Here is a 57,671-nt window from a genome sequence, read left to right as displayed (position 1 = left end):
AATCACGCAAAAAAGACCGCCGGTAGCGGTCATTCACTTAAAATTTTGGATATAACGGAAAACGCGCCGTTAAGGCCTGAACGCGTTCGCGCACTTCGTTTAGTTTTGGCTCGTTTTCAACATTTTTTAGCACAGCAGCGATTAAATCGGCGACTTCTTTCATATCGTCTTCCTTAAAACCACGGGTGGTGACCGCCGCTGTTCCCATCCGAACGCCGCTTGTGACAAACGGGCTTTCCGGGTCGAACGGGATTGTATTTTTATTGGTTGTAATGCCAACTTCATCCAGCGCCTTCTCGGCAGCCTTGCCGGTTAACGAAAGGTTGCGAACATCCAGTAACAATAAATGATTGTCCGTTCCGCCGGTTACTAAATTCAAGCCGGCTTCACTCAAGCCATTGGCTAAAGCTTTAGCATTGGCAACGATTTGTTTGGCGTAGTCTTTAAAAGCTGGATCCAGTGCTTCACCTAAAGCAACGGCCTTAGCCGCAATGATGTGCATGAGCGGGCCGCCCTGGATGCCTGGGAAGACGGATTTGTCAATTTTCTTTGCGTACTGCTCTTTACATAAAATCATGCCGCCACGAGGACCGCGCAATGTTTTATGTGTGGTCGTGGTCACAAAATCCGCATATGGGACAGGATTCGGATGGAGCCCAGCCGCAACGAGACCTGCGATGTGCGCCATATCAACCATCAGGTAAGCGCCTACTTCATCCGCAATTTCACGGAATTTGGCGAAGTCAATTTCCCTCGGATAAGCGCTTGCTCCCGCAACAATCAGCTTTGGCCGATGCGCTTTGGCTTTTTCTAATACCGCATCATAGTTAATTTGATGCGTTTCCGGATCCACACCATAGTCGACAAAACGATACAGCACGCCGCTGAAGTTCACAGGGCTGCCGTGTGTAAGATGGCCGCCGTGAGAGAGATTCATCCCGAGCACGGTGTCACCAGGCTCTAAAACGGTGTAGTAAACCGCCATATTTGCCTGCGCACCAGAGTGGGGTTGAACATTCACGTGTTCGGCATTAAACAAGGCTTTTGCTCGTTCCCTTGCTAAATTTTCAACAATGTCAACATATTCACAGCCCCCGTAATAACGGCGACCGGGGTAGCCCTCTGCATATTTGTTCGTCAATACAGACCCGGCTGCTTCCAAAACGGCTTCGCTGACAAAGTTTTCAGAGGCAATGAGTTCAATTTTTTGACGTTGCCGATTGAGTTCTTTTTCAATAGCGGCGTAGACTTCAGGATCTTTAGCTCGAATGGTTTCCATGATCGTCACATCCTCTCCATACTCCAGTTTATCCTATCCCGGACGTATTGCAAGTTTCTTTCGGTCTGTTTCTCTTTCTTTAACACCTTTGAATATTTTCTTTCTCCGGATAGACGGCTCGCTCACCGCCGATGAGTTTAGGTCTTGTCCTTGCGATCGTGACATGGGCATGTCCGATTTCCGTCACTTCACAACGCACAGGAACGACAACGGGTTTAAGATGCATGCCGATAAAGGTATCGCCAATGTCGATGCCACAATCCGCTTTAATCGATTCGACAACGACTGGATTTTCCATTTTACAATAGGCATAAGTGGCCATTGCCCCTCCTGCTGACCTGACAGGGATCACCGTCACCCTTTCGAGGCCGCGTTCCTTGGCTAACTGTTCATCAACGACAAGCGCTCGATTAAGATGCTCGCAGCATTGAAAAGCGTAATGTACCCCCGTTTTTTCCTGAAAAGCAAGGAGCGCATCATATATGGCTTTGGCAACTTCGACAGTGCCGGCTGAACCGATGTGCTTGCCGATCACTTCACTCGTACTGGTTCCGACAACGAGAATATGTTCTTTGGATAACGGCATCGCCTCATTTAAGGCATTCAATACAGCGGTTACCTGTTCTGAAATATGATCCAGTGGTTCATCCATTTTCATTAATCCTTTCTCTTAAAAAAACTTGGCTGTGAGAAGCTCTTGGAGAAAAGGCAGAGCTTTCGCTTCCTTTATCCTATCCCGAAAAAAGATATACCTTCGTAACGATAATATAAAAAATCACTCGTTTCGTCATTTCCCGGGAAAAGTTAGACATGTTTCCGCAAAAAACGAAGTAAATACTCTTCAATTTCCTGACAAACTTTTTCATATGTTTCTTCTGAGGCACCAAATGGGTCGGCGATGTCCAGATCCAATTCCTTTTTCTCTAATTTGTGCAGCTTTTCTAAGGCTATCTGAACTTCGTATTCTTTTTCTTTAAGGGCCGCCTCTGGTTCGCCGTTTTCTTTTGCCTTGTCATATAGCACTCGCTTCATTTCATAATCCGCAACAGCTTCCTGCCATTCTTCCCGTTTTTTTTCATCCTGTGCCGCTTCTTTAAGGGTCATAATCGCTTCGATTTTTTCGGGGTATTGTTGAATCAGTGCCGCTTTATGGCCCTGGGTCATCGTCAAAATCAAATCGGCCCAATTCACGAGTTCTGGCGTTACCTTTTGCGAATGATGTTGAATCGGGATCCCTCTTTTTTCTAAAACCGTTTTCACGTGAGGGTACGCATCTTGCCCATCCACTGCATACAGCCCTGCCGATTTGACTTCAAATTGTTCAGACGCCATATCTTTTAATAAAGCCTCGGCCATCGGACTTCGACAAGTATTGCCCGTACAAACAAAAAGCACCTTCTTCAATCGCTCACCCCCAAAAATTATGTATCGGTGTTTTTATTATATGCGATTTTAAGCATGACACCCTTCGAAACAGCTATGATCGGCGACCTTTCTCGCTTCTCGTGATTAGAAATCACCACGACACCTTTTGAAATCACTGTCACCAATAAAACATTTTTCGTAAGAGTGCAGATTTTTTGCATCTCCATTATAAAACAACCCCAGACATCTGGGAAACCGATTTTCACATGGAAGTACAATTAATGAAACTTAGCTCCTCTAAGTTTTAAGGCATGCTGGCCCAAATACAATGATTACTTTCTTGCCAGTAAAAAAAGCCCTTTCTGATGGAAGGGCCATCACTATTCACACAAACTTACATCTGTAACAGAAGCTTTATCCCAAAAGCAAACAGTATGCATCCCCCAAGGATTTCACTATATGAACCAAAAAAACGCTGAACTTTTCGTCCAAGCAATAGCCCCGCCCAAGTGAGGCACATGCTGACAAGGCCGAACATGAGAATGGCCGCGACAACACGCGTTCCGAAAATCCCTAAACTCAAGCCGACGGAAAAACTGTCAAGACTAACGCTGAGGGCAAAGAGAATAAGTCCCAAACCTACCGGACGCAAAATTTTCTCTTCGGTTTGAAATGATGAAAAAATCATTTGCGCACCAAGTAAAAGAAGCAAGGTCCCGCCAGCCACATGGGCAACCGTACCAAAGTAGTCGGAGAGGATGTGACCGATTCCGATGCCGAGCAGGGGCATTAACATATGAAAAAAGCCAATGGTCAGACCAATTTTAGCGATTTGCCGCAGCCTGAGGCCGATCATGCCCATGCCCATCCCAACCGAAAAAGCATCCATACCTAACGCTAATGCCATCATTAGGATTGCAAATAATGGTCCAATGATTGCCGCTGATCCCACTTGATTTCGCCCCCTATACATGCCTACAACAAAATATGCATGTCCCTAGGGCTTTAGAAGTCATTTATTCGGTAGTTGAGAGCTAATCCTAAGTGGTTTTTCACTCTTTATTTTCATATGACCGAAAAAGAGATAGGCACACAGTCAGCGGTATTCCTTTCAAGACGGTTGGCCGCACGACTCAATCATTCCTTGAACAGTCCAGCTACTCCATTCCATCATTTTTTGAGCTGCCGGCTGCCTTGTTTAAACGATTCATGATCGCTTCCCCAATGCCTTCTGCGGGGAAAGTTTCGCTGAAAATGATATCCAGGTCGTAATGATCGAAGCGGCGCAAAGCATGGAAAAGCCCTTGCGCCACTGTCGCGAGATCCGCGCGCGTGCCGGCGACACTGATGACATCCGCCAAATTTTTAAAGACGTTGGCGTTTTCCGTTGTCGTCAGCACCCCAACGGTAAGACCAGTTTCTTTAGCGCGCGCGACGGCTTGTTTAAGTTCCTGCAGGCCGCCTGAGACGAGTTCGACTGGCGCTTTTGGCGAATAGTGCCGGTATTTCATGCCGGGGGCTTTTGGCTGAGCTTTCTTATCTTTTAAAGCGGGGTCCGAAGCGACTTTTCCCAAAACCGCTTCGAGTTGTTCCCTTGTAATGCCGCCGGGACGGAGGATCGTCACGAGGTCTTGCGTGGTGTCGACGACCGTTGATTCAACTCCGACACCGGCTGGGCCGCCATCTAATATGCCGGCAATGCGGCCATTCATGTCTTCGTAGACGTGTGAAGCTTCGGTAGGGCTTGGCTTTCCGGACAAATTGGCGGACGGTGCCGCTATCGGGACACCTGCAGCCGATATCAAGGCGCGGGCGACTGGGTGTTTAGGCATGCGTAAACCAACTGTCTTAAGGCCAGCCGTCACGGTTTTCGCGACAGCATCCGCTGCCGGAACAATGACCGTAAGGGGACCTGGCCAGAAAGCCTTCATCAATTTTTCCGCAGCGTCCGGAATGGAACGGGCGACGCGTTCGGCTTGCTGAAAGTCCGAAATATGGACGATGAGCGGATTATCGCTCGGGCGACCTTTTGCTTCATAAATTTTTTTTACTGCATTATCCGAGAGGGCGTTAGCTCCCAAGCCGTAAACCGTTTCGGTCGGAAAAGCAATCACCTCCCCATCCCGGATGTAGGTAGCTGCTTCTTGAATCCCCGCGTTTTCCTCAAGGTTCCCCGCGGTTGGATCAACCCTCCAAATTTTTGTTAACACCTTTTCACCTACTTTAGCCTTGCCAGTTTTATTCTTTCAAGTATTTCATCATCATTGTAGCATGTCCCTTTTCGGCCTGTTTAGAAAAAGGCGGGTGGTTCCGCAAAGCTTCCGGAAGGTCTTTTGGTTCTATTTTAGTGAAACCAGTTAACTGGAAAATATAGGCAGGAACAGTCGTCGCTAAGTAAACCGCTTTTGCGCCAAGCTCCTGCGCTTTCTGACAGACCATTTGTAATAAATGCATCGCTTCACCTAATCCGCACTGTTCCGGATCAATAATCAGCGCCCTTAATACCGCACAGTCGCCAATGAGTGTAAACCCCAAGCTAGCTGCCATTTGTCCTTTATTCAGTATAAAAAAGCGGGTGGCGTCGTCGATGTCGGGCCAGTCCACACCCACTTTTTTCGCAAAATCTTTTATTTTGAACAGATCTTCAGCTTCGGCCTGAATAATGTTCATTCTATTTCCTCCTCCCATCTTTACTACCAATCTATGAAGGGGAGTTGGAAAATAGAAGTTTTCTAGTCCACTAGACTCTTAAAAAATTTCACAATGCCCTCGAATAAATCAACGAGAAAAAATCGGACTTTTACGTCATCGTTTTGTTTTTGGGACGCTTCCACGTGATGTGGTTTGGCCGGTTCGCCGTGGGCATCCGGTTTTACGGCATCCCCGTTATCAAAATCTAGAAAACAGAGTGGAGGGAATAAGACACACCACCAATTGGCGCCCTTCCCTTCGCCCAAAGTAATAACGAGCGCTTCATATTTTCCGGCTGGATAAACATAACCGCCGTACATTTTTGTGGGAAAATCGGCTTTTCCGAGTTTTACCGTAAAAGGTTCGTTAATCCCCATCGCTTTCAGTTCTCGTGCCACGATCGCCCGGAGGTCATCAAGGTGGGAACGAATGACGCGTTTCGCTTGGTCGACAGAGCGCAGTTCCCCGACCCATTGTTCCACATTGGCATTGACCGCATCCCGTATTTTTCTTTTGACCGCTTGGTCGCTCGCAGAATTACTGTTGGCTAAAATCCGCAAGCGAATCGCATCATCAGGAATTTTATCGGCATGGTTTTCGGCTTTTGATAGATTCTGTGTGACTTCCATGAAAATCATAAGAATAAATAATGATAGCAGTGTGCTCAAAATGACTTTCTGTTTCATGGTTCTCCCGCCCTTTTTAAATCGCTCTATCCGCCATTATGGACAGAAGGGCGGGACTTCAAACATGAAAAATTAGGAATTTATTAATCTCGTAACTATCAAAAGTCGCATCACTAAAATCGTTGACGGTGCAATCCCCTACTTCGAATCGGCGTGTCGCACCGTGGCCTATAGCGAAGGGACGCCCCCCAAATAGCGCCTCTTTAGCTGTATGTAACAGCAAAGCACATCCGCTCTTTATTGCTAATATCCCTTTTGACGTACACGTTCGCCTTGTTCGGAAAGGCTGCAGCCAAAAGCGTGCGGACGGCTTCGGCTTGACCGTCACCAACTTCAAATCCGACAATGCCGGGCGAGGCGAGCACCTTCGGAAGATCCCGACAGAGCCGCCGATACATGACTAATCCATCCGGGCCGCCGTCCAAGGCGAGATGGGGTTCATGGTGTTTTACGACATCGTCAAGCGTGTGGATGTCTTCGGTCGGGATATATGGGGGATTTGAGACGACGATATCAAAGGTTGCTTGGCCGATAAAAGGTGTTAAGAGATCGCCTTTTTGAAAAACGACATCCGCGCCAAGCCGGTTCGCATTCCGAGCGGCCACCTCAAGAGCCTTTTCGGAGAGATCAACGGCAAACACCTGGCTTTCTGGATCTTCCAATTTTAACGTGACGGCAATCGCCCCGCTGCCCGTACCGACATCGACATAGCGGACGGGTTGGTCCTTAAAGACCAGCCTCTTCCATTGCAAGATCTCCTGGACCAGTTCTTCCGTTTCCGGACGCGGGATGAGGACGTGTTCATTCACTTCAAAACGGCGTCCGTAAAATTCCTCAAACCCGAGGATATGTTGCACCGGCACCCCTTCGGATAAGCGCTTGACTTGTGCTTGAAACCAATCCCAATCACTGTCGGTAAGCGGTTCACTGAAGGCAGCCAAAAGCTGAGCCCGAGTGAGGCCTAGTCGGTGGCGCAAAAGCCATTCGCCGCCATTTTCATCTCGGTGATGTTCCCTTAAAAAAGAAGAAGCCCACATCAGGGCTCCGTGTATCGTCATCGCCATGTTTAGCGACCCTCCGCTTTTTCAATCAGTTCGGCCTGTTCTTGGACGATGAGGGCATCGATGATCTCATCCAGCTCCCCATTTAAAACTTGGTCAAGTTTATGGAGCGTTAAACCAATGCGGTGATCCGTCACGCGGCTTTGCGGGAAGTTGTACGTGCGAATCCGCTCGGAGCGGTCACCTGTGCCAATGGCTGATTTTCTCGTTGCGGCATATTCGGCTTCCGCTTCTTTTTTAAATTTATCATAAATGCGCGCGCGGAGAACTTTCATCGCTTTTTCTTTGTTCTTAATTTGCGATTTTTCGTCCTGGCAGGAGACAACGATGCCGGTCGGGATGTGGGTGAGACGCACAGCCGACATTGTGGTGTTGACGCTTTGGCCGCCGGGACCGCTTGAGGCAAAGGTGTCGACGCGTATATCTTTTTCGTTGATTTCTACTTCGACTTCTTCGGCTTCAGGCAAAACGGCGACCGTCGCGGTGGATGTGTGAATCCGACCGCCGGATTCCGTTTCCGGGACGCGCTGCACGCGGTGGGCACCGTTTTCGAATTTTAGTTTCGAATAGGCGCCTTTCCCATTGATCATAAAAATGATTTCTTTATAGCCGCCGATTTCATTTGGAGAGGCTTCAATGACATCCACATGCCAGCCTTGAGACTCAGCATATTTGGTGTACATTTTGAAAAGGTCACCTGCAAACAACGCGGCTTCGTCGCCGCCTGCCGCACCTCGAATTTCGACGACAACGTTTTTCTCATCATTCGGGTCTTTCGGAAGCAATAAAATTTTGAGCCGCTCTTCCAAGGCTTCTTTTCGATCTTCAAGTTCGTCTATTTCCTGGCGAATCATGTCCCTCATATCCGGGTCTTTTTCTTCTTCAAGCATGGATTTCGCGTCTTCCAGCTCTTTCGTCGTCGCTTTATAATCCCGATAGGTTTGGACCGTCTCCGATAAATCCGAAGATTCCTTGGAATAGTCCCGCAGCCGTTTCGGGTCATTGATGACTTCTGGGTCGGACAATAACTGATTTAATTTTTCATATCTATCCTCTAACGCTTGCAAACGTTCAAACATCATCGGTCTTCACCTCAATATGCGTTCGCGGCTTATCACCGCCAAGATGCCAAATCCAATTATATTATAGGAAAAAACAGGCGTCAAAGTCCGAAAGAATGAGCCCAAAATAAGGAAAAGGCGAGCTCCTGGCTTGTGCCACCATCTTAATGTGGCATCCCTTTTATGTCCGAGCGGCCTATATAAAGCAACCTTTTTAGACTTAGCAACCTTTATGCTGGCTTGAAAAAGGAGCGGCTTTCTTACCAATATTAAAAGAGCGAGCCCCGCGGCTCACTCTGTCGCCATTATTTATACTCATTGAGGATCAGCTTTGTGAGTTCAGCATCCGCATCCAAACCGCAGTATTCTTGGATGGCGGCTTTGACACCGTGATTTTGGATGGTTTCTTGAAGACGGACGGCTTCGGCATCTTCTTTGAAATCAAATTTTAAAGCGGAAGCGATGCCTTTCACTAAATGAGCAGGGGCATGTCCGAAAAGTTCCAGGTATTGTTTAGCAGGGCTAACTAACCGATCGTTCGGCCCCAATTTCCGAATCGGCGCACGGCCAACGCGTGTGACTTCATCGGTTATATGCTTATTCGTGAAGCGGCCCAGTATTTTTTGAATATATTTTTCATGCTCGGCTTGTGCAAAACCATGTTTTTCCATCAAAACGGCTCCGGTTTCAGCGAGTGCACCTGTCACAACCGATCGGATCGAGGCATCTTGCATCGCTTGGTCAATGGTCGGAATACCAGCCGCATACCCTAGATAAGCCGTAATGGCATGCCCTGTGTTGACCGTAAATAACTTCCTCTCGATATACGGGTTTAAATCATCCACATAGGTGATGCCTTTGACCGGCGGTTTCTCACCGATGACTTGCGTTTGGTTAACGACCCATTCGTAAAAAGGTTCGACTTTAACGGTTAGTTTATCTTCATTGTTTTGGTTAGGAACAATGCGGTCAACGGCTGCATCCGGAAAGCCAAAATGCTGATCAAAAGCCGCGCGATCATCCGGGCTGATTTTTTCATACACTTTCTCTTTCAGTAAAGTGCTCGCTCCGATCATATTTTCACAAGCGATAATATTTAAGGGTTTGGCGCCTTCTTGTAGACGTTTCTGTAAACCTTTGGCCACGATTTCCGCGATAAGCGGCAAAACCGTTGGACCAACAGCAGCAGTGACAAGATCGGCTTGACTGATGGCATCGATGACGCGCTCAGGGTCAGACTGACTATTAATCGCGGATACATTTTTCACAACGAATTCTTCATGGGTTTCATCGGCCAAAATAACGGTATATTCGCGTCTTTCGTTTAATAATTGAACGAGAGCGTCGGCAACATCTATAAAGCAGATCTCGTAACCGGATTGATAAAGTAAGTTTCCAATAAACCCACGGCCGATGTTGCCCGCACCAAAGTGAACTGCACGCATGTTACTTCACCTCTTCAAAGAGGGCGAGAATTTCCTCTTTCGTTCTAGCGTTGACGATTTTTAAAACGTTTGCTTCATCCGAACATACAATGGCAATGTTGGACAAAATCTCAAGGTGTTCATTATCTTTGCCCGCAATGCCGAATAGAACCTTAACCAAGCCTTTGCCAAAATCGACGCCCTCAGGTACTTGAACGATGGAGATTCCTGAGGCCTTAACGGATTGTTTGGCATCCTCCGTGCCATGAGGAATGGCTACGAAATTACCCATGTAGGTCGATGTAATGTTCTCACGCTCAAGCATTTTTTCGATATACTCCGCATCGACATAACCTTGGTCCACCAAGATTTGCCCGGCAAGACGGATCGCTTCTTCTTTGTTATTCACTTTTTGATTTAATAGGATATTGTTAGGGTTAAGGATCGATGACATTATTTATTCCTCATTTCTTGAATTTTTTCGTGTAAAAATTGATCGAATTTGGAAGCAAGAAAAGCTTTTATGCTCTCTTGGTCCCCGGACTCGAATAAAGAGGCGTTTTCAATGATAAGGGAGCTAATTAGACTTAGAATGTCCATCCCGCCACGGCTTTCCGCTTCCGGCGCGAGCATCAGCAGAAGATGATCGACTTGCATCATCGCTTCATCCATCCCCATCACGCTTAACGGGTTACGCAGAATGCCGATCGTAAAGGATGGTTGATAGATTTCGCGATTCCTTGTGTGGTAAAGGGCAAGATGCGTGTTTGGGATGCCGAGGCCGCCGAATTTTTCCCTTTCCAAAAGGCGTTCGGTCACCGCCCTAGCATCCGAAATCAGCATGCGTTCTTCCAATTTACTGCAAAAAGTCCGTAACGCCTCTTCGACCGATGCAGGTGAACCCAAATCATAGACGAAAAAGTGATCCAAGATGGCAAGAATCGCTTCGGCGTATTCATTCATCGCCAAAATATAGGAACGGAAATTTTGCACATTAACCGTTCCCAGATCTATCGGCTTCGAATCGGAAACTTTCATTTTTTGTACCGCTTTACGGTTGATCGCATCCCGGATACGCTCAATTTCTTCCTGAGTCAAAATGGGACTGACGACAATATACTCATCGTTATAATCGGGCAGCTTAATGGTTGATAGAATTAAATCATATTCAGACGGGTTCATCCTACCAAACTGAAACAGAGACACGTTTTGTAAGTCCTTTAATTCAGGTAATTCTTTCTTCAGACGGGTGCTCAAAATTTTAGACGTTCCGATACCGCTTGAGCAAATCACCAGTGCCTTAATATTTCTGATATCTTTATGCTTCAATAGCGAGGAACCAAAGTGCAGAACAATGAACCCAATCTCTTCGTCGGGAATGTTCAGTTCTGGAAAAGTGTTCGTCACACTGTCTTTAACGATATCAAACAGCGAAGCATAATCCTGTTTAATTTTCTCCAACAAGGGATTATGGATGCGCATGCGCTGCTTGACCCGAAAAAGCGCCGGGGCGAGATGGGTAACGAGTCCTTGAAACAGTGAATAATCATCTGTGAAATCTACACCGATTTTGCGGCCGACGTGGTCAATGAGACTTTTCGCCTTTTCGGCGATTTTTAATTGAGCAGGTTGATTCATCAATTCATTTTCATATCTTAGTTTGGCACCTTGTAGATGCATAGTGATATAGCCCGTTTCGGCTTCCGGAATATCGATTTGGAAAACTTGCTCCAATTTGCGACTAATTTTTTCTGCCATGTTGTACTCAGGTGTCGCCTTCAAACTTTCCAAATAGGTCGAGTCGATATGGATGTTTTCCCCTTGTTGGATGCGCTCAATGGCCAGCGCTAAATGCACCACAAGGCCAATATAGGCACTGTCGGCGATATGGTAATTCCACTCGCGATGGATTTCTTCGATGACCCGTTCCACAATAATGAGCTTTTCTTTTTCCACAAGCCCGAGCAATTTTTCGGAAATGGAAGCCATGCTTTTTCCGGCTTTATTTCTGATGTTGTCTTTTACGATCGATAAAAATTCCGATTCGTCGAGATGGGTGCTAATGAGGTCACTCATCAATTTCCTTTTGGACTCTTCTTCACCGACAAGCTCCACGCCATAGCCTCTTTTTCTAATTAACTGGAGGTTATAGTCATGTAGCATCCCTTCTAATTTCGTCAAGTCACTGCTGACTGTGCCAATCGTGACATTTAAATCATTGGCCAACGCCACGAGTTTTGTCGGCTCACCCGCTTCAAGCAACGTGCATAACATCATCGTCTGCCGTTCTTCAGGTGTATATTCATTGGGCTGCTGTTTCAATAAAGCTAGTCGAAGGGCTTCGATGTCTTCTTTAGCACCTGCAATCCGAATGCCAACGCCGGATTTTTTAAGGAGCGTAAGGTGATGGCTTCTAAGGCTTTTTTCAATGCCTTTTAAATCCCTATGAACGGTCCGCTCACTGACACCAAGATCCTGTGCCAATTGCTTGACTGTCAAATCTTCATCTGTTGATAAAAGGGCTTCCAGTAAAAGCCTTTCTCGTGCGGAAAAGTACATCGCCATCACCTCCGTTTTCCTTTATAATGCTGACAACATTTTAATATTATACCTACTCTTCTAGCATAACGCGCAAATCACCTGCTAAACAATAAGAAGAAAATGCGTTTTAGTCGAGTCACTTGTTGACATGATTAAAAAACGAGGTGGCACGGGGGAATTCCCGCTCACCTCGTTTCTACATAGGGTTATTGATTGTCTTTTAGTTTTTCGATCAGTTCATCATATTTTGGACTGCTTAAGAAATTGTCGACGGAAATATGAGTGGCTTTTGGCAGTTTCGCTTTTGCCCGGTTGGTCAATTCTTCTTGAGTGACTACCACATCGGCATCATCGGGAAGATTGTTAATCGACGTATTCGTGACTTCGATGTCTAAGCCCGCATCTTTCACTTTTTTCCGGAGGATGGAGGCACCCATCGCACTCGAGCCCATTCCGGCATCACAAGCAAACACGATTTTGTTGACCGTTTTTTCTAAGTTTTCTTGATTCGCTTGACTATCAAAAACAGAAGCGACGCTACTTTTCTTACCTTTCATTTGTTGCATTTTATCAGCAGCTTCTAAAAGATTTTGTTCCGTCTGTTTGCTCGTTTTAAGGATGAACGAGGCAACGATAAAGGTGACGGCCGCTGCCACGATGACGCCAGCTAAAACTCCGAAATAATGCCCTTTTGGTGTCATGGCAAGAACGGCAATAATGCTTCCTGGTGAAGCTGGGGCGATTAAGCCAGCGTGTAAAAGGTTTAAAGTAAAGACACCGCTGACGCCACCCGCCATGACCGCAAACACTAATAACGGGTTCATCAGGACGTATGGGAAATAAATTTCGTGAATACCGCCAATGAACTGAATTAAAGCCGCACCGGGAGCGGATGTTTTGGCTGTCCCTTTGCCAAAGAACATATAGGCTAGTAGCAGGCCAATACCAGGGCCAGGGTTTGCTTCTAGTAAGAATAAAATAGAGTAACCGTGCTCTTTTGCCTCTTGAATGCCAAGCGGTGTCAAAATCCCGTGGTTTATGGCATTGTTAAGGAACAAGACTTTTGCTGGTTCAATAAAAATATTAGCTAATGGAATGAGATTGGCATCAACGATAAATTGAACACCCGTTGTCAGCCAGTGGTCTAAGGTTTGAACAGCCGGGCCAATGCCGAGGAAAGCAAGAATCGCTAAGATCCCACCGATAATACCGGCTGAGAAGTTGTTGACAATCATTTCAAAGCCTTGGCGAATTTTACCTTCCACGGCTCTGTCAAACTGCTTAATGCAATAGGCGCCGATCGGCCCCATAATCATGGCACCTAAGAACATCGTCACATCGGATCCAACGATAACACCGATTGTCGCCACAGCGCCGACAACGCCACCGCGTTCCTTATAAACGATTTTACCCCCGGTATAACCAATTAAGATGGGCAAAAGAAATTTAATAATGGGGTCGACTAGCTCTGCCAAATGCTTGTTTGGCAGATATCCTTTTGGGATAAATAATGCTGTAATTAACCCCCAAGCGATAAATGCACCAATGTTCGGCATGATCATTCCGCTTAAGAAGCTGCCCAAACGCTGGATTTTTACTTTAAAAGACGTTTGCTGTGTATGTTTTTCGGCAATCGCCGTCATGGTAAGTCCTCCTTAATAAAACGTTTACATTTCTCGTGGCGTTCATATTTTATCCACAATTCAAGTATAAGGAGGCTCAGAACAAGCTTCAATTTAATCTAAAATAGATTTTGTCAAAGCCGTTGTTGTCATTTCCCGATTTAATGGGGTGCCAAAGCCCTGGATCGATGCCGCTACCTTTTTAAAATCTAAAAAGCCATCGGCGAAAAACCAGGAACAAAAACGAGGAGCGCGGGGGTTTTTTTGTTCCAGAAGTACATTCCTTCACCAATTAGAAAAACCACAGCTCTATGCACTGTGGTCCTTTTTTGACTGATATATGCCTTAACGGTTAAATTCACTCATCGGTGGTACCAGAGGTTTCGGTTTTATTTAAGTTCAAGTTCTTTTTTCAAGATTGGGATAGGTTTGCCGGGTACCTCGTGACAATCGCGGCAGCGGGCTTCATAGGATTCTGCGGCGCCGACCATAATGACCGGATCGGTATAGGCGGCGGGCTTTCCGTCAATAAGTCTCTGCGTGCGGCTGGCTGGGTTTCCGCATATGACGCAGATGGCATTCAGTTTCGTGACGCTCTCGGCGATGGCCATGAGTTCAGGGACAGGGTGAAACGGCTCGCCGCGAAAATCCATGTCCAAACCGGCAAAGATGACGCGTTTCCCACGATCAGCCAAGATTTTTACGACTGTGACGATCGAATCATCAAAGAACTGAATTTCATCAATGGCAACGACGTCCGTATCTTCTTCAACGAGATTAAGGATGTCTTTGGACCATTCGATCGGACGCGCTTCAATCGATTTACCATCGTGGGAAACGACTGAATCCACGTCATAGCGATTATCAATCATCGGTTTAAAAACTTGCACTTTTTGTTTCCCATAAGCCGCCCTTCTGACGCGCCGAATGAGTTCTTCCGATTTTCCGGAAAACATCCCGCCGCAGATACATTCAATCGAGCCGCATTTGCGGTAAAATGGCATGCCGCAAACATCCTTTCGTTTTTATTCCATAGTTAAACCGGGTGACAGCATCCCCAGACATAAGCACCTATTGAAAAGAGGTTGACTCAAGAAGGCTTTCCGCCAAAGCTGTTATATAGTGGAACATTGTGTGAGAACCTCTATATATCGTTCTGGCGGAGTTTTTCGCCCATCGTGTTGAGTCAACCCCTTGATTTTGTATAACATTATTTGAGGTTGTATTTCTTTTTGAAACGGTCCACACGGCCGCCGGTTTCGGTGAAGCGTTGACGCCCCGTATAGAATGGATGGCATTCGGAGCACACTTCGACACGGATCGGACCTTCTTTGGTCGAACCGGTTTCGAATTCGTTTCCGCAAGCGCATTGGACTTTTACTTTATGATATCCCGGATGAATGGCGTTTTTCATCTTCGTTTCAGCTCCTTTATGCCCTGGTTAATCTTTCAAACCAGAGTTAATTACACAAATGACATTATAACAGGAGTGGTCCCTCATTTCAAGGCGCCGATTTATGTTAGAGTGCCTTCTCTATTTTTCCATCACTTTGCTCCGATAAATTTTACACATGCTTTTTCCTTTTATAATTTTCCACTTCGTTCTTTGGCAAATAAATCGAAGAACTCCTCGTTGGATCGTGTCTGTTTGAGGCGGCGGTAAAAATGTTCCACGAATTCCGGCGTTTCATCCATCGTTTTGCGCATCGCCCATAAATGTTCGAGATGTTCTTTTTCAATCAAAAGTTCTTCTTTCCGCGTTCCGGAACGGCGGATGTCAATGGCTGGGAAGATGCGGCGTTCGGCCAAACGGCGGTCGAGATGAAGCTCCATGTTCCCAGTTCCTTTAAATTCTTCATAAATGACATCATCCATCCGCGAACCGGTGTCAATTAAAGCCGTTGCAAGAATGGTGAGGCTACCGCCTTCCTCAATATTGCGCGCAGCCCCGAAGAATCGTTTCGGGCGGTGGAAAGCTGCCGGGTCAATACCGCCGGAAAGCGTGCGGCCGCTCGGCGGGATGACAAGGTTATAGGCGCGGGCCAAGCGCGTGATGCTGTCCATTAAGATGACGACATCTTTCTTATGCTCGACGAGGCGCATCGCTCTCTCAAGAACGAGTTCCGACACTTTGATATGATTTTCCGGAACTTCGTCAAATGTGGAGCTGACGACTTCTCCTTGCACCGATCGCTCGATGTCTGTGACTTCCTCAGGGCGTTCATCGACGAGCAGCATGATCAGCTCGACCTCGGGGTGATTCGTCGTGATGCTGTTGGCAATTTGCTTGAGCAGCATCGTTTTACCTGCTTTTGGCGGCGCAACGATTAGTCCGCGCTGGCCAAAGCCAACAGGGGCAATCATATCAATGACCCGGGTGGCAATGTTTTCTGGAGTCGTCTCCAAATGCATTTTCCGGTCTGGATAAAGCGGTGTCAACGCTGGAAAGTGGACGCGTTCCCTTGCCGTATCAGGATTTTCACCGTTCACTGCTTCGACGTGCAACAAGCCGTAATAGCGTTCGTTTTCCTTCGGCGGTCGCACTTTACCGGAAACCTTATCCCCGTTCCGCAAGTCAAAACGGCGAATTTGCGAAGCGGAAATATAGATGTCTTCAGAGCTGGGTGAATAATTGATCGGACGCAAAAAACCGAATCCTTCATTCGGGATGATTTCCAATACCCCTTCCATGAAGGATAAGCCGTCTTGTTCGGCCTGAGCTTTTAAAATGGCAAAAATCAACTCGCGTTTATTCAGCTTACCATAGTAAGAGATTTTGTAGTGCTTCGCCAGTTGATACAAATCTTTAAGTTTCATATTTTCTAATTCTGATAAGGTAACTCCCATTATGACACCACGCTTTATTTGTTTTTATTCTATTGGATCAAGCGATTGGGTATGGTAGGCAAGCAAAATTTGACCATTCAACACCGAAACCCATCACGGGTTGGCTATGTTTTTTCTATATGTCATGAAAAAGTCGAATAAAGGGAATAAATGCCGCACAAGACTGAACCATTTTAGGTCCATCGGGGTGTTGGTGCATCATGCGGTTTTCGGCCTGTAAGGAAGGTAAAATTATATCAATAGATAAGAAGCTGAAATGCTTTTCATTTTATCTTTCTATCCCTTATTCTAACCAAAAAATCGATGATTCAAACTATGATTTTAAGAGGAAAACTTGTCCCATCCCAAGACTCAATGTACCTTATGGACATCATAAAGGAAACGAGAACAGAGAGGTTTAAAAGGAGTCCTGGCAGAGTTTTGCTTCGTTCGACGGCGGAAAGTGTGTTCTATTCTGCCTTATTATACGGCTTCAAATAAAAGTTTGCAAGGCAGTACTTTATGATTTCGTACTGCCTTTTGCCCTTTTCATTTAATGACGAGGTTAGGTTTCTTTTTAAGACTGTGGGTACCGTGGATAAAACGCACGGTGCCGGATTTGGCGCGCATGACGACGGAATGAGTGATGCCTGATGTCCCGTTAAACCGGACGCCTTTTAAAAGTTCGCCGTCTGTGACACCGGTGGCAGCAAAAATGGCATCGTCCCCTTTGACTAAGTCATCCATGCGGAGGATTTGATTCAAGTCTTCAATGCCCATTTTTTTGCAGCGTTCCATTTCCGCTTTGTTTTGCGCGACAAGCCGCCCTTGCAATTCCCCGCCGAGACACTTCAGCGCTACAGCAGAGATGACGCCCTCAGGCGCTCCTCCGGTTCCAAATAATATGTCAACACCGGTGTCCTCAAAAGCGGTCGAAATGGCAGCAGCGACATCACCGTCAGGAATGAGTTTGATTCGGGCGCCAGCTTCCCGCACCTCATGGATGAGTTTTTCGTGGCGTTCGCGATCGAGGATAATCGCGACAAGATCCTCAATATCTTTATTTTTGGCTTTGGCCACGGCTTTTAGATTATCCACAACCGGCGCATCAAGGTCGATGCAGCCGACAGATTCAGGGCCGACAGCGATTTTTTCCATATACATATCCGGGGCATGCAAAAGACAGCCGTCATCGGCAATGGCAATGACCGCCAAGGCATTCCACGTTCCATTGGCTACAATGTTGGTGCCTTCCAACGGATCGACAGCAACATCCACTCTGGGGCCGTAGCCGGTGCCAAGTTTTTCACCGATATATAGCATCGGCGCCTCGTCCATTTCTCCTTCGCCGATCACGACGGTTCCTTTCATCGGAATTGTATCGAACACCCGGCGCATCGCCGTTGTCGCGGCATCATCGGCTTCAGCCTTTTTGCCGCGTCCAAGCCAACGGGCGGAGGCTAAGGCTGCTGCTTCGGTGACTCTTACTAGTTCCATTGAAAGACTTCTTTCCATCTCCATCTTCCTTTCAGCTTTATGTCGCCAAACGATAAAGCACTTGTCCAAGCGATGAAGAAAGCGCTTGAAGTCTTTATAAGTTTTTTAAAGAAAAAGCTCAGTCGCCAACCCTCGCCGTTTCATCTTCTTCGGCACCGGTTTGTTCGCTCCAAATATTTGCGCCGACATTCCTCAACTTTTCTATTAAATGGCTGTAACCGCGATGGATATGTTCCACCCCAGTGATTTCTGTAATGCCGTGTGCCATTGCTCCGGCGACCACCAAGGAAGCCCCAGCTCGCAGTTCCGAAGCCTTCACGCGCGCACCTTGTAATTTCGTCGGCCCTTCAATAATCGCTGAGCTTCCCTCAACTTTAATATCGGCACCCATTCGCCGCAATTCATCAACATGTTTAAAACGCGCACCGTAAATGGTATCCGTAACGATGCTTGTACCGTGGGCTTGTGTAAGAAGCGCCGTAAAAGGTTGCTGTAGGTCTGTCGGAAAACCCGGGTAGACAAGTGTTTTCACGTCGACCTTTTTCAATGGCTTCGTGCCGCGGGAGATCGCGATTTGATCATCATAAACCTCGATGTCAACGCCCATTTCTCTGAGCTTTGCCGTCAGCGACTCGACATGTTGCGGAATAACGTTATCAATGATCACCCGTTCCCCCATAGCGGCAGCTAAAATCATATACGTCCCTGCTTCGATGCGGTCCGGGATGATGGAATGGCGGCAGCCGTGCAAGGCGTCGACGCCATCAATACGGATGACATCGGTACCTGCTCCTTTAATTTTGGCGCCCATGCTTGATAAAAGGGTGGCGACGTCAATAATTTCCGGTTCTTTGGCGGCATTTTCAATAATCGTTCGGCCTTTGGCCCGGACAGCGGCAAGCATAATGTTGATCGTAGCGCCGACACTGACAACATCCAGATAAATGCGCGCACCGCGCAACTCCTCGGCCCTGAGATAAATGGCGCCTTGTTCATTCGTGACTTTCGCCCCGAGCGCTTCAAAGCCTTTAATGTGTTGGTCAATCGGTCTTGGCCCTAAATTACAACCGCCGGGTAAGCCGACAACCGCCTTTTTGAACCGTCCGAGCATGGCACCCATTAAATAGTAGGAAGCGCGGAGCTTTTTCACACGGCCGTTTGGCAACGGCATGGGGACCATTTGGGACGGATCGATGGTTAGCGTATTATTTTGAAAAGAGACTTTCCCGCCTATTTCCTTTAGTAATTCGCAAAGATGCCTGACGTCCGATATATCCGGTAATTGATCGATGGTGACCGTGGAATCCGCTAAAATCGCTGCAGGTATTAACGCTACGGCACTATTTTTGGCACCGCCAATTGTGATTGTTCCATTAAGACGATGTCCGCCTTCGATCATTATTTTTTCCATGATAAACTCCCTTTTTATTGAGATGGTTCTTCCCCAATGGTTCGGTCAAAGGTCGTGTGAAAGGAAGCTTACCTTTTTGATTGATATTTCGCCCAATCGTTCAAAAAGTTCGCTAATCCTTTATCGGTTAAGGGGTGTTTAAACAATTGCTTAAATACAGTATATGGGATGGTGGCAATATGCGCTCCTGCTAAAGCTGCCTGTGTGACATGGGCGGTATGGCGAATGGAAGCAGCGATGATTTCCGTATCCAAATCGTGAATGTCAAACAATTCACGGATTTCCGCAATGAGGGCAATACCATCATGACCGATATCATCTAACCGCCCAACAAACGGGGAAACGTAGGTCGCTCCGGCACGTGCGGCTAGCAGCGCTTGGTTAGCAGAAAACACGAGCGTGACATTGGTTTTAATACCTTCGGCCGAAAGTTTCGAAACGGCCGTCATCCCCGCTTCTGTCATTGGTATTTTGACAGTGATATTTGGGGCAATCCGAGCGAGTTCCCGCCCTTCTGCCACCATTTCATCCGCCGTTGTTGAGACGACCTCAGCGCTGACGGAGCCTTTCACGAAGGCTGTAATTTCCCGCAATCGATCATGGAAGTCGACGTTTTCTTTGGCTACTAAAGTCGGATTCGTCGTCACGCCGCTCAGCAAGCCAAGTCCGTGGATTTCCTTAATTTGATCGAGATTAGCCGTATCAATGAAAAATTTCATCGCGAATCCCTCCGTTCCCCTTTTTAGCTATCCGCTTTTTTCAGACGACAGATCTTTCAAAAAAGTTGGTTTTACGCTTTACCTGATGAACCAAATTCGCGCATTTTACCCTTAACCGTTTCTTTGATGGCGTCACGAGCTGGCCCAAGATATTTCCGCGGGTCATACAAATCCGGTTTTTGTGCGAGCACGTCGCGAACGACTTTCGTTGCCGCAATTTGGTTTTCGGTGTTCACATTGATTTTGGCGTGTCCAAGTTCAATCGCCCGTTTAATGTCCATTGTCGGAATGCCGGTGCCGCCGTGCAGGACAAGCGGGACGCCGGTCAGATTTTTGATTTCTTCCATGCGGTCAAACCCAAGTTTCGGTTCACCTTTATACGGTCCGTGAACGGAACCAAGAGCCGGAGCAAAGCAGTCTACACCGGTTTCGTCAATCAATTGTTTACATTCAGACGGAACGGCATACATAGCTTCAGCATCTGTCACGACAAGATCATCTTCCTGACCACCGATCCGGCCGAGTTCGGCTTCAACGGACACGCCTACAGCATGAGCCATTTCAACAACTTTTTTTGTTAACGCAATGTTTTCTTCCAATGAATAATGAGAGCCATCAATCATCACCGATGTAAAACCGGCTTGCACGGCTTGCACACATTTTTCAAAGGATGATCCGTGATCCAAATGAATGGCAACGGGGACAGTAATATGATATTCATCCATTAAGGCTTTGACCATGGCAACGACCAATTTAAAACCACCCATATATTTGGCCGCACCTTCTGAAACCCCTAAAATAACCGGTGATTTTTCTTCTTCCGCTGCTTGCAGAATGGCTTGGGTAAATTCCAGGTTATTGATATTAAATTGCCCGACAGCATATTGTTCAGCCCTTGCTTTGTTTAACATTCTCGTCATGGATTCCAAAGCCATGTTCGTTTCCTCCTTAAAAATGAATAATAAGATGCTCGCCCGTCGTCAGCATACGGGCTCGTTATGTATAGGCAGACCCCTTTACACCTTATTTTCATTGTTAACGAATTGCTCATAAAACATGATTATTATAGCATATAAACGACTAAGGGAAAAAATCGTAAGGCTTTGCGGTGAAGGAAAGTCTTGTGATGAAAATGGAAAGCAGATATGTATTAGTCTAAATGCTCCTTTACCGTAACCAACAACTCATCGATATCAAAGGGTTTGGAAAAATACGTGATGGCACCGAGCGCCATGGCCTCCTGAATCATATCCAGTTCACCATAGGCCGTCATGATGATGACTTTCGCCTTTAAGGCATCTTCCTTCAGCTTTTTTAGGATTTCAATGCCGTCCATGCCGGGAATTTTCATGTCCAAAATGATGAGATCCGGTTGATGCTCTTTCACCAGAGACAAAGCTTGCTCGCCATTTGCTGCTTGATAAGTGACGTAACCTTCTTTTTTAAAAATTTCATTTAGCAGAATCCGAATCCCAAATTGATCATCTACGACTAAAATTTTTTTGGCATTACTCATCCTACGTCACCTCTTTATCGTGATCTCTCGCCTTTCATCTCCCAATATTCGATAAATAGAAGGAAATATCCTGCTTTTTTGATATGAATAGTCACCTTCTCGCTTTGACCCATGAATTTACCAAGGGCATACACCTCATGCTGATTTCGCATAGGAGAAAAGCCAAGCCTCCTGCCCTTTTTAATTACTTCGTCCAAAATGGTGGAACTTTTAAAATTTAAAAAGAGCTGGGACATAAGTCAATTTCCCAAAAATTTGTCCCCAACAATATAAATAAAGTCACATTAAAACGAATAACCCCGTACCACTTTTAAAGTGATATGGGGTTATTATTGGGATGCGGTCAACCTTTTAGCCACTTTTTGCCCAACCTCTATTTTTGGGACGCGGCCTTTTAGCCACTTTTGTCCCAACCACTTTGCTTATCGGTCTTTGCTATTTTATCGTTCGATTTTGGATTAAAGGATTAATTTTTAGCATCTTCATTTTAATTCTTTTTAAAATTTAATGCTGCGCCGACAAATTGTTTAAAAAGCGGCTGTGGTTTTGTCGGCCTTGATTTAAATTCGGGATGGAATTGCGAAGCGACAAACCATGGGTGGTCACGCAATTCAATGATTTCAACTAAACGCCCATCCGGACTTAAACCGGAAAAGACAAAGCCATGCTTTTCCATCACTTGCCGGTACTCGTTATTAAATTCGTAGCGATGGCGGTGGCGTTCATAAATGACAGGTTCCCCATAGGCTTCTCTGGCTTTGGTGCCTTCGACAAGCTTGCAAGGATATAACCCCAAGCGTAGCGTCCCGCCCATATCCTCGACATCTTTTTGCTCAGGCAATAGATCGATAATGGGGTGGGTCGTATCGGGATTAATCTCCGTCGATTGAGCATCTTTATAATTTAAAACATTACGGGCAAATTCCACCGAAGCCATTTGCATGCCGAGGCAAATCCCGAGAAACGGCACTTTGTTTTCACGAGCGTAACGGATGGCTGTTAATTTACCTTCAATTCCGCGATCTCCAAAACCGCCGGGCACAAGTATGCCGCTGACGTCACCAAGAAGTTCCCCGACGTTCTCATCATTTATGGTTTCCGAGTTGATCCATTTGACTTGAACCTCACTATTATAATCATAGCCCGCATGGCGCAATGCTTCGACAACGGAGATGTAGGCATCCTGCAAATTAACATATTTACCCACAAGGCCGATGGTCACAGATTTTTGCAAATGTTTTACCTTATTGACAAGCTCCCGCCATTCCGTCATGTCCGCTTCTTGACAATTGAGATGCAAATGGCGGCAAACGATGGTGTCAAGATGCTGTGCTTGAAGAGCAAGCGGAATTTCGTAAAGGGTATCGGCATCTAGACATTCAATCACACTTTCGACCTCAATGTCGCAAAACAGGGCTATCTTTTCCTTCATATCTTGAGACAGCGGAATTTCAGTTCTGGCGACGATAATATTCGGCTGAATGCCTAAGCTGCGTAACTCCTTCACGCTGTGCTGCGTTGGTTTTGTTTTCAATTCCCCGGCAGCTCTAATGTACGGGACAAGTGTGCAATGAATATACATGACGTTTTCAATGCCGACATCGCTTTTGATCTGCCTGATGGCTTCAAGAAAAGGTAGACTTTCAATGTCGCCAACCGTACCGCCGATTTCGGTAATCACGACATCGGCCCCGGTTTCCCGGCCAGCTCGAAAAACGCGCTCTTTGATTTCATTTGTAATGTGCGGAATGACTTGAACCGTCGCCCCAAGGTAATCTCCGCGACGTTCTTTTCGGAGCACCGAGGAATAAATTTTTCCTGTTGTGACGTTAGAGTATTTATTTAAGTTGATATCAATAAACCGTTCATAATGACCGAGGTCAAGGTCGGTTTCAGCTCCATCATCCGTCACGAAAACTTCTCCGTGTTGATACGGGCTCATCGTACCCGGGTCGACATTGATATACGGGTCAAATTTTTGAATGGTGACATTCAGCCCTCTGTTTTTTAACAAGCGACCTAATGATGCCGCCGTAATCCCTTTGCCAAGAGAAGACACAACACCGCCAGTTACAAAAATGTATTTTGCCAAAAGAGACATCCCCCTTTAAAGATTAGTATGTTCATTTTCATTAAAAGCAGTCGAGTAAGCGGGCACTTTAAAAGCTTTATAAAAAATAAAAAGTGTGCCTCCTGTAACAGGAGGCACACCGAAATCGTTCTCGTATAGCCCAAAAGTGATTTTAGCAGAGTTTCACTTTCGAATCAACTAAAAGATATTACGAGAGTTCTTCATCGTCGTCTTCGTCAATTTCCAGTTCCTCATCCACATCTGTATCGTCATCGGTGTCGTCAAAATCGTCGTCTCCGAGAAGGTCTTCATCATCGTAATCGTCCAACTCGTGCTCTTCATCGATGTCATCATAATCGTCAACAAGGTCTTCGTCAATGTCGTCGTAGTCGTCGATCAAGTCTTCATCTAAATCATCGAAATCGTCGTAGTCGTCATTCAACGCGCGGCGCTTGCGCTTCGTCGTCAAATGAGAAGCGACGTCTTCATCCTGCTGTTCAACCGGATACCAATCTTTCAGACCCCAGAAATTTTGACCGACCGCGAGAAACCGACCGTCGATATTCATTGTTGTATAAAGACGAGCTAAAACATCGATGCGCTCTTCGCCTTCGATATCACTTGGGATAACACCATTGGCCAAGTCGTAAAAGTTCATGGCTTGCTTTTTACCGGCGAGAAAATCGTAGACGCGATCAATGAGCGGTTTATCATCGGTGAGGTTTTGCTGTGCCATCCTTTTCACCCTTTCCGTCCGAAATACTGCAAGAAACATTATATAGAATATAAGGTCCACGCCGCAAGTCGCAATTGACCGAGCATCAGCCACAATTATCCACCGTTTTTTACAAAATCATACATAAAGAAAAGAAAGGGCGCCGCTTGCCGCACCTTGTCGATGGGTGCCTCTAATGGCAAGTGACAGCCCTCGATTGGGTTTTACATGTTTCGGCGGTATTGGCCTCCTACTTCGTAGAGGGCACGGGTAATTTGGCCAAGGCTTGCGTGTTTTACGGTTTCCATTAATGTTTCGAAAATATTGCCGCCAGAAAGCGCTGTTTCTTTTAGTTCAGCCAAAGCTTGATCGACTTCCGCGGCATGTTTTTCATGGAAAGCTTGTAGGTTCCTGATTTGCTGTTCCTTTTCTTCTTTCGTCGCCCGGGCTAAGGTTAATTCTTGAATGACTTCCTCAGATTTGTTCGGATTGAGGTAGGTGTTAACACCAATAATTGGGAGCTCACCAGAGTGCTTTTTCATTTCATAATAAAGCGACTCGTCTTGAATTTTCCCTCGTTGGTACATCACTTCCATGGCGCCGAGCACGCCGCCACGGGCATTGATGCGTTCAAATTCCGCCAAAACAGCTTCTTCAACAAGTTCCGTCAGCTCTTCGATAATGTAGGCGCCTTGTAGCGGATTTTCATTTTTGGCCAAGCCGAGTTCTTTTGTGATGATCAACTGAATCGCCATCGCTCGGCGGACCGATTCCTCGGATGGCGTCGTAATCGCCTCATCATAGGAATTGGTGTGTAGCGAGTTACAGTTATCATAAATCGCCATAAGCGCCTGAAGCGTTGTCCGGATGTCGTTAAAGTCTATTTCCTGCGCGTGGAGCGAGCGACCGGATGTCTGGATGTGGTATTTAAGTTTTTGGCTGCGCTCATTTGCCCCGTACTTATATTTCATGACTGTTGCCCAAATGCGGCGAGCCACCCGACCGATGACTGTATATTCAGGGTCGAGCCCGTTGGAAAAGAAGAAAGATAAGTTTGGCGCAAAGTCATCGATATGCATCCCGCGGTTTAAATAATACTCGACATACGTAAAGCCGTTGGCGAGCGTAAACGCTAACTGCGAAATCGGGTTGGCCCCCGCTTCAGCAATATGATAGCCCGAGATGGAGACAGAATAGTAATTGCGCACCTTATGGTCAATAAAGTATTGTTGAATGTCGCCCATCATCCGCAAAGCGAATTCCGTAGAGAAAATACAGGTGTTTTGCCCTTGGTCTTCTTTTAAAATATCAGCTTGCACTGTGCCGCGGACGGTGGATAAGGTTCTCGCTTTAATTTCCTCTGCCTCTTCTTTGGTCGGCTTGCGGCCATTTTCCGCTTCAAATTTCTCCAGTTGTTGGTCAATCGCCGTATTCATAAACATCGCTAGAAGAATCGGAGCGGGTCCATTGATCGTCATCGACACCGATGTGGACGGATGGCAAAGGTCAAAACCGGCATACAGTTTTTTCATATCATCTAACGTGCAAACGCTGACGCCGCTTTCGCCGATTTTCCCATAAATGTCGGGCCGACGGTCGGGGTCTTCGCCATATAAAGTGACGGAATCAAACGCGGTGCTTAACCGTTTGGCTGGATCGTCTTTTGACAAGTAGTGGAAGCGTTTATTCGTGCGCTCCGGTGTGCCTTCCCCTGCAAATTGACGTTTCGGGTCTTCACCTTTCCGCTTAAACGGGAACACGCCGGCTGTAAATGGGAACGCCCCTGGCACGTTTTCTTTGTATGCCCAGTTCAGGATATCCCCCCAGTCTTCATACTTGGGCAAGGCGACTTTCGGAATGTCTAAACCAGATAAGCTTTTGGTCGTCAATTCATTGACAATTTCTTTGCCGCGAATGTTTACCGTCAACGTTTTCTGGCTGTATTTTTTCTTTAAATCGTCCCATCCCTCCAAAATTTTCTTGGAGTCAGGATGCAGTTTATCCAGCCAGGCCGCCTTCATCGCTTCGATTTTGGCAATTTCTTTGCTATGGTCCCCTGGCTCTTCTTTCAGCGCTTCAATGGTGCCGTTTAATTGATACGCGCGCCGAGCACAGCGGACTTGTTGAGCCACGAACGCTTTATAATCCCGGACGGTTTTCACAATGTCACCAAGGTAGTTGACTTTCTCCGGAGGAATGATGACGTTTTCTTTTTTCACCGTCATTGTATCGGTTCTGACAGGCTCCCAATTGACGTGCGTTTTTTCGTTGATTTTCTCAACGAGAGCTCCGAATAAAACATTCGTTCCGGCATCATTAAATTGGCTGGCGATCGTTCCATAGACCGGCATCGTTTCGGGCGCTTGACCAAATAAAAGGTGGCTGCGCTGATATTGTTTGCGGACATCCCTCAGCGCGTCTTCTGAACCTTTTCGGTCAAATTTATTGATGACGATGATGTCGGCAAAATCAATCATGTCAATTTTTTCAAGCTGCGACGGCGCACCGTAATCACTCGTCATGACATACATCGCCACATCGGCGATTTGCGTAATTTCCGCATCCCCCTGACCAATACCACTCGTTTCAACGATAATGAGGTCAAACGGTGCTTGTTTGACTACAGCCAGGCAATCGCGAATGGCATCGGAAAGCTCTGATTTTGACTGCCGTGTCGCCAAGGATCGCATATAAACGCGCGGATTATTAATGGAATTCATCCGGATACGGTCGCCGAGAAGCGCCCCGCCCGTTTTTTGTTTCGTCGGATCGACGGATAAAATGGCAATTCGCTTGTCGCTGTAGTGATTTAAAAAGCGACGGACGAGCTCGTCGGTCAGCGAGCTTTTCCCTGCGCCACCCGTACCGGTGATCCCAAGGACGGGAATAGTTTTCGCTTGCGCAACGCTTTCCAGCGCGCTAGAGACTTCACGAAAGGCCGGGTGCTCGCTTTCGGCCAGCGTAATCACTTGAGCTAAAGCGCGTTTATCGCCTTGTCTTACGCGTTCCATTTCGTCTCGCAATTCAGTGATTGTCGGAAAATCGCATTCCTCTAACATGATGCTGATCATGCCTTCGAGGCCCAATTCGCGGCCGTCATCCGGAGAAAAGATGCGGGCGATGCCGTATTCATGCAGCTCCTTGATCTCTGGAGGAATAATGACACCGCCGCCCCCGCCATAAATGCGGATATGCCCAGCGCCTCGTTCCTGCAATAGGTCATACATATATTTAAAATATTCCATGTGACCGCCTTGGTAAGATGAAACGGCAATGCCTTGTACGTCTTCCTGAATGGCCGCTTCAACAACTTCCTCAACCGAACGGTTATGACCCAAATGGATGACTTCCGCACCGCCTTGTTGGAGAATGCGGCGCATGATGTTAATGGAGGCATCATGGCCGTCAAATAGACTTGAAGCGGTGACAAAACGGACATGATGTTTGGGACGATATAATGGTTTTGCCAATTCGGTCCACTCCCTTCATGATTTTTGATCGATCGATGGGGCTTTTTGAACAGAAATCCCATAAAGAATCGCATCGATTAAATAGGCCGTATATTCGTGAACGGTAAATGTTTTGGCTAAACTCCAGCGACGAAACGCCCACATTTGACAAAGGACAAGGATGTGGTGAGCATAAAATTCTTTTTCTTTTTCCGTAAGATGAAGCGCGCCAAGGCGGATGCAATGATCTAATACATCTTCAAGAAGCTTTACCATCTCTAATTCCTTATTCAACACATAAGGGAGTGACTCTTTGGACAGCGATTTCGCCTCTTGGTACATGACGAGCACTTCATCCTGCATGTCATCCATGACCTTCACACAGCCCGCAACCGCCGCTTTCAGACATTCCACTCCATCGCCTTTAAGGGCTATCGTGGCGCGCAGTCTGTCGCTGACTTTGTTATAAATATCATCGCAAACGAGGTAAAGGACATCTTCTTTCGTTCGAATGTATTCATACAATGTTCCGATGCTGAAGCCTGCTTCACGTGCGATTTCCCTCGTCGTCGTCCGATGAAATCCCTTCTCGGTAAACAGCTTGACGGCCGCTTTAATGAGTTCAGCCCGGCGCTGTTTGATTAACTTTTCATCTTTAACCGTTGTTTCCACATTTTTCGGCATCACCCTCACCCCTCCTTTTCCCGTCACTCAAAAAATTTTACGAACTACCGGCGGAGTTGAAATCGGGTGGGTTTTGATCTTTTTTCGCGGGAACTGTCGAATGAGGTCGTGAGAGTCATGACCCTTTTTTTCGACGAATTCACTAAAGTTCCCCGTTTTTTTGCATGATCTCCTTTTCCTGATTTTGGAACCATTTATCAACGAGCCGAGCAGCGAGTGTATACGGATCTAATGAAGAAGCCGCAATATGTTCTTTTTCCTCTATAAAAAACTGCTCAATGCGGCGGGAGGCTTCGTCCTGAATAATTTCAAGAATTTCCCGCTCTTTATTCCGCCTCCTGCGCTTCATTCCTTCGCCGCTTTCCAAAAGGTAGGCTGCATGGGCTTCACAGGCTGCCCAAAATTCCGCAATGCCTTCGTTTTTTGCCGCACTGACCCGTTTGACGGGAGGACGCCAAGCTTCATGGTCTTTCGCCAAATCGAGCATCGCGTTAATTTGGGCATGAAGCGGGCCGACCCCAGGCAAATCGGCTTTATTGATGACAAAGAGATCGGCAATTTCCATAATGCCAGCCTTAAACACTTGTATGACATCTCCTGACCCCGGGGTGACGACCACTGCCGTCGTATCCGCCACTTTCATAATGTCGAGTTCCGATTGCCCGACGCCGACCGTTTCGATCAGAATGACATCAAACCCAAAGGCATCCATGATTTTAATGACATCTTTTGTTGTTCGCGATAATCCGCCAAGACTGCCACGTGTACCCATGCTGCGGATAAACACTTTTGGGTCGGTAAAATGTTTGGCCATCCGCACCCTGTCGCCAAGAATGGCACCACCGCTGAACGGGCTTGTCGGGTCAATCGCACAGACGGCCACACGTAAGTCAAGTGAGCGCAAGTAGTCGATTAAACGGTTCACAAACGTGCTTTTCCCGGCTCCCGGTGCACCGGTAATACCGATGCACCGCGCCTTGCCCGTTGCCGGATACAAATCACTCATGAGCGCCAATTTGTCTTCATGGTCGTTTTCCACATAGGTGATTGCCCGAGCCAAAGCGCGGATATCCTTTTGTAAAATTTGTTCGGCAAGCATGTGCATGAAAACCAGCTTCTCTCAGAAAACCTTTTATTTTAGCAAAGCACGCGAGATGACGAGACGTTGAATTTCATTAGTACCTTCATAGATTTGCGTGATTTTGGCGTCGCGCATGAATCGTTCAACCGGATAATCTTTGGTATATCCGTAACCACCAAATACTTGGACCGCTTCGGTTGTGACTTCCATCGCTGTATCGCCGGCAAACAGTTTCGACATCGCCGAAGCTTGGCCGTAGGGGAGGCCGTTCGATTCGAGCCATGCGGCTTGATAGGTTAAAAGGCGAGCCGCTTCCACTTTTGTTGCCATATCGGCAAGCTTAAACCCGATGGCTTGTTGCGCGCCGATCGGTTTGCCAAATTGTTTACGCTCTTTGGCGTAAGCAATGGCCGCATCCAAAGCGCCTTGGGCAATGCCGACGGCTTGGGCGGCAATGCCGTTTCTGCCACCGTCAAGCGTCATCATGGCAATTTTAAAGCCTTGCCCCTCTTCCCCGAGGACGTTTTCTGCCGGCACACGGCAATCTTCAAAAATCAATTCCAGTGTCGGGGAGGAGCGTATGCCAAGTTTCTTTTCTTTCTTGCCGAAGGAAAAGCCCGGTGTGCCTTTTTCGATAATGAAGGCGGTTGTGCCCTTATGTTTTAATTCCGGATTCGTTAGGGCAAAAACAACATAAATGTCGGCTTCACCGCCATTGGTGATAAAAATTTTATTACCGTTAATGATGTAATGGTCGCCATCGCGTTTGGCGGTTGTGCGCATCGCCCCGGCATCCGAGCCCGAACCCGGCTCCGTCAAACCATAGGCGCCGATTTTCTTTCCTTCCGCCATGGGACGCAAAAATTTTTGTTTTTGTTCTTCAGTGCCGAATTTATAAATGGGCCAACAAGCGAGTGACGTATGGGCCGATAACGTTACACCAATGGAAGCATCAACGCGGGAAAGCTCCTCAACGGCGATGACGTAGCTTAAATAGTCCGCCCCAATCCCGCCATATTCTTCCGGCCAAGGAATTCCGGTTAAGCCCAGCTCGGCCATTTGATCAAAAATGGAACGGTCAAACGTTTCCGTTTCATCACGCTCAGCTGCGGTTTTTGCGACTTCATTTTCCGCAAAATCACGCACCATTTTCCGAAGCATTTCGTGTTCTTCGCTCAGTTTAAAATCCATGGTTTAATCCCCTTTTCTTATTTCAGTAACTGTTTACTAATGACGATATGTTGAATCTCGTTTGTGCCTTCATAGATTTGTGTGATTTTGGCATCGCGGAAATAACGCTCAACGGGATAGTCTTCGGTGTAACCGTAGCCGCCAAAAATCTGGACGGCTTCTGTCGCCGTTTTCATCGCTGTTTGTGAAGCAAATAGTTTCGCCATCGAGGCTTCTTTTGTGCACGGTTGTTTGTTTTGTGCCAGAAAGGCCGCATGATAGACTAATAATTTCGCTGCTTCGACTTCCGTTGCCATATCCGCAAGCTTAAAAGCGACACCTTGCTGCGCGCCAATCGGTTTACCGAATTGTTTTCGGTCTTTGGCATATTGAATGGCATGATGGAGAGCACCTTCAGCGATGCCAAGCGCCTGCGCGGCGATCCCAATGCGGCCGAAATTGAGGTTGGACATGGCAATCTTAAACCCTTGGCCTTCTTCCCCAAGCCGGTTTTCTGCCGGTACAACGGCCCCGTCAAATTGCAAGGTGACTGTGCTTGATCCGTGCAAGCCCATCTTTTTTTCCGCTTTTCCTATGGTGAAGCCAGGGGTGTCCCGTTCAACAATAAAGGCGGTAACCCCGCGGCTACCTTGCTCCGGATCTGTTTTGGCGAAAACGATAAAAACATCGGCCGCTCCGCCATTTGTAATAAAAATTTTCGAACCGTTTAGGACATAGTGATCACCTTGACGGACCGCTCGCGTGCTTAATGCGGCAGCATCGGAACCAGCGTTTGGTTCGGTTAAGGCAAACGCACCAATCCATTCCCCTCGCGCCAACTTCGGGATGTATTTTTGCTTTTGCGCTTCCGTTCCGAAATAAAGAATCGGATTCGTGCCGACGGAGGTATGGACGGATAAAATGACCCCCACTGTGGCACTAATTTTTGCAATCTCATGAATGGCGATGATATACGACATATAATCCATTCCAGAGCCGCCATAGGCTTCAGGAACTGGAATGCCCATCAGACCAAGCTCACCCATTTTTTTGATCACTTCAATGGGAAAGCGGTCTTCGGCTTCCATTCTCGCCACTTCAGGCGCGATTTCCTTTTCGGCAAAGTCCCGAACCATTCTGCGCACCATGTCATGTTCTTCGGTGAAAAGAAGGTTCATCGCTGGGCTCTCCTTTTTAATTGCCGTTGTAGTCATAAAATCCCTTCCCAGACTTCCGGCCGAGCCAACCCGCCTTGACATATTTCCTTAAGAGCGGGCATGGCCGATATTTATCATCACCTAGTCCTTCATGCAGGACTTCCATAATATAAAGGCAGGTATCAAGCCCGATAAAATCAGCGAGCGTCAGGGGACCCATCGGATGATTCATGCCGAGTTTCATGACCTCATCAATCGCTTCCGGCGTCGCGACCCCTTCGTAGACGCAGTAAATCGCCTCGTTAATCATTGGCATCAGAACCCGATTGGAGACAAAGCCAGGGAAATCATTGACTTCGACCGCGGTTTTGCCGAGTTTTTCCGCATAGTTTTTGACTTTTTCATATGTCTCATCTGATGTGGCCAAGCCGCGAATGACTTCCACCAGCTTCATCACGGGAACCGGATTCATAAAGTGCATGCCGATCACTTTCTCTGGGCGCGACGTGACGGCGGCGATTTCCGTTATAGGTAGCGATGACGTATTGGAGGCGAGGATGGCGTCAGCCGGTGCGACTTCATCTAATTTCTTAAAAATCTCGGTTTTGACGCCCATGTTTTCAACGACAGCCTCAACGACGAGGCTAACGCCTGATGCTTCATCAAGGGAATTGGCTTTCACAAGGCGCTTCAAAGCTTCATCTTTTTCACTTTCGGTTAACTTGCCCTTTTCCACGTCGCGGGCTAAACGTTTTTGAATGCCGGCCAAACCTTTTTCAAGCTGTGCATCGTTATTGTCATATAGCAACACGTCAAAGCCTGAAACCGCAAATACTTGAGCAATGCCTGAGCCCATTTGCCCGGCGCCAATGACCATGACTTTTTCCATTTGTTAATCACTCCTTATACTTCAACTAAAATGGCGTCGCCTTGACCGCCGCCGCTGCAAATCGCCGCAATGCCCAGTCCGCCACCGCGGCGTCGTAATTCGTAAATCAATGTCATCAGAATGCGCGCACCGCTTGCGCCGATTGGGTGGCCGAGGGCAACAGCACCGCCATTGACATTCACCTTCTCCGGATCAAGATCGGCGATTTTATTTGCCGTAAGGGCAACGGCCGCAAACGCTTCATTGATTTCAAATAAGTCGATGTCCGAGAGTTTTTTACCGGTTTTATTTAAAAGGTCTAAAATCACCCGGCCCGGTGTCTCCGGAAAATCTTTGGCCTCCATGGCGATCGCTGTATGACCGATGATTGTGGCCAGCGCTTCCTTACCTTGCCGCTCGGCGGCTTTTTCATCCATAAGCACAAGAGCTCCCGCGCCATCATTGACCCCCGGGGCATTACCAGCGGTTATCGTGCCGTCTGGGCTAAATGCGGGTTTGAGCTTCGCGAGTTTCTCAAGGGAGGTATCGCGACGGACCGCTTCATCCGTTGTGACTTTCACGGGTTCGCCGCGGCGAACAGGCACTTCAACAGGCACGATTTCATCAGCAAATTTACCGCTGTCAATCGCTTGCTGAGCCCGTTGATGGCTTCGGAGCGCCCAGCGGTCTTGTTCCTCACGGGTGATGCCGAATTTGGCGGCGGTCTCACTACCATAGATGCCCATATGCACGCCACTGAACGAACAGGTCAACCCATCATGAACCATTAAATCCACAACTTTTTGGTCACCCATGCGATAACCAAACCGAGCGTTTGGCAAAAAATACGGAGCGTTACTCATTGATTCCATGCCGCCAGCGACAATCGAACGCGCATCTCCGGCACGGATGATTTGGTCACCGATCGTCACAGCTCGCAAGCCAGAGGCGCAAACTTTATTGATCGTCTCCGTGCGCACAGACCAAGGTAAACCCGCGTGGCGCGCGGCTTGCCGGGAAGGGATCTGCCCTTGTCCTCCTTGTAAAACGTTACCGAAAATGACCTCATCAATGGCTTCACCTTCAAGGCCGCTTCGGGTGACGGCTTCCTTGATGGCGATGCCACCGAGCTCGGATGCGCTTAAGGAGCTAAGCGCACCTCCAAGTTTTCCAAAAGGCGTTCTCGCCGCGCTAATGACTACTGTTCTCCCCATGTTTTGATCCTCCAGTTCCACTTTTGTATTTTTATAAAATTGGTAAGCGGTTTCATTTAACCGAACGAACGCTCGCTCGGTGAGCTTGGATAAAGGAGGGGCTTCCTAAGCCCCTGATTTTTTATGAAATTAAGCTTCTTCATTTAAAATTTGGTCTCACACAGCTTGTTGTGCATCAGGTGGGGTAATGGAACGTTCCACCAGCTCAACCACATCAAAGGTGTGAACTTTGTCTTCGACTTCTTTAGCTTTAGTGCCGTCAGACATCATCGTTAAGCAATATGGACAAGCGCTGCTGATAATCGTCGGATTGACGGCGAGCGCTTGTTCCGTGCGGGCGACATTGATGCGTGTGCCGGCACGGTCTTCCATCCACATTAACCCGCCACCAGCACCACAGCACATGGCGGTTTCGCGGTTGCGTTCCATCTCAACAAGCTCGACACCCGGTATCGCTTTAAGAATTTCCCGCGGCGGATCATACACGTCGTTATAACGGCCGAGGTAACAGGAATCATGGTAAGTGATGCGTTCATTTACTGGATATTTCGGTGTAATCCGGCCTTCTTTAATCCATTGGGCAATCAGTTCAGTATGGTGATAGACTTCGACACCTTCCAAACCAAATTCGGGGTATTCATTTTTAAAAGTATTATAAGCGTGCGGGTCAGCGGTAATGATTTTCTTAACGCCGTGTTTTTTGAACGTCTCAATGTTTTGGCGTGCCAGCTCTTGGAACAGGAACTCATTACCGATGCGCCGCGGTGTATCGCCGGAGTTTTTCTCTTTATTCCCTAAGATCGCAAAAGAGATCCCTGCGACGTTCATGACTTTAGCGAGCGATTGAACGACTTTTTGGCTGCGCGAATCATACGAGCCCATGGAGCCAACCCAGAACAAGTATTCAAAGGTTTCTCCCGCTTTTTCAACTTCTTTAACCGTGCGAACGACAATATCGTCACGGCCTTCGCGCCAAACTTCGCGTTCTTTGCGGTTTAATCCCCACGGGTTGCCTTGCCGTTCGATATTGGTGATGGCGCGCTGTGCATCCGGATCCATTTTTCCTTCGGTCAAAACAAGATACCGGCGCAAGTCAATGATTTTATCGACATGTTCGTTCATGACCGGGCATTGGTCCTCACAGTTCCGGCATGTGGTACAGGCCCAGATTTCCTCTTCCGTAATGACATTACCGATAAGACCAGCGTAGTTTTCATCGGCAGCGGCCACTTCTTGTTGGCTTTGTGCCGCATAAGCGAGTTGGTTCGCTTTCGTATTGGAAAAGGCGAAAGCAGGCATCCATGGCGTCCGTGATGTGACAGCCGCACCGTATTCCGTGAGATGATCTCGCAACTTCACGATTAAATCCATTGGCGACAACATTTTGCCTGTTCCAGTTGCCGGGCAAAAGTTCGTACAGCGGCCGCATTCCACGCAAGCATATAAATCAATGAGTTGGTTCTGTTGGAAATCTTTAATATGATTAACGCCAAATGTCTCTTGGCTTTCATCTTCGAAATCAATTGATTTCAGCTGGCCGACCTTATGCGTCCGTCCTAAAAAGACGTTGGCCGGAGCAAACAATAGATGCGCATGTTTGGACTGTGGGACATAGACAGCAAAGCTTAACAAAATGAGAAGATGCGCCCACCAAAAGATATAGAAACCAACCTCAGCTATAGTAGGCGGAAGCCATTGGAAAATGAAAGCGACCGTTGTCGCAAGCGGCGTGTACCAAGCGTAAGGTTCACCTCGCCAGATCATTTCCATGCCGCTGGAAAGGATGACGGATAACATGAGTGCCCCGATAAATAAAAGCACGAGACCGGCTTTAAATCCTCGTTTCAGGCGGACAAGTTTTTCAATATAGCGGCGATAAAAAGCCCAGACGACCGCCACCAAAATCATGAACGTGACGAATTCCTGAAGCACTTTAAAGGCGGGATAGAGCGGTCCGAGCGGTAAATGTGACCCTGGAGCGAGCCCTTTCCAAATTAAATCAATGGCACCGAATTGAACGAGGATGAAACCATAGAACATCATGACGTGGATGGCGCCACTTTTTTTATCCTTCAAAAGCTTCCTTTGGCCAAACACATAGACAAGGATGTCATTGAGCCTTTCTTTTAACGTCCTGTCCCATTCAGCCTTTTTTCCAAGCTTTATAAATGTAATTCTTGTTTTGACAACGTGTACGACGAGATATATGCCGTAAGCGAGCACAATAAGAAAGAGGATCCAGTTGGCAATCATGAATGCGCTCATTTGCTCACTCCTTCATGACAATATTAGAAAAAGACGGCCGCACGCAGCATGTAAGCCCATACATATCTGAATGCGACTAATTTTCTGTAGATAATTATAGCACAAAAAATTATGAATGAGCATTCAGTCGGGGAATTTTTTTAAAAAAATTTGGGGGCTTGGTTTGTAGAAATTTTACGTGTTGGGGCATGATAATAATGGGGTTGAATTTAAATAAGGAGGCGCGGCCCATGATTTTTGTTTGGACCATCGTCCTCGTCATTGCCGTTGTCGCTCTTTTTCTTGCGTTTGTCTTATTGGATATTTATCTTGGACAGCGCCGATTAAAAAAAGAAACGGAGATCCATCTCTCACCGGTCCGATTGAGCGATGTGAATTTGTTCAGTGACGGTCGGCGGTTTTTTGACAGCTTGGAGAAAGACATCACACATGCCAAAGATCATATCCATATCTCTTTTTTTATCTTTAAAAACGACCAAATTGGAAAAGAATTTTGCACCCTCTTAATCAATATGGCACAGAAAGGCGTGCGCGTCCGACTGTTATTGGATGCCCTTTGCGTCTTGACATTTCCGCGAAAAGCGCGAAAAGCTCTCGCCGATGCCGGTGTTTCTCTGGCGTTTTCGGCAAAACCGTATTTTCCTTTTTTCTTTTATTCGTTAAATCGCAGAAACCATCGGAAGCTGGCCATTATAGATGGCAAAATCGCTTATGTTGGGGGATTCAATGTCGGCGATGAATATCTTGGACGTAAAGCGGATATGGGGGACTGGCGCGATTATCATTTGCGGTTGGAAGGAGGTGCGGTCTCCGACATTCAACGACAATTTTTAAAAGACTGGGAAACCTCGACCCATGAAAAAGTGACAGAAGCAGCGTATTACCCTGATTTACCAAAGGGCCGCTATGAAATGAAGTTAATTGGGACGAATGCCTATTTCCTTGAGAATCTCTTCATTGACCATTTAGAGCGGGCAAAGAAACGGATTTTTATTGGATCACCTTATTTCATCCCGTCAAAAAAGCTCTTGAACATTCTGATTCAGAAACTTGATCGTGGGGTAGAGGTGACGCTTCTCATCCCAGCAAAAAAAGATCACCCATTTGTGCATCCCGCTTCGTACGCGTATTTGCGCCCGCTCCTCGAGCACGGTGCCCGTGTTTTTCATTTTTATGAAGGATTTTACCACGCCAAGGTTTTTTTAGTCGATGATGAGAGTTGCTATATGGGCACAGCCAACTTTGACTTGCGCAGTTTTAATTGGAATGATGAAATGAACGTGTTTATTTATTCCAAACCATTGATTGACGAAATCGAGATCCTCACCCAAAAGGATTTGCTGAAATCAATGGAACTGACCTTGGATGATGTCCGACGTCGACCGTTCATCGAAAAAATGAAAACGCGCTTGTCCGTCGTTTTATCCCCTTTTTTATAAACTTGGCTCCGCCGAGCCTTAAGGGCAAAGGCGGAGCCTTCGTTATTCTTACACGATCCTGAAAAAATTTTTTCATAGCTGGCTTGTCGCAGCGAAAGTAAAGATAACGCCACTCGATCAAGCATTATTGGATGGAGCCGGGACCTTCATGGCTCTGTCGTTTACCTGAAACAACTTTCTCACCCCAAAAAGAGCAAGCGAACCTGTTTTATACATGATTTTAGAGCGCATTTTTCATAAACGATTTTTTACATGAGCAAAAGAAACTTGCTTCTTCACCTTGTTTAGAAGCGGGAAGGCTTTCCACGGATGGATGTCAGAAAATCGGTGATAACGTGATTAAACGGTTCATAAAAACGGCTCGGCAGCTGGTGTGTCGCGCGGTCGATGAACGCAATTTTGGCATGGGGCAGTATGTCTTTAAACAGCCTGTGGTGCGGATTGATATGAAATGTCCACATCCCGTAGACGACTAAAATCGGCACATTCGACAGTTTACTTAACTGATCCGTGCAATCAAAGGCCAAGCTATTTTGATAAAAATTTAAAACCACGTTTGGGTGGGCGCGTTTGCCGTAGCGAAATAGTTCTCGCTGATCCGTCTCGGTCACTTTATGTGCCCAAGCGAGCACTTGCGCCAAAAATCGCACCTTTCGCCTTTTCATCAGCCAGATGCCGACTTGATATTGTATTTTTAACAGCACCGTGTCCACTTTGGGATACCCACCGGATAAAATTAATCCGCTCAGCCTGTCCGTATATTTCAAGGCAAAGTGGAGGGCGATCGATCCACCTGCAGAATAGGCAATAAGAATCACTTTGGGCAACGCGAGATGATCGATAAGTTCCCGAACATCCTCGACGTGGCGGGAAAGCGAATCGTCTTCCGGGAAATGGCTGCTATGCCCGTGCCCGCGTAAATCCATTAGTATCACGCGGTAATTGTCAGCCAGACAGCGTTGGTATTTAAAGACGACATGCCCCATTAAAGGCGGGTGGATAAATAACAGCGGCTCACCGCTTGTCCCATTTATTTCATAAAAGATTTTCACGCCATCGGATGTTTCGAATCGCGGCACGGCCACCCTCTCCTTGGATTATGTTGAGGAAATCAGGGAAAGTATCCATTGAAAACACTTAAATCCGAGGTAAATGCCGATGATGCCCGATATGCCGGCTAGTGCTGGCGGCGCTGGAATCGGCAACTTCAAAAACGCAAAGATAAAACCAACAATAAAGCCGGTAATCAGTGCAATGACGACGGTTTTCATATTCTATGACCTCTTTCATTATTTTGAGTTGATGACAGAGAAAACATGCAGCACTATAAATAGGCGCCTTTTTGCGGGCATTGGCTGCCCTGTTTTCTCATGAAAATTTCGGATGAAAGTGATAAAATTTCACTTTGATACGTGTTTTTTAGTTAAGGGTACTCTTATCATTTTTTACTAATTGTCTTTAGTTGATAAATTAATGTCACGCGGCCAAACGGCTCGCCTTGCATATATAAATCATAACGGATCGTGATCAAACCTTCGCCGCAGTCTTCGAGCCACTGGACGTCACAACATTCGGCATCGACGAGCGTCTGCATGACCCCAATCGGGCTTTTGTATGTCCCTTCTCTTGAGGCCCCAACAACCAATGGCTGGCGCATCTCTATGGCGCCTTTTCTAAGAATGAGACCCTCGTTATTTTTAATGCGAATCGTATGATCAACCTCACCAAAGTCCTCCACATTTTCTTTATACTTCAGGTAATAGGCATCACCTTTGATAAAAAATTGCCCCTGTATGTAAAGTTGTGTTTCTTCTGCCCGGCCTTCCCTTTCAATGGTGCTGCTTAAGATAATATTGACCTCATGGCAATGATCCATTTAGCAACCTCCATATAAATAGCTTTTTTCCCTAATTGCGTCTCTTTACTTGGAAATTTTGTGCAATCGCTGAATGGCCGGAAAACAGCCTTCATAGCGAACACCGGCATACGGCTTGTCGTCGACCATGCCCTGACCACACATTTTGTTGATAGTTTGTCCAAATGGACCGACTTAAAGCGTGAACATTATACCATGCGGTTTCGGTTTTTGGTAAAAGGACGCCTGAAAATGGTTTGAAAAGAGGGATGTAAAAAGAAGCCTCAGCAACCAAAGTTTCTTTACCAGGGGAATCTTATTGGAGCTGGGCGTTCGTGTAAAAACTGGAATGCGTGTGAGTTTAGGGAAACGCGGAGTGAATGATGATGTTTTTAGGAAAGCCTTGAGCGGCTACATTGTGGATTTTGAACAATGAATGGGAACGCAAAGGCCGGTTTACGTCCCCATTGCTCGCCTTTTAGTTAGATAAAGATGGATTGCGTTTTTAATGAGGTTGAAGTGTAATCAACTCTGAAATATCTTCTATTAATTTGTTGGTGGTATCATTCACTTTCGAAAAGTCCATCGCTGAGATATAGTATTTTTCCAGTTCGTCATGCAAACTTTTAGCTTGAGCCAAATGCTTTGTTCCCTGACTCATATGGCTTCGGTAGCGGTTTTCCAATTCGGCAAGCACATCTTTTTGCGTGACCTCAACCGATGAATCGATGCATCGTTCAAACATATCGACTGACTCATCACCGGCTCTCGAAGGGTCAAAAACATGAGGTGCGGTACCATCGAGTACGGACGTCTTAAGCGCCGGTATAGACACCATATCAACGCTTCCTGGATCAAAGGCACAATGGTAATAAAGGACGCTGTAACCTAACCGTTCGGCATGGGCGCCGATTTTTTTCATCATTGTCGATTTGCCGCTCCCTGCCCGACCTTTAACAATATAACGTTTGTTATCTTGTTCTGTTAAATTGTCGTAAAAATGGACGGGGCCCTGGGGGGTAGCTGCACCCATAAACAAATGCTTAACGGACGGCGTACGCTCTGCTCTAACATCCCCAGAAAAAATGGTGTTTATGAGATCACTCGTGACTTCGTTCGCTTTTTTAAAATCCATCGCCTTTATATAAATTTTTTCAATATCATCGTGAACTTTTTTAGCCTTTCGGAATTCGTCATATGCCGCTTTATAAGTATTTGATATCTGGTCAGTAAGCCGGACGATTTCGTCTTTATGGGCGGTAAGCTTGGTGTCGTCCCAGTATTCGCCAAGGTTGACGATCCGGTCGATGACTCCCGGATATTTCGGATCAACAATGTGGGGGGCCGTTCCATCCACAATACCGGCTTTTAACGCTGGAATGATGACGCCATCCAACGACTGATTATCCGAGGAACAGTGCAAAAACTCGATGTCAAACCCTTTTTGGTGCAAAGCTTCCCCGACTCTCCGGATTAAAGTGGATTTACCCGTGCCCGGCCCCCCTTTCAGGATATAGAGACGATCTAAATACTTTAATGCTTCATCATAAAATGAAAAAAATCCCCGACTTGAATTACTCCCGGCAAAATAATGCTTGATTGTGCTCACAGTAATCCTCCTTATAAACTGAACTAGGCCGATGCCCACTCATAACCTATGCAGCCGGGAGCAAGAAGGTTCTTTATTCGGGGTCAGTCCCCCACTGCACTAAAGTATTGAAGTGGGTTTTCCGAATGATTAAGGAAGATACTCTATATTCAAGCTATATCAAGCGCCTAATTACGAACAATACAACATTAAAACTTATTAAAGTATCGTTTTTTTGCTTTAATACTTTAATGAAATGGGGGACTGACCCCCCATTACCACCCTAGGATGATTTCGCGGATGAATTTGCTTGCAGCGATAGCCGTTTGCTCCGTTGGGTCATACGGAGGGGCAACTTCTACAAGATCAGCGCCGACTACATTGACGTCGGATTTGGCAATCAGGACGATGGCATCCAGCAATTCTTTTGATGAAATCCCGCCGGCTTCTGCCGTTCCTGTGCCAGGGGCATAGGCCGGATCCAGGACGTCAATATCTATGGTGACATAGACATTGCGGCCGTAGAGCTTCGGCAGATGTTTTTTCAAAGGCTCCAGGACCTCAAATTTCTCGAGGGTCATTCCAGAAGTGCGAGCAAATTCAAACTCCTCACGCATACCGCTGCGGATGCCAAAAGAAAAGACATTCTCTGGCCCTAAAAGGTCACAGGCTTTTCGAACCGGAGTGGAATGGGATAATGTTTCCCCTTCATATTCCGTGCGCAAATCGGCATGGGCATCAATGTGAATCAAAGCCAAATCCGGGTATTTTCGGTGCATGGCTTTAAGAATCGGCCATGTAACCAAGTGTTCCCCGCCAAGCCCCAACGGGAATTTGCCGTCACGCAGCAGCTTGTCCACGTATTGTTCAATCAGCTCAAGGCTTTTTTCAGCATTACCAAACGGGAATAGAATATCCCCCGCATCGTGATAGGCGACTTCTTCCAAATGTTTATCCATATAAGGGGAGTATTCCTCAAGGCCGATCGACGCTTCACGAATGCGGGCTGGGCCAAAGCGCGACCCCGGGCGGAAGCTCACCGTGTAGTCCATCGGCATGCCGTAGATCACTTTTGTTGCGCTATTATAGTCGGCACGGCTCATGATAAAAACTTTTCCAGAATAGGCTTCATCAAATCTCATCCAAAACCCTCACTTTGCGATGTTTAAAATCGGCCAATTCGGCCGGTGTCCGGCTTTTTCGTCCGGTTATTTTGTTAAATCTTCTACGAATTTGGGTAAGACAAAGGCTGCTTTATGCAAGTCTTTTGTGTAATATTTCGTTTCTATATCTGTAAAGCGCTCCTCAGAGACAGCAAGCGGATCATATTTTTTAGAGCCCATTGTGAATGTCCACAAACCGCTCGGGTAAGTCGGAATATTCGCTGTGTATAAGCGCGTGATCGGGAAAATTTCTTTAACATCTCGGAAAACTTTACGGATTAAATCAGCTTTAAACCACGGGTTGTCCGTCTGAGCGATAAAAAGGCCATCCGCTTTCAGAGCGCGGCTGATGCCTTCATAAAAGCCTTTCTCAAACAATTTGACGGCCGGGCCAACGGGTTCTGTCGAGTCGACCATGATGACATCATACGCGTTGCGGCTTTCGGCGATATGCATAAAGCCGTCCCCGACGATCGTTTCCACTTTTGGGTGGTCAAAAGCTACAGCGATGGAAGGCAGATATTTTTTTGATGTTTCGATGACGGCACCGTCGATTTCAACGAGAGTAACTTTCTCTACCTCAGGATGTTTAACGACTTCACGAATAACACCGCCGTCACCGCCGCCGACCACAAGAACATTTTTCGGATTCGGGTGGGTAAAGAGCGGTACATGAGCGACCATTTCGTGATATACGAATTCATCTCTTTCTGTTGTCATGACCATGCCGTCCAGTGTGAGCATATGGCCGAATTCGACGGTGTCGAGCATATCAAGTTTCTGGTAGGGGGTTTGTTCCGTATGTAACGTTTTATGAACTTTTGCCGTGATGCCGAAGTTTTCGGTTTGTTTTTCCGTAAACCACAATTCCAACATTCATCACTCCTTCAAACCGGCAACCATCTGGCTGCTTTCAATCTTCAAGCTTAGGATTGGTTAAAACAAGTAAATTATGATTGCGGCATCCTCAATCCAATCCTCTCCAAAGTATAGAAAAAAACCGCTAAAAAAGAAAGGGGGGTCAGTCCCCCACTTCGCTAAAGTGTTAAAGTGGATAATGTGGATAACCACGCCATATTCTAACTATATTTAGGATTGAGTACCATATTATAGAAAATAAAGGCTAAGTTATGCACAATATCCACAAAATTAAGGGCATTTTTTACTTTATCACTTTAAAGGGGCGGGGGACTGACCCTCATCCATGTTTAACTTTTCGACAAAATTCCCATACTGCTTGATATATCAGCATTAGAGAGGGGCATGTTTGTGGAACCAGCAACAGGACATAATTTGCATAACACAAGACGCGTTCTAAAATGGTCCCTGCGCATCATGATTGGCTTTCTAGCCTTATGTTTTGCTTGTTTTTTCGGCCTATGGGCTTATGCCAAGATTGCCGGCCCACCGCCCATTAAAGTGCCGGAGACTACCATTTTTTATACGGCGAAAGGAAAAGTTTTCGCCGAAGCGGAACATCAAAGTCAAAATCGCTTTTGGGTAAAAATCGATGACATTTCCAAGCCTTTAATTAAAGCAACGGTCGCGATTGAAGATAAACGTTTTTTCACCCACAATGGCTTTGATATGCGTCGCATTTTAGGGTCAGCTGTTGCCGACTTGTCATCCTTTTCCAAAGCTCAAGGAGCTAGTACCATTACCATGCAGCTCGCCCGAAATTTATATCTTTACAATGACAAAACATGGACGCGTAAATTTTTAGAAGTATTCTATGCCATGCGCCTTGAAATGCATTATTCAAAAAAAGAGATTTTAGAAGCGTATCTTAATACGATTTATTACGGCAACGGGGCTTACGGGGTCGAGGCCGCCTCCCGCTATTATTTTGGAAAAGAAGCAAAAGACTTAACGCTTTCTGAAGCGAGTCTTTTGGCTGGCATTCCGAAAGGACCGACCTATTATGCCCCCGATGAAAATTTTGATAATGCCAAAAAGCGCCAGCGCCTCATTTTAAACGAAATGGCCAAAGATCATTACATTTCAAAAAAGGAAGCAGTCCAAGCCTACCATACCCCGCTACATCTTTTAACAAATCATGAGTCGCCCCCGCGCAAAGCACCTTATTTTGAAGATATGGTGCAAAAAGAATTGCGGGACCGGCTCCATATGGATGAAAAAACGATTGCCACCAGCGGCTTAAAAATTTATACGACACTTGACTTAGATTTGCAAAAAAAAGCGGAATTCTGGGTAAAGCATGTGATTAACCCCGATTCAACGATACAAGCCGCCTTAGTCGCAATGGATCCAAAAACTGGAGCCGTCAAAGCCCTCGTTGGCGGCCGAGATTACCAAAAAGATGCCTATAACATGGCGACCAGTGCCAAGCGCCAGCCGGGGTCAAGTTTTAAACCATTTTTATATTATGCCGCTTTAAAAAATGGCTTTACCCCCTCGACACTTTTAACGAGTGAACCGACAACCTTCCGTTATGATGATGGGAGGGGGAAATATTCACCGGAAAACTTTGGCGGGTATTACGCAGATGGGCCGATTACACTCATGCAGGCGCTCGCGTTATCAGACAACATTTATGCCGTCAAAACGCACCTTGCCATTGGCATGGATAAATTAGTTGATGCGGCCCGGAAAATGGGCATCACAAGCCCCTTGTCACCCATTCCATCGCTGGCACTTGGGACAAAAGAAGTGAGCGTGTTAGAGATGGCGCGCGCTTACAGCACAATCGCGAATTTGGGGACGCGCGTCACACCGCACTTTATTACAAAAGTCGTGGACAAAAGCGGAAATACCATCTATGAATGGCAACCTAAAAAGGAAAAAGTTCTGGATCCCGCGACATCCTTTGTTTTGTCGCAATTGATGACCGGCATTTTTGATCCGAAACTCAATGATTATACGAAAGTGACGGGTTACAGCGTTCGGAATTTGTTAAGCCATAAGGTAGCGGCTAAAACCGGGTCGACCGATACCGACAGCTGGATGGTCGGTTTTACGCCACAATTGACAACGGCTGTGTGGGTCGGCTATAAGGATCACGCATCGATCAAAACGTATCCGGATGCGACCTACTCAAAAAAAATTTGGGCAAATTTTATGGAGGAAGCTTTGGCTGGAAAGCCAAAAAACAGCTTTAAAGCGCCGGACGGAGTCGTCAAAGTCTGGGTTGACCCAGACACGGGGAAGCTGGCCACCGATGCCTGCCCCAACGCCCGCCTTACCTATTATCTGGAGGGAACCGAACCTACCGAATACTGTGACAAACACAAAGGCCGCCGATACGTTCCTGGAGAAAAAGACCATGGCCCAACCGACGACCTCCTCAACCGCCTCAAAAACCTACTGCCATGGTAGGGGGGGTCAGTCCCCCACCGCTTTAAAGCGAAAAAGTGGATAATGTGGATAAGTGCCGTAAAATCATCCATTTTATGTTATATATTGGGAATAATTGGGACGCACAAACAATTTACCCACAATATTCACCAAAAAATACGTAATTTTTACTTTCACACTTTAAACAAATGGGGGACTGACCCCAAACAAAAACCCCGGGCAAGCCCGGGGTTTTTGTGTCCTAGCAATATGCGTGGTTAATTTTAGTTTACGTCTCGGCGTGGTTTGACACAAGGTTTTCAAAAAAAGTTCAAAAAACCGTCAAATAATCCCCTATACATCGAGTTGCTTTTTCAAATCTTCGTGAGCGCGCTCCCACATGCCGGCGTCGTGATTCATCAAAAATTCCTTCAAAACGCGTTTTGATTCGACATCCATCTCATCCAAGACCACTTTATGTTTTAAAGCCTTATCCATTTTATTGACATGGTCAGCCAGAATCTTATACCCGCGTTTCTTTTCTCGGTTGATCACCATCTCGGACGCACCGGCACCGGCATAGTAGGGCCCGTCTTTCCCGCGTTCTGTAAGGAGCCACACCAGCCAGTATTTCTTGCCACCTTCTGAATCCTCGCGGTTGGTCGTAAACCGGATGCGCCGTTCGACTTGGCTCCTCGCGTGTAGCGCACCCATATCCACCGTAGCCGTTTTTTCAACCGTATCAATGATAATCGGGGAGATGTTATCCAAGTTAATGGTTCCGACACCAAACCCACCGTGCCCGGATGTGGAATTGCCGCTCAATATATTAAAACCCGAGTTCTTATTATTAAAAATGTCCGCCATCCTGTAACCTCCTTTATAAAAACCGAAGGCAGGACATCGATCTGCCTTTTGATATGCTTATATTAACATATCGCAACAGCCTCCTGCCACTCGCGTTCAAGGCATAAAGGTTGGGGCTACTCGGACATAACTGATGGCGAGGAATATGGACTTTACGCTTCCATTTTACCAGCCTCATGAGGTTTTAAAATTGCATAAATCGTTTCAATGTGCGGGAGTTTTAAGCCATGCCGCTCTGCCAGCCGCAGTGCCCCGCCGAATAAGTGCTCCACTTCGAGCGGGCGGCCGTGTATTAAGTCTTGATGCATCGAAGAGGTTGCTTCATCTGGAAAAGCCTTCAGCATCTCAAAGCCCGCTTTAGAAACATCCGGAAGTGTGACACCGCACGCTTTGGCTAACGCGCCCATTTCCTCTAAGATTTTTTCCCCGAGTTGCAGTGTCGGTTCCGACTTTCTGATCCCTCCAATTGCAAGACGGGTGGACGTCGTTAAGCCCGAAAACGCACTAATAAAGACATATTTCTGCCACATGTCCCGCTCAATGTGCTCACTATAAGCAAGACCCATGTTCACTTTCCGAACCTCTTTTAACTTTTGGCATGCATCCTCGCCTTGTTCTGTCAAAGCGCCATAAAGGAACGTATGCTGATTTCCAGTATGGATGACGTGGCCATCGTCATTTAACGCAGCGACAATATAGGCGACACCGCCGAGCAGATGGTCTTTGCCAGCGATTTCCTCCAGCCATGATAGATGTTCCACACCGTTTAAAAACGGAAGAATATACGCTCCCTTTTCCACCAAAGTTTTTATCGTCGATTCCATGCCTGGCAAGTGATAGCCTTTTACGGCTAACACCGCGACATCGACACTTTCGATGTCTTCGGGATTCGTCACGACTTTCGGCCGTTCACATGTTAAATCGCCGCGCGGGCTAAAAATTTTCAATCCTTTTTCACGGATTTGTTGGGCTCTTTTTTCCCGCACTAAAAAAGTGACATCACAGCCTGCTTCTTGCATCCGCAGCCCGAAATACGTTCCAATCCCGCCGGCACCGATCACAGTAATGTGCATTGTGCATCCCTCCTGAAAGATACTATCCATAGATAAACTTATTCGCTGTCAATCCTTCATTATCCTTTAACGCTCTGCGGCGCTTAACCCATAACCCATTCAACCAATAAGCCAATTCCAAAAAATTAGTCCCCATTACTAAACCAAAAACCCCGTACCACTTTTAGAGTGATACGAGGTTAATTTGAGGACGCGGTCAACAAATATACCCTTTTTTCCCAACCTTATATTTTTGAGGCGCAGTCAGCCTGTTTGTCCCAAGCTTGTTTTTACTCCGCGCTAGCCTTAAGAAACCGGCGAACACCAGATTTTTTCTTGTTTGCCATACCGCCTCAGGAAATTCGCGGCTGGCTATGATTTAACTGACGGAGCGGGTGGTTTGTAAATGTTCAATATAGGTTAGTGCAGACTCGATCTCCTCGTCACTGTAATTTTGCTTCTGCTTGACCACTTTCACTTTTTCGATCAACAAGTCGCGCGGCAAGTCATCAAAGAAGAGCAAGGTGGAGACGAGTTCCAGAAAACGAGAACTTTGTGCGTTCAGTTCTCCGGTTAAATCTTTTAGCCCGTCCATCTGTAGCTCATAATATGAAAGAAAACGCTCGCCTTCTTGCGTCAAACTATATCGGTATTGATGATAACCGCCTTTGTCCTCTCTGACTTCCGACAGTAGATTCAAGTTGCAAAGTTCCTCAATTTGCAAGCTTAATTCCTCTGAATAAGGGCCATAAAAATGAAACTCGTATTTTTCCCGAAATGGAAAATCTAATTTCTTTAATATGTATAAGATTTTTTGCAGTTTCTTGCGCCCAGTGACTTCCCCAGCGTATTGAATTAACCGGAGCAATTTTGCATGATCCTCCAACATGCCCAATCCCCCCAACTAGTTTAATAGTTCAATCATCCGTTGTTTAATTTTTCGATGTGTCGATAGATCATAGACAAAGTCCGCTGGATAATAAAGCTTATGGTCGGTGCGTTTTTTCCCCGAAATCGCTTCGACCACATCCGACTCGCGCGACAATTCACGGAGTGAGCCGTCTGGCATTAAAAGATTGATCGGAAGGCGTTCGCCCTCTTCTCCTGGCCGGTAAAAGTCGTAGGGCAAATCCGATGATGAATCAACAACAAGATAGTATTCAGGGTCAATGCCCGCCTTTTTAAAAGCATTTCTCAATTCCGCATACACTTCATAATTCGTTGGAACATATTCCGTATATTTGAACAACCGCCGATTCACAAATCTGGAACAAAGGTCGCTAAGAATCGGATCGGCCTCATCTTGCCAAATTGAAAAATAATAAAGTATAACGGATTCATCCAATTTAAGATAATCCTGTAAGGTCATATCTTCCCGGAAAAGCGGGATCAGCAAGGTCGGCTCAACTTGGAAGGAATAACCCGATTGATATAAGAACTTCGCCCGATGCAAAATTTTTCGAAGGATGACTTCGGCGCTTCTTGTGACAGGATGGAAATAGACTTGCCAATACATTTGATATCGGCTCATGATATAGTCTTCAACAGCATGCATGCCGCTTCTTTTGAAAACGACCTGATCCTCCCTCTGGCGCATCACGCGCCAAATCCGCTCTAAGTCAAAATGGCCGTAGCTGACACCGGTGTAATACGCATCGCGCAGCAAATAATCCATGCGATCCGCATCAATTTGGCTGGAAATTAAACTGACAACAAGTTTGTTTTCATACGTTTTTGCGATGACATCGGCGACTTTTTCGGGAAAATCCGCCCCCATTCTCTCTAAAACAGCATGAATCTCCGTATCGCCCAAAATGATTGAGCGGGTAAAATTTTCATGATCCGTGCCAAACACTTTTTCAAATGAATGGGAAAACGGACCGTGGCCGACATCATGCAGCAAAGCGGCGGAAAGGCAGATGAGCTTTTCCGACGGATCCCATTCATCTCGGGCTTCAAACCCTTCAATAATCCGACGCGTAATTTCGTAAACGCCGAGCGAATGGCTAAAGCGGCTGTGCTCTGCTCCATGAAAAGTCAAGTAAGTCGTACCAAGTTGGCGAATCCGGCGCAGCCTTTGAAATTCCTTCGTTCCGATTAAATCCCAAATCAACCGTTCATAGACATGTATGTAATGATGGACCGGGTCTTTAAAGACTTTCTCTTCATCGAGCGGTTCAAAAGGCTTTGTCATAACGACTCACATCCTGTCTTAACTTGTCTTTTATTATATCGCGTCCGCATGATTTATGAAACGGGGTTTAGAAGAATTATCGCGTCTACGGGTGCGAAAAGTGTTAAAATAAGACAGATAAAACTCCTGATAAGGTGAAAAACATGATGGATGTACTGAACGAACCAAAGTGGCGCTGGATTGATCAAACGACGCTTGGGTCATCCTTTGATGCCAAAGCCTCGTTTGCCATTGACGATTGTCTCTGCGAATCGGTCGGTAAAGGGATCTCACCACCCGTCATTAGGGGCTGGGTCCACGACCGAACGATTTCCTTGGGCATTCAAGATACGCGCCTGCCGCATCTAAAATGCGGGTTGGAACTTTTAACGGAACGGGGTTATCGCTATATAGCAAGAAGTTCCGGCGGACTTGCCGTCGTCTTAGATCCGGGCGTGCTCAATCTTTCGCTTATCTTATCCGAAAAAGACCGACATCTTTCCATTGATGAAGGTTTTGAAGCCATGGTCGCGTTAATCCGAAAAATGTTAGCGCCCTATCAATTACCCATTGAGGATGGCGAAATTGTCGGATCCTATTGTCCTGGGCGCTTTGACTTAAGCGTGCATGGGAAAAAATTTGCCGGGATTTCACAGAGAAGACTTAGAAAAGGCATTGCCGTTCAAATCTATCTTTGTGTCACGGGAAGCGGCGGTGAACGCGCCGAGCTGATTCGCGATTTTTACCGCGCGGCAATGAACGGCGCTGAGACGAAATTCACTTATCCTGCCATCCAGCCGGAAGTCATGGCTTCACTTTCTGAGCTCACCGGAAAGGCGCTTTCCATTCCGCAATTATTAAAGAACCTGCATGAGGCAATGGGGGCTAAGCTCGTATCCTCCTCGCTGACTGCCGACGAAGCCGAACGTTTTACCACTGATTATGCCCGCATGGTGGAAAGAAACCGAAAGGCGTTTGAAAAAATCGGGCATTTCAAGTGAACGCATTTTCGCTCTAGTAAACCCAAATCCCTGAGATAGCGATGGCAGGCTTGCCAGAAAACCCCCACCAAATTTCAACGCTTATGAAAGGTGTAATCTTGCCGAATTTGTGACAGGCTAGCTCGCTATTTGCGTTTCCGGGTCTTAAAAAGATAATATAGATGTGGAAAAGGAACGTTGTCTTAAGCGAGGAGTGATGGGAATGTCCGATGCGGTTGAAACCCTTGACGGTTGGTATTGTTTGCATGATTTCCGCACCATCGACTGGGCGGCTTGGAAACAGCTCACAAGTGACGAACGTCAAAAAGCGATCGATGAAGTCAATGGATGGCTGGATAAATGGCATCAAAATTCTGAAGCGCAAGAAGGCAGCTTCGCTTTTTACGCCATTGCCGGACAAAAAGCCGACATCATGTTCATGTGGATGCGGCCGACCATGGATGAACTGAATGAGATCAAAACGGCGTTTAACAAAACAAGATTTGCTGATTTTACCGTGCCGAGTTATTCTTACGTATCGGTCGTCGAACTCAGCAACTATCTTGCTTCCCAAGTGGAAGGAGACCCGTACGAGCATCCGCGGATTAAAGCTCGGCTTTATCCGAAGTTGCCAAACACCCATTATCTTTGTTTCTATCCGATGGACAAGCGGCGGGCACCAGGTGAAAACTGGTATATGTTGACGATGGAAGAACGCCGTGAGATGATGAAAAGCCATGGTCTCATCGGCCGCCGTTATGCTGGGAAGGTCAAACAAATCATCACCGGCTCCGTCGGTTTTGATGATTGGGAATGGGGAGTCACCCTATTTGCCGATGATGTGCTGCAATTCAAAAAACTCGTCTACGAAATGCGGTTTGACGAAGTTAGTGCCAAATACGGTGAATTCGGACCTTTTTATGTCGGCACCATTTTGTCAAAAGAAAAATTAGCACAAATGCTGGCTGTTGAATAATATATAAAAGTCATGGGCTAATGACATCCTCTTATGGGATGTCTTTTTTTATACTGGTAAGAAGCTCTAATCATTTGTCCGGCCAGTATTGAGCACCATGGCTCAAGCTTGGGCCAAGTTTTATAGTACGCATTCTCTTATCATAAACAGCCTGTGATGAACATAAATATGGGCATAGAGCCTTAACGTGAAAGGGGAATGCATGAGACTATTTTAGTTTGGAGGGATCAAGTTGGCGAACGAAAACCAAAACCTCGGGCAAGGGAAAAACGAACAACAAGCCCCATCCTATAACCAGCGGCCTCTTTATAGACAACAACCGCCCGGCGGGACTTACACTGGACAGCCCTACACTGGGCAACCCCACACTGGGCAAATGCACACGGGGCCTTCGTCTTATACTGCCCCCCCTTATTACGGTACCGTCACCCCTGTTCAACAAACGATGACACCACCGTATCAAGGGTATCCCGGTTTTTCCGCATCGACCCCTTTTACACCTGGAGGTACACCTATCTCGCCGCAACAGGGCGCAGTTCCGCTTCCAGCCATGCAGCAATCTTATATTGAAAACATTTTACGCATGAATTTGGAGAAGGTCGCTACCGTATACATGACGTTTGAACATGAAGGCGGAGCGCAGTCCAAAGCATTTAGGGGAGAAATCGAAGCGGCCGGGAGAGATCATGTTATTATCAATGACAACAAAACCGGTACCCGTTACCTGCTCCCGCTCATTTACTTAGATTATGTCACTTTCCAAGGGCCGATTAACTATTCTTATCCCTTTGCCTGAGAACCGAAAATAAAGGCGCCGTTGTTCCGGATAGGTACAACGCGCGCCGATTTTTCTTTTACTCGTATGAAAGCCAAACATTTTTCAGGGAGGCATTAGGGCAGCGAAGTTTAAAACCCCTGTCCAAAATTTTTACCTCCACTTTAGACAACCTATGCGCGGATGACACTAATGACAACCAAAAGCCAGGAAACGAGAAAAAGAACACCGCCAACCGGTGTGATGGCGCCAAGGACACCGATTTTTGTCACGCTTAACGCATAGAGACTACCCGAGAAAAGGACAATCCCAACAAACATTAGCCAACCGGCCCAACCAAGAAGCCCAGCTTGTGAGCTCAGGCGCTCCGCCAAAAGGCCGACGATTAAAAGCCCGATCGCATGCATCATATGGTATTGAACGCCCGTATGATAGATGTCCATATAGTAAGCATTCAGCTTATCCTTCAGACCATGGGCTCCGAATGCGCCTAAAGCAATGGATAAAAAGGCGTTCAGTGCTCCCAGAACTGTAAAGAGTTTAAACACGAAAGAATACGCCCCCTAACGTTTCCGTTTCCATTTTCAAATCAAGGTGATGTAGCAATTCAACCGACAAACGATTGCCTTGGAAAGCGAGCGGCTTAATCCATGGCGAAAGCATCGGCATCGGACGCCTCAGCCAATTGCAAAAATCGTGACACGACGGCTTGCATGCGTCTTTTATTCGCTCCGAAATCCGTCCATCCAAAGCGTGACGCCGAACGGAAATGCAATTCCTTTTTTTCTTCATCAAAAAAGAATTCAACATCATGCAAAAACTCAGCGATGAAAGTTTTAGCGACCGCATGGAGATATTGCCCTTCATCGCGGTCAACCGTCATTTTTGGAATTGTTTTTAAAACTTCAAAAAGAATGGCCCGCGCCTTATCCAATGAAAGGTTTTTATAAGATATCGGCATGAGGAACCGATTTTTGTTTTCGTGATTGGAGGCAATGCATTTAGCCGTTTTCGGTGTCGGGGCCATTTTCCCATTTTTCCGATCGTCTAAAAACGTTTTGTGTTCCATCCGCCGACCATCCTTATCTTTCAAGATACAAATCATCTATTATTATAAAATTTATGTTTTCTTGGCGTCAAAAAAGGGGGACATTACAAACCATTGGCGTATGGGCCTGCCACGCGTTCTTTGTGTGTATAAATGTTCATGCTGCCGTTCCGAATAAACCCAATGGCAGTGATGTTTAACTCATCAGCCAGCTCCAAAGCTAGATCTGTCGGTGCTGCTTTCGATAAGACAATGCCGATCCCCATCTTCGCTGCCTTAAGGATGATCTCGGAAGAAATGCGACCGCTGAAAGCGAGGACCCCCAATTTGGTTTGGAGACGATTTTCTAATAAAAAGCCATACAACTTATCCAATGCATTATGCCGGCCGATGTCTGATCTGATACATATCAAACGATCCGGATGGCAATACGCTGCGTTATGGACGCCGCCGGTTTCATTAAATACATCGGAGCGGTTTTTCAATTCCTCCATTAAAGCGAAACATTGTGCCGGCGTGATGCACGTGTTTGTATAGACGGTCCTTGCGGTATAGGCATCGTTTTGCAAATAAAACTGTCGGCTTTTGCCGCAACAGGAACCGATAAAACGGCGTTGGCCTCTTTCAAGAGCGGCCTTGACGTCGCCTTTTACGGTGACGTAGGCATACCCTTGGCTTTCATTGAATGTTATATCTAAGCAGTCCTCTGCGCTGCGAATAATCCCTTCTGACGCCAAGAAACCAATGACTAATTCTCTGACATGGGAGGGGGAGCATACTAGGGTTGCTGCCTCTAGACCATTTACATTAATTGTAAGCGGCCATTCGGAAGCGACCATGTCTTCCGTATGAATCCATCCGTTTTCCGTCACTTTATCCAAAGTGCGCCGAACCGACATCGCTTTTTCCATGGATTCCATGGGACTCCCCCCATTCCCTTTAGTTACAAAATCGGTGCTTTCCGGAAAGAGGTAGCTTGTTCAAAACTATAGGCCATTTCAATAAGTTTCCCTTCTTCAAAGGCACGGGCCGTAAAGGTCAAGCCGACCGGCTCCCCCGCGGAAGTAAAGCCACCCGGTACGCAAATCGACGGATACCCGGCCTTCGCGGCAATACCGGCACCGCGACTCGAATAAAAAGCAAGCGCGTCCAGGTTGTTCTCGGTCATGACGCGATCGATGCCGGAACGCGCATAGCGCAAATCATTCCGGCGGGCTTGAAGATAAGCCGAATCCGCTAGCGTCCCACTCGTCATTTCAGAAGCTTCAAGCAAGGACTGGCCATATCGCAGAGCGCGTTCGGCATTTTCTCCATTATAAGCAACCAAATCACGCAAACTGTGAACGGGGACATGTGGCGCAAGTTTACTCAAATAAGCATTTAAAGCCGGTTTAAACTCATAGATGAGAACATCGATGTTTTCTTCCGCGTCAGCATAAGGGATCTCCACGGGATCGATGACTTCCGCGCCTAAATCTCTCATGATTTGAAAAGCCGCGTCCATTTTCTTTAACACATCTTCCGGAAGTTCATCATAAAAACGCGAACGTGCAACCCCAATGCGCTTGCCTTTTAGGCCATCGATGTGTAGGAAATCCGTATAATCTTTTTCGGCATAATAGGTTGCAAGTTTTGTAACCGGATCTTGTCTGTCCTCCCCGACCAACGCATTTAATAAGATCGCGCAATCCCGAACGGTGCGGGCCATCGGGCCAGCCGTATCTTGGCTGTGGGCTATCGGAATGATGCTTGAACGGCTCACAAGGCCAATCGTCGGTTTGATGCCGACAATATTATTTTGGCTGGCGGGATTTAAAATCGACCCGGACGTTTCTGTACCTATAGCAGCGGCCGCAAAATTAGCGGCAACCGCAGCTCCAGCTCCCGAACTCGAGCCGCCGACGTCAAAGAGCCCCGGACCATATGGGTTTTGCACTTGTCCGCCGCGGGAGCTATACCCGCTTGGCATGTGGTCACTCATGAAATTCGCCCATTCCGTCATGTTCACTTTTCCGAGTAGCACACATCCTGCCTCTCGGAGCTTTTTGACAACATAAGCGTCGCTTGCAGCAATGGAATCCTTTAGGGCTACCGACCCGGCGCTCGTGTGCATGCGATCCCCCGTATCGATGTTATCTTTTAATAAAATCGGAATGCCATGAAGCACACCCCGCGGTCCCTGATGAGCGCGCTCAGCGTCGAGGGCGCTAGCAATGAATTCTGCATCGGGGTTGATTTCCAATACGGCATTGATCGTTTCATTGTAACGTGCGATTCTTTCCATATAATAGTGGACAAGCTTCTCACTGGTCCATTCCCCGCTGTTTAAAGCCTCTTGAAGGCGGGTAATGCCAGCCTCAAGTGGAAAACGATCATGGTTCATAAAATGTCCCCTCATTCTTGGGTTTCTTGGGTCTTTTCTTTATATTTTTTCTTTAAATACTCGCCGATGGCTACAACCAGAACCGCCAAAATAACTGGAAAACCGATTTCGGCTGGCCAACCAACCTTCTCCGCCCAATGCGCGACAGCATCATCTCCGACCATCATTTCCCCAGCCGTGTAACCGAGAAGCGCTGCCCCGAGAATCACGATGATCGGGAAGCGATTCATGAGTTTCATGAGGAGTTGGCTGCCCCAAATAATCAGCGGGATGCTGATGGCTAACCCGACAATAATCAATAAAATATTATTCCCCGCAGCACCTGCCACCGCCACGACATTATCAAGGCTCATGACGAGATCGGCAATGATAATGGTGCGCACAGCGCCAAGAAATGTGGCGCTCGCTTTTAGGTCCGTTTCTTCATCACCTTTCAACAGGTTGACAGCGATATAAATTAACAGTAAGCCCCCGACGATTTTTAAAAAAGGCACTTGAAGAAGTTCAACGGCAACAAAGGTCAGAACGACACGTAAAGCGACGGCACCGAAGCTTCCCCAAAACACCGCTTTTCGCTGCTGTTCGATCGGCAGACGTCTGCAGGCAAGTGCAATGACGACCGCGTTGTCTCCACTTAAAACAATATTAATAAGAATAATTTTGAATAAGCCGATGAAAAAGTCCAAATCCACTTTAAATTATCTCCTCTTTTGTATTTTCAGTATATAGCTTAATTTTTGGGCAGGCAAACCAAAGAAATGCTGTTTCATAAATTTAAAAATTACTATTCCTTCTAAATTTCCTATCATTTATAATGGGCTTTGTTGGGGGGTTATTTTATGAATAAAACAAAGAACGCTATAAGATGGCTCATTCCACTCACCATTGTCTTCGTCTTGTTTCTTGCCATATGGGCACATCAATTGATCAATGAACGACAGCTTCCTGCCCCTGGTTGGAGCCGTACGATCCTCCCCGAAGTCGCTGCTAAACCTGTCACGCCTTATGTTTATAAAGATGGTAACAAGACCCATCTTTTTACCGTTGTTGACGGCGGTATCGCTCAAAGCGTTCTCGACGAAAAATTGCATCTCGAAAAAAAAGCAGGTTTTTCACACGAAGCGTGATGTCCAAAGAATCGTATGGGCAGATGCATCCTACATTTTATATAAAATGGATGGATCTCTGTATTTACATTCTTCACAAACCGACAAAAAAATCGGAAACCGTGCTGGCGATGCGCAAGTTGAAGGCGGTTTTCTTTATTACGCACAAGGGAACACGTTACATACCTATAATCTTCGCTCAGAGTCCGATGAACGAAAAGCGACCTTCCACGAGCCCATCCAAGCGATTGCAGCTAGTGGCGAGCACGTGATCGTCATCACCCAAGATGAGCAGTCAACGTTTCATTTTTATGCGGCACCATCGGGCTCATCCCAAGGGAAAACCCATGAATTCGGGCGGTTTTCCGGGTTTACTCACGGCAATATCAGCGTGTTAGAAACGGCTCAAGTTGATGGGAAAATCGGTCTCTTTTTCATCGCCCATGTGTTAAGCCAAGGGGAGCATTTCTATAATTATTATTTAGAATTTTCCCCTAAGTCACTGTTAGTTGACAAACCTATGTCTATCAATGCCTTGCCGCTTACGTTTACCGTCAAGGGTACTGGCGAAAATGTAGAAACACCGATGAATACGCGTT

The 57,671-nt window shown here is 46.6% G+C and carries 53 protein-coding genes (1 of these 53 only partly in view); 7 read left to right on the top strand and 46 right to left on the bottom strand.

Annotation, left to right across the window (positions count from 1 at the left end):
- Window positions 1-37 precede the first annotated feature (37 nt).
- From H532_RS0101600 to H532_RS0101440, 31 genes are all read right to left on the bottom strand, one after another.
- A complete protein-coding gene (locus tag H532_RS0101600; protein ID WP_027724008.1) occupies window positions 38-1,279 on the bottom strand; it encodes a serine hydroxymethyltransferase in 1,242 nt (413 codons plus the stop codon).
- Window positions 1,280-1,358: 79 nt separating this feature from the next.
- Window positions 1,359-1,931 carry a TIGR01440 family protein gene (locus tag H532_RS0101595; protein WP_027724007.1) on the bottom strand — a complete coding sequence of 191 codons (573 nt, stop codon included), beginning with the start codon at window positions 1,929-1,931 and terminating at the stop codon, window positions 1,359-1,361.
- Window positions 1,932-2,083: 152 nt separating this feature from the next.
- A complete protein-coding gene (locus tag H532_RS0101590) occupies window positions 2,084-2,674 on the bottom strand; it encodes a low molecular weight protein arginine phosphatase (RefSeq protein WP_245566384.1) in 591 nt (196 codons plus the stop codon).
- A gap of 364 nt (window positions 2,675-3,038) precedes the next feature.
- Window positions 3,039-3,554 carry a manganese efflux pump MntP gene (locus tag H532_RS0101580; protein ID WP_425426219.1) on the bottom strand — a complete coding sequence of 172 codons (516 nt, stop codon included), beginning with the start codon at window positions 3,552-3,554 and terminating at the stop codon, window positions 3,039-3,041.
- A 247-nt stretch (window positions 3,555-3,801) separates the two neighbouring features.
- Window positions 3,802-4,854, bottom strand: a complete 1,053-nt coding sequence (locus tag H532_RS0101575) for an L-threonylcarbamoyladenylate synthase (RefSeq protein WP_027724004.1) — start codon at window positions 4,852-4,854, stop codon at window positions 3,802-3,804.
- 28 nt (window positions 4,855-4,882) lie between these two features.
- A complete protein-coding gene (locus H532_RS0101570; protein ID WP_027724003.1) occupies window positions 4,883-5,314 on the bottom strand; it encodes a GNAT family N-acetyltransferase in 432 nt (143 codons plus the stop codon).
- 62 nt (window positions 5,315-5,376) lie between these two features.
- Window positions 5,377-6,021, bottom strand: coding sequence for a stage II sporulation protein R (spoIIR, locus tag H532_RS0101565; RefSeq protein ID WP_027724002.1), 645 nt, complete (start codon window positions 6,019-6,021; stop codon window positions 5,377-5,379).
- Window positions 6,022-6,224: 203 nt separating this feature from the next.
- Window positions 6,225-7,085 (bottom strand): peptide chain release factor N(5)-glutamine methyltransferase, encoded by an 861-nt coding sequence (gene prmC, locus H532_RS0101560; protein ID WP_027724001.1) that lies wholly within the window; start codon window positions 7,083-7,085, stop codon window positions 6,225-6,227.
- 2 nt (window positions 7,086-7,087) lie between these two features.
- A complete protein-coding gene (prfA, locus tag H532_RS0101555) occupies window positions 7,088-8,161 on the bottom strand; it encodes a peptide chain release factor 1 (protein WP_027724000.1) in 1,074 nt (357 codons plus the stop codon).
- A gap of 287 nt (window positions 8,162-8,448) precedes the next feature.
- Window positions 8,449-9,588: a mannitol-1-phosphate 5-dehydrogenase gene (locus H532_RS0101550; protein WP_027723999.1), complete on the bottom strand. Its 1,140-nt coding sequence runs from the start codon at window positions 9,586-9,588 to the stop codon at window positions 8,449-8,451.
- Between the two features lies 1 nt (window position 9,589).
- A complete protein-coding gene (locus tag H532_RS0101545) occupies window positions 9,590-10,021 on the bottom strand; it encodes a PTS mannitol transporter subunit IIA (protein WP_038111276.1) in 432 nt (143 codons plus the stop codon).
- Window positions 10,021-12,126: a BglG family transcription antiterminator gene (locus H532_RS0101540; RefSeq protein WP_027723997.1), complete on the bottom strand. Its 2,106-nt coding sequence runs from the start codon at window positions 12,124-12,126 to the stop codon at window positions 10,021-10,023. The genes H532_RS0101545 and H532_RS0101540 overlap by 1 nt, the downstream gene beginning before the upstream one ends.
- Before the next feature lie 188 nt (window positions 12,127-12,314).
- Entirely contained in the window at window positions 12,315-13,742 is a 1,428-nt protein-coding gene (locus H532_RS0101535) for a PTS mannitol transporter subunit IIBC (protein ID WP_027723996.1), read from the bottom strand.
- Window positions 13,743-14,119: 377 nt separating this feature from the next.
- Window positions 14,120-14,734: a thymidine kinase gene (locus H532_RS0101530; RefSeq protein WP_027723995.1), complete on the bottom strand. Its 615-nt coding sequence runs from the start codon at window positions 14,732-14,734 to the stop codon at window positions 14,120-14,122.
- Window positions 14,735-14,940: 206 nt separating this feature from the next.
- The gene (gene rpmE / locus H532_RS0101525) at window positions 14,941-15,144 is read right to left on the bottom strand and encodes a 50S ribosomal protein L31 (RefSeq protein WP_027723994.1); all 204 of its coding nucleotides are present in this window, start codon (window positions 15,142-15,144) and stop codon (window positions 14,941-14,943) included.
- A gap of 170 nt (window positions 15,145-15,314) precedes the next feature.
- Window positions 15,315-16,577: a transcription termination factor Rho gene (rho, locus tag H532_RS0101520; RefSeq protein ID WP_027723993.1), complete on the bottom strand. Its 1,263-nt coding sequence runs from the start codon at window positions 16,575-16,577 to the stop codon at window positions 15,315-15,317.
- A 528-nt stretch (window positions 16,578-17,105) separates the two neighbouring features.
- Window positions 17,106-18,071, bottom strand: coding sequence for a class II fructose-bisphosphatase (gene glpX / locus H532_RS0101515; protein ID WP_027723992.1), 966 nt, complete (start codon window positions 18,069-18,071; stop codon window positions 17,106-17,108).
- Between the two features lie 100 nt (window positions 18,072-18,171).
- Window positions 18,172-19,464, bottom strand: coding sequence for a UDP-N-acetylglucosamine 1-carboxyvinyltransferase (locus H532_RS0101510; protein WP_027723991.1), 1,293 nt, complete (start codon window positions 19,462-19,464; stop codon window positions 18,172-18,174).
- Window positions 19,465-19,532: 68 nt separating this feature from the next.
- Window positions 19,533-20,183 carry a fructose-6-phosphate aldolase gene (gene fsa, locus H532_RS0101505; protein ID WP_027723990.1) on the bottom strand — a complete coding sequence of 217 codons (651 nt, stop codon included), beginning with the start codon at window positions 20,181-20,183 and terminating at the stop codon, window positions 19,533-19,535.
- 71 nt (window positions 20,184-20,254) lie between these two features.
- Complete coding sequence (gene fba / locus H532_RS0101500; protein WP_027723989.1) at window positions 20,255-21,118, bottom strand: class II fructose-1,6-bisphosphate aldolase; 864 nt, start codon at window positions 21,116-21,118, stop codon at window positions 20,255-20,257.
- 215 nt (window positions 21,119-21,333) lie between these two features.
- The gene (locus H532_RS0101495) at window positions 21,334-21,699 is read right to left on the bottom strand and encodes a response regulator (protein WP_027723988.1); all 366 of its coding nucleotides are present in this window, start codon (window positions 21,697-21,699) and stop codon (window positions 21,334-21,336) included.
- A 487-nt stretch (window positions 21,700-22,186) separates the two neighbouring features.
- A complete protein-coding gene (locus H532_RS0101485; RefSeq protein WP_027723986.1) occupies window positions 22,187-23,791 on the bottom strand; it encodes a CTP synthase in 1,605 nt (534 codons plus the stop codon).
- Window positions 23,792-23,978: 187 nt separating this feature from the next.
- Window positions 23,979-24,506, bottom strand: coding sequence for a DNA-directed RNA polymerase subunit delta (rpoE, locus tag H532_RS0101480; RefSeq protein ID WP_027723985.1), 528 nt, complete (start codon window positions 24,504-24,506; stop codon window positions 23,979-23,981).
- Window positions 24,507-24,709: 203 nt separating this feature from the next.
- Window positions 24,710-27,955 carry a fused isobutyryl-CoA mutase/GTPase IcmF gene (gene icmF, locus H532_RS0101475; RefSeq protein ID WP_027723984.1) on the bottom strand — a complete coding sequence of 1,082 codons (3,246 nt, stop codon included), beginning with the start codon at window positions 27,953-27,955 and terminating at the stop codon, window positions 24,710-24,712.
- A gap of 15 nt (window positions 27,956-27,970) precedes the next feature.
- A complete protein-coding gene (locus tag H532_RS0101470) occupies window positions 27,971-28,621 on the bottom strand; it encodes a TetR/AcrR family transcriptional regulator (RefSeq protein ID WP_425426214.1) in 651 nt (216 codons plus the stop codon).
- A gap of 139 nt (window positions 28,622-28,760) precedes the next feature.
- Window positions 28,761-29,723: a methylmalonyl Co-A mutase-associated GTPase MeaB gene (gene meaB / locus H532_RS0101465; RefSeq protein ID WP_027723982.1), complete on the bottom strand. Its 963-nt coding sequence runs from the start codon at window positions 29,721-29,723 to the stop codon at window positions 28,761-28,763.
- A 27-nt stretch (window positions 29,724-29,750) separates the two neighbouring features.
- Window positions 29,751-30,890, bottom strand: a complete 1,140-nt coding sequence (locus H532_RS0101460; protein ID WP_027723981.1) for an acyl-CoA dehydrogenase — start codon at window positions 30,888-30,890, stop codon at window positions 29,751-29,753.
- A 17-nt stretch (window positions 30,891-30,907) separates the two neighbouring features.
- Window positions 30,908-32,047 (bottom strand): acyl-CoA dehydrogenase, encoded by a 1,140-nt coding sequence (locus H532_RS0101455; RefSeq protein ID WP_027723980.1) that lies wholly within the window; start codon window positions 32,045-32,047, stop codon window positions 30,908-30,910.
- Window positions 32,048-32,063: 16 nt separating this feature from the next.
- Window positions 32,064-32,915 carry a 3-hydroxybutyryl-CoA dehydrogenase gene (locus tag H532_RS0101450; protein ID WP_027723979.1) on the bottom strand — a complete coding sequence of 284 codons (852 nt, stop codon included), beginning with the start codon at window positions 32,913-32,915 and terminating at the stop codon, window positions 32,064-32,066.
- 14 nt (window positions 32,916-32,929) lie between these two features.
- On the bottom strand, window positions 32,930-34,108 hold the full coding sequence (locus H532_RS0101445) for an acetyl-CoA C-acetyltransferase (RefSeq protein ID WP_027723978.1): 1,179 nt from the start codon (window positions 34,106-34,108) through the stop codon (window positions 32,930-32,932).
- Window positions 34,109-34,264: 156 nt separating this feature from the next.
- Entirely contained in the window at window positions 34,265-36,373 is a 2,109-nt protein-coding gene (locus tag H532_RS0101440; protein WP_027723977.1) for a (Fe-S)-binding protein, read from the bottom strand.
- A gap of 230 nt (window positions 36,374-36,603) precedes the next feature.
- On the opposite strand from H532_RS0101440, the gene cls reads away from it, so the two are divergent.
- Window positions 36,604-37,812 carry a cardiolipin synthase gene (gene cls, locus H532_RS0101435; RefSeq protein WP_027723976.1) on the top strand — a complete coding sequence of 403 codons (1,209 nt, stop codon included), beginning with the start codon at window positions 36,604-36,606 and terminating at the stop codon, window positions 37,810-37,812.
- A 284-nt stretch (window positions 37,813-38,096) separates the two neighbouring features.
- Here the strand turns inward: cls and H532_RS17565 are convergent, their stop codons facing one another.
- The 6 genes from H532_RS17565 to speE form a co-directional block, all read right to left on the bottom strand.
- Window positions 38,097-38,891 carry an alpha/beta fold hydrolase gene (locus tag H532_RS17565; RefSeq protein ID WP_051263064.1) on the bottom strand — a complete coding sequence of 265 codons (795 nt, stop codon included), beginning with the start codon at window positions 38,889-38,891 and terminating at the stop codon, window positions 38,097-38,099.
- Window positions 38,892-38,909: 18 nt separating this feature from the next.
- Complete coding sequence (locus H532_RS17560) at window positions 38,910-39,083, bottom strand: XapX domain-containing protein (protein WP_038111269.1); 174 nt, start codon at window positions 39,081-39,083, stop codon at window positions 38,910-38,912.
- Between the two features lie 167 nt (window positions 39,084-39,250).
- Complete coding sequence (locus H532_RS0101420; protein ID WP_027723975.1) at window positions 39,251-39,688, bottom strand: YwiB family protein; 438 nt, start codon at window positions 39,686-39,688, stop codon at window positions 39,251-39,253.
- A gap of 484 nt (window positions 39,689-40,172) precedes the next feature.
- Window positions 40,173-41,276 (bottom strand): PRK06851 family protein, encoded by a 1,104-nt coding sequence (locus tag H532_RS0101405; RefSeq protein ID WP_027723973.1) that lies wholly within the window; start codon window positions 41,274-41,276, stop codon window positions 40,173-40,175.
- Window positions 41,277-41,530: 254 nt separating this feature from the next.
- Window positions 41,531-42,397 carry an agmatinase gene (gene speB / locus H532_RS0101400; RefSeq protein ID WP_027723972.1) on the bottom strand — a complete coding sequence of 289 codons (867 nt, stop codon included), beginning with the start codon at window positions 42,395-42,397 and terminating at the stop codon, window positions 41,531-41,533.
- 66 nt (window positions 42,398-42,463) lie between these two features.
- On the bottom strand, window positions 42,464-43,291 hold the full coding sequence (gene speE / locus H532_RS0101395; RefSeq protein WP_027723971.1) for a spermidine synthase: 828 nt from the start codon (window positions 43,289-43,291) through the stop codon (window positions 42,464-42,466).
- A gap of 462 nt (window positions 43,292-43,753) precedes the next feature.
- Between speE and H532_RS17555 the strand changes: the two genes are divergently transcribed.
- Window positions 43,754-45,754 carry a transglycosylase domain-containing protein gene (locus H532_RS17555; protein WP_051263069.1) on the top strand — a complete coding sequence of 667 codons (2,001 nt, stop codon included), beginning with the start codon at window positions 43,754-43,756 and terminating at the stop codon, window positions 45,752-45,754.
- Window positions 45,755-46,066: 312 nt separating this feature from the next.
- On the opposite strand, the gene H532_RS0101385 is transcribed toward H532_RS17555, so the two are convergent.
- The 4 genes from H532_RS0101385 to H532_RS0101365 form a co-directional block, all read right to left on the bottom strand.
- Window positions 46,067-46,579 (bottom strand): YwhD family protein, encoded by a 513-nt coding sequence (locus H532_RS0101385; protein ID WP_027723970.1) that lies wholly within the window; start codon window positions 46,577-46,579, stop codon window positions 46,067-46,069.
- 152 nt (window positions 46,580-46,731) lie between these two features.
- Window positions 46,732-47,652: a ketopantoate reductase family protein gene (locus tag H532_RS0101380; protein WP_038111267.1), complete on the bottom strand. Its 921-nt coding sequence runs from the start codon at window positions 47,650-47,652 to the stop codon at window positions 46,732-46,734.
- 358 nt (window positions 47,653-48,010) lie between these two features.
- On the bottom strand, window positions 48,011-48,520 hold the full coding sequence (locus H532_RS0101370) for a YwgA family protein (protein WP_027723968.1): 510 nt from the start codon (window positions 48,518-48,520) through the stop codon (window positions 48,011-48,013).
- A 15-nt stretch (window positions 48,521-48,535) separates the two neighbouring features.
- Window positions 48,536-49,825, bottom strand: coding sequence for an HD domain-containing protein (locus H532_RS0101365; RefSeq protein ID WP_027723967.1), 1,290 nt, complete (start codon window positions 49,823-49,825; stop codon window positions 48,536-48,538).
- A 143-nt stretch (window positions 49,826-49,968) separates the two neighbouring features.
- Between H532_RS0101365 and lipL the strand changes: the two genes are divergently transcribed.
- The 3 genes from lipL (at window position 49,969) to gerQ (ending at window position 52,556) form a co-directional block, all read left to right on the top strand.
- Entirely contained in the window at window positions 49,969-50,805 is an 837-nt protein-coding gene (lipL, locus tag H532_RS0101360; RefSeq protein WP_483855304.1) for an octanoyl-[GcvH]:protein N-octanoyltransferase, read from the top strand.
- Window positions 50,806-51,007: 202 nt separating this feature from the next.
- A complete protein-coding gene (gene hemQ, locus H532_RS0101355) occupies window positions 51,008-51,760 on the top strand; it encodes a hydrogen peroxide-dependent heme synthase (RefSeq protein ID WP_027723965.1) in 753 nt (250 codons plus the stop codon).
- 232 nt (window positions 51,761-51,992) lie between these two features.
- Window positions 51,993-52,556 carry a spore coat protein GerQ gene (gene gerQ, locus H532_RS17550; RefSeq protein WP_038111300.1) on the top strand — a complete coding sequence of 188 codons (564 nt, stop codon included), beginning with the start codon at window positions 51,993-51,995 and terminating at the stop codon, window positions 52,554-52,556.
- Window positions 52,557-52,708: 152 nt separating this feature from the next.
- On the opposite strand, the gene H532_RS0101345 is transcribed toward gerQ, so the two are convergent.
- The 5 genes from H532_RS0101345 to H532_RS0101320 form a co-directional block, all read right to left on the bottom strand.
- On the bottom strand, window positions 52,709-53,083 hold the full coding sequence (locus H532_RS0101345; protein WP_027723964.1) for a DUF423 domain-containing protein: 375 nt from the start codon (window positions 53,081-53,083) through the stop codon (window positions 52,709-52,711).
- A 95-nt stretch (window positions 53,084-53,178) separates the two neighbouring features.
- On the bottom strand, window positions 53,179-53,604 hold the full coding sequence (locus tag H532_RS0101335) for a DUF1499 domain-containing protein (RefSeq protein ID WP_027723963.1): 426 nt from the start codon (window positions 53,602-53,604) through the stop codon (window positions 53,179-53,181).
- Window positions 53,605-53,687: 83 nt separating this feature from the next.
- A complete protein-coding gene (gene fdhD / locus H532_RS0101330) occupies window positions 53,688-54,503 on the bottom strand; it encodes a formate dehydrogenase accessory sulfurtransferase FdhD (protein WP_027723962.1) in 816 nt (271 codons plus the stop codon).
- A 23-nt stretch (window positions 54,504-54,526) separates the two neighbouring features.
- Entirely contained in the window at window positions 54,527-55,966 is a 1,440-nt protein-coding gene (locus H532_RS0101325; protein ID WP_027723961.1) for an amidase family protein, read from the bottom strand.
- An 11-nt stretch (window positions 55,967-55,977) separates the two neighbouring features.
- Window positions 55,978-56,658: a TerC family protein gene (locus H532_RS0101320; RefSeq protein WP_027723960.1), complete on the bottom strand. Its 681-nt coding sequence runs from the start codon at window positions 56,656-56,658 to the stop codon at window positions 55,978-55,980.
- A gap of 147 nt (window positions 56,659-56,805) precedes the next feature.
- On the opposite strand from H532_RS0101320, the gene H532_RS0101315 reads away from it, so the two are divergent.
- Window positions 56,806-57,093, top strand: a complete 288-nt coding sequence (locus H532_RS0101315; RefSeq protein ID WP_027723959.1) for a hypothetical protein — start codon at window positions 56,806-56,808, stop codon at window positions 57,091-57,093.
- Window positions 57,094-57,139: 46 nt separating this feature from the next.
- A protein-coding gene (locus H532_RS0101310; RefSeq protein ID WP_027723958.1) for a hypothetical protein crosses the window boundary here: on the top strand, window positions 57,140-57,671 show its beginning. It continues 695 nt past the right edge of the window; only the first 532 of its 1,227 coding nucleotides appear in the window; its start codon is at window positions 57,140-57,142; the stop codon falls past the right edge of the window.

This window comes from Tuberibacillus calidus DSM 17572 (assembly GCF_000430685.1).
Lineage (GTDB): Bacteria > Bacillota > Bacilli > Bacillales > Sporolactobacillaceae > Tuberibacillus > Tuberibacillus calidus.
The sequence above is the reverse complement of the archived record's forward strand: the minus strand, read 5'-3'. Positions and strand labels throughout refer to the sequence as shown.

Bases quoted from the DNA above. Each gene is read 5' to 3' on its own strand.
- H532_RS0101545 (WP_038111276.1), bottom strand. From the start codon at position 10,021: ATGTCATCGATCCTTAACCCTAACAATATCCTATTAAATCAAAAAGTG.
- prmC (WP_027724001.1), bottom strand. From the start codon at position 7,085: ATGGCGATGACGATACACGGAGCCCTGATGTGGGCTTCTTCTTTTTTA.
- H532_RS0101600 (WP_027724008.1), bottom strand. From the start codon at position 1,279: ATGGAAACCATTCGAGCTAAAGATCCTGAAGTCTACGCCGCTATTGAA.
- H532_RS0101510 (WP_027723991.1), bottom strand. From the start codon at position 19,464: ATGGAAAAAATAATGATCGAAGGCGGACATCGTCTTAATGGAACAATC.
- H532_RS0101315 (WP_027723959.1), top strand. From the start codon at position 56,806: ATGAATAAAACAAAGAACGCTATAAGATGGCTCATTCCACTCACCATT.
- fsa (WP_027723990.1), bottom strand. From the start codon at position 20,183: ATGAAATTTTTCATTGATACGGCTAATCTCGATCAAATTAAGGAAATC.
- H532_RS0101365 (WP_027723967.1), bottom strand. From the start codon at position 49,825: ATGACAAAGCCTTTTGAACCGCTCGATGAAGAGAAAGTCTTTAAAGAC.
- spoIIR (WP_027724002.1), bottom strand. From the start codon at position 6,021: ATGAAACAGAAAGTCATTTTGAGCACACTGCTATCATTATTTATTCTT.
- H532_RS0101580 (WP_425426219.1), bottom strand. From the start codon at position 3,554: ATGATGGCATTAGCGTTAGGTATGGATGCTTTTTCGGTTGGGATGGGC.
- fdhD (WP_027723962.1), bottom strand. From the start codon at position 54,503: ATGGAATCCATGGAAAAAGCGATGTCGGTTCGGCGCACTTTGGATAAA.
- H532_RS0101445 (WP_027723978.1), bottom strand. From the start codon at position 34,108: ATGGGGAGAACAGTAGTCATTAGCGCGGCGAGAACGCCTTTTGGAAAA.
- H532_RS0101455 (WP_027723980.1), bottom strand. From the start codon at position 32,047: ATGAACCTTCTTTTCACCGAAGAACATGACATGGTGCGCAGAATGGTT.
- cls (WP_027723976.1), top strand. From the start codon at position 36,604: ATGATTTTTGTTTGGACCATCGTCCTCGTCATTGCCGTTGTCGCTCTT.
- speB (WP_027723972.1), bottom strand. From the start codon at position 42,397: ATGAGATTTGATGAAGCCTATTCTGGAAAAGTTTTTATCATGAGCCGT.
- H532_RS0101450 (WP_027723979.1), bottom strand. From the start codon at position 32,915: ATGGAAAAAGTCATGGTCATTGGCGCCGGGCAAATGGGCTCAGGCATT.
- hemQ (WP_027723965.1), top strand. From the start codon at position 51,008: ATGTCCGATGCGGTTGAAACCCTTGACGGTTGGTATTGTTTGCATGAT.
- H532_RS17555 (WP_051263069.1), top strand. From the start codon at position 43,754: ATGATTGGCTTTCTAGCCTTATGTTTTGCTTGTTTTTTCGGCCTATGG.
- rho (WP_027723993.1), bottom strand. From the start codon at position 16,577: ATGGGAGTTACCTTATCAGAATTAGAAAATATGAAACTTAAAGATTTG.
- H532_RS0101385 (WP_027723970.1), bottom strand. From the start codon at position 46,579: ATGGCGGACATTTTTAATAATAAGAACTCGGGTTTTAATATATTGAGC.
- H532_RS0101530 (WP_027723995.1), bottom strand. From the start codon at position 14,734: ATGCCATTTTACCGCAAATGCGGCTCGATTGAATGTATCTGCGGCGGG.
- H532_RS0101595 (WP_027724007.1), bottom strand. From the start codon at position 1,931: ATGGATGAACCACTGGATCATATTTCAGAACAGGTAACCGCTGTATTG.
- prfA (WP_027724000.1), bottom strand. From the start codon at position 8,161: ATGTTTGAACGTTTGCAAGCGTTAGAGGATAGATATGAAAAATTAAAT.
- H532_RS0101440 (WP_027723977.1), bottom strand. From the start codon at position 36,373: ATGAGCGCATTCATGATTGCCAACTGGATCCTCTTTCTTATTGTGCTC.
- rpoE (WP_027723985.1), bottom strand. From the start codon at position 24,506: ATGGCACAGCAAAACCTCACCGATGATAAACCGCTCATTGATCGCGTC.
- H532_RS0101335 (WP_027723963.1), bottom strand. From the start codon at position 53,604: ATGGAACACAAAACGTTTTTAGACGATCGGAAAAATGGGAAAATGGCC.
- H532_RS0101380 (WP_038111267.1), bottom strand. From the start codon at position 47,652: ATGCACATTACTGTGATCGGTGCCGGCGGGATTGGAACGTATTTCGGG.
- H532_RS0101540 (WP_027723997.1), bottom strand. From the start codon at position 12,126: ATGTACTTTTCCGCACGAGAAAGGCTTTTACTGGAAGCCCTTTTATCA.
- H532_RS0101325 (WP_027723961.1), bottom strand. From the start codon at position 55,966: ATGAACCATGATCGTTTTCCACTTGAGGCTGGCATTACCCGCCTTCAA.
- meaB (WP_027723982.1), bottom strand. From the start codon at position 29,723: ATGCACATGCTTGCCGAACAAATTTTACAAAAGGATATCCGCGCTTTG.
- H532_RS0101370 (WP_027723968.1), bottom strand. From the start codon at position 48,520: ATGTTGGAGGATCATGCAAAATTGCTCCGGTTAATTCAATACGCTGGG.
- H532_RS0101420 (WP_027723975.1), bottom strand. From the start codon at position 39,688: ATGGATCATTGCCATGAGGTCAATATTATCTTAAGCAGCACCATTGAA.
- H532_RS17560 (WP_038111269.1), bottom strand. From the start codon at position 39,083: ATGAAAACCGTCGTCATTGCACTGATTACCGGCTTTATTGTTGGTTTT.
- H532_RS0101460 (WP_027723981.1), bottom strand. From the start codon at position 30,890: ATGGATTTTAAACTGAGCGAAGAACACGAAATGCTTCGGAAAATGGTG.
- glpX (WP_027723992.1), bottom strand. From the start codon at position 18,071: ATGGAAAGAAGTCTTTCAATGGAACTAGTAAGAGTCACCGAAGCAGCA.
- rpmE (WP_027723994.1), bottom strand. From the start codon at position 15,144: ATGAAAAACGCCATTCATCCGGGATATCATAAAGTAAAAGTCCAATGC.
- H532_RS0101570 (WP_027724003.1), bottom strand. From the start codon at position 5,314: ATGAACATTATTCAGGCCGAAGCTGAAGATCTGTTCAAAATAAAAGAT.
- lipL (WP_483855304.1), top strand. From the start codon at position 49,969: ATGATGGATGTACTGAACGAACCAAAGTGGCGCTGGATTGATCAAACG.
- fba (WP_027723989.1), bottom strand. From the start codon at position 21,118: ATGGCTTTGGAATCCATGACGAGAATGTTAAACAAAGCAAGGGCTGAA.
- H532_RS0101495 (WP_027723988.1), bottom strand. From the start codon at position 21,699: ATGAGTAATGCCAAAAAAATTTTAGTCGTAGATGATCAATTTGGGATT.
- H532_RS0101550 (WP_027723999.1), bottom strand. From the start codon at position 9,588: ATGCGTGCAGTTCACTTTGGTGCGGGCAACATCGGCCGTGGGTTTATT.